Annotated in this window: 56 protein-coding genes (2 of these 56 cut by a window edge); 24 read left to right on the forward strand and 32 right to left on the reverse strand. The window is 63.9% G+C overall.

Annotated elements, in window-relative coordinates; translation table 11 throughout:
* The 4 genes in view from rfbD to rfbB are tightly spaced (at most 11 nt apart) and all read right to left on the reverse strand, a layout consistent with a single transcriptional unit that may run on beyond the window.
* Positions 1-264, reverse strand: the start of a protein-coding gene (rfbD, locus tag NCS00_RS11245) for a dTDP-4-dehydrorhamnose reductase (protein ID WP_250440128.1). The gene continues 621 nt to the left of window position 1, outside the view; 264 of the gene's 885 nt are visible here — the first part of the coding sequence; it begins with the start codon at positions 262-264; its stop codon lies off the left edge, out of view.
* A gap of 7 nt (positions 265-271) precedes the next feature.
* Positions 272-823, reverse strand: coding sequence for a dTDP-4-dehydrorhamnose 3,5-epimerase (rfbC, locus tag NCS00_RS11250; RefSeq protein ID WP_250440130.1), 552 nt, complete (start codon positions 821-823; stop codon positions 272-274).
* The gene (gene rfbA, locus NCS00_RS11255) at positions 808-1,701 is read right to left on the reverse strand and encodes a glucose-1-phosphate thymidylyltransferase RfbA (RefSeq protein ID WP_250435059.1); all 894 of its coding nucleotides are present in this window, start codon (positions 1,699-1,701) and stop codon (positions 808-810) included. The genes rfbC and rfbA overlap by 16 nt, the downstream gene beginning before the upstream one ends.
* A gap of 11 nt (positions 1,702-1,712) precedes the next feature.
* Positions 1,713-2,774: a dTDP-glucose 4,6-dehydratase gene (gene rfbB / locus NCS00_RS11260; RefSeq protein WP_250440132.1), complete on the reverse strand. Its 1,062-nt coding sequence runs from the start codon at positions 2,772-2,774 to the stop codon at positions 1,713-1,715.
* A 342-nt stretch (positions 2,775-3,116) separates the two neighbouring features.
* Between rfbB and NCS00_RS11265 the strand changes: the two genes are divergently transcribed.
* Complete coding sequence (locus NCS00_RS11265) at positions 3,117-3,953, forward strand: symmetrical bis(5'-nucleosyl)-tetraphosphatase (protein ID WP_250440134.1); 837 nt, start codon at positions 3,117-3,119, stop codon at positions 3,951-3,953.
* Here the strand turns inward: NCS00_RS11265 and NCS00_RS11270 are convergent.
* The 6 genes from NCS00_RS11270 to NCS00_RS11295 are packed head-to-tail and all read right to left on the reverse strand — an operon-like array spanning position 3,922 to position 8,587.
* Positions 3,922-4,719, reverse strand: coding sequence for a lysophospholipid acyltransferase family protein (locus tag NCS00_RS11270; protein ID WP_250440135.1), 798 nt, complete (start codon positions 4,717-4,719; stop codon positions 3,922-3,924). The genes NCS00_RS11265 and NCS00_RS11270 overlap by 32 nt on opposite strands.
* 2 nt (positions 4,720-4,721) lie before the next feature.
* Positions 4,722-5,999, reverse strand: a complete 1,278-nt coding sequence (locus NCS00_RS11275; protein WP_250440136.1) for a dihydroorotase — start codon at positions 5,997-5,999, stop codon at positions 4,722-4,724.
* A 10-nt stretch (positions 6,000-6,009) separates the two neighbouring features.
* Positions 6,010-7,020 carry an aspartate carbamoyltransferase catalytic subunit gene (locus NCS00_RS11280; RefSeq protein WP_008342662.1) on the reverse strand — a complete coding sequence of 337 codons (1,011 nt, stop codon included), beginning with the start codon at positions 7,018-7,020 and terminating at the stop codon, positions 6,010-6,012.
* 43 nt (positions 7,021-7,063) lie between these two features.
* Complete coding sequence (pyrR, locus tag NCS00_RS11285; protein ID WP_239295077.1) at positions 7,064-7,579, reverse strand: bifunctional pyr operon transcriptional regulator/uracil phosphoribosyltransferase PyrR; 516 nt, start codon at positions 7,577-7,579, stop codon at positions 7,064-7,066.
* Entirely contained in the window at positions 7,566-8,012 is a 447-nt protein-coding gene (gene ruvX, locus NCS00_RS11290; RefSeq protein ID WP_244807555.1) for a Holliday junction resolvase RuvX, read from the reverse strand. Before ruvX ends, pyrR begins: the two co-directional genes overlap by 14 nt.
* Positions 8,009-8,587: a YqgE/AlgH family protein gene (locus NCS00_RS11295; RefSeq protein WP_008342667.1), complete on the reverse strand. Its 579-nt coding sequence runs from the start codon at positions 8,585-8,587 to the stop codon at positions 8,009-8,011. Before NCS00_RS11295 ends, ruvX begins: the two co-directional genes overlap by 4 nt.
* Positions 8,588-8,617: 30 nt before the next feature.
* Between NCS00_RS11295 and NCS00_RS11300 the strand changes: the two genes are divergently transcribed.
* Positions 8,618-10,114: a cryptochrome/photolyase family protein gene (locus NCS00_RS11300; RefSeq protein WP_239295079.1), complete on the forward strand. Its 1,497-nt coding sequence runs from the start codon at positions 8,618-8,620 to the stop codon at positions 10,112-10,114.
* Here NCS00_RS11300 and NCS00_RS11305 read toward each other — a convergent pair.
* Positions 10,111-11,505 (reverse strand): hypothetical protein, encoded by a 1,395-nt coding sequence (locus NCS00_RS11305; protein WP_250440137.1) that lies wholly within the window; start codon positions 11,503-11,505, stop codon positions 10,111-10,113. The two genes, NCS00_RS11300 and NCS00_RS11305, sit on opposite strands and share 4 nt — an antisense overlap.
* Positions 11,506-11,856: 351 nt before the next feature.
* Positions 11,857-12,027: a rubredoxin gene (locus NCS00_RS11310; RefSeq protein ID WP_008342674.1), complete on the reverse strand. Its 171-nt coding sequence runs from the start codon at positions 12,025-12,027 to the stop codon at positions 11,857-11,859.
* A gap of 309 nt (positions 12,028-12,336) precedes the next feature.
* Here NCS00_RS11310 and thiD point away from each other — a divergent pair, with 309 nt between their 5' ends.
* The 3 genes from thiD to NCS00_RS11325 are packed head-to-tail and all read left to right on the forward strand — an operon-like array spanning position 12,337 to position 14,440.
* Positions 12,337-13,212, forward strand: coding sequence for a bifunctional hydroxymethylpyrimidine kinase/phosphomethylpyrimidine kinase (thiD, locus tag NCS00_RS11315; protein ID WP_034471621.1), 876 nt, complete (start codon positions 12,337-12,339; stop codon positions 13,210-13,212).
* 31 nt (positions 13,213-13,243) lie between these two features.
* Positions 13,244-14,023 carry a DUF72 domain-containing protein gene (locus NCS00_RS11320; RefSeq protein WP_250440138.1) on the forward strand — a complete coding sequence of 260 codons (780 nt, stop codon included), beginning with the start codon at positions 13,244-13,246 and terminating at the stop codon, positions 14,021-14,023.
* Positions 14,024-14,047: 24 nt separating this feature from the next.
* A complete protein-coding gene (locus tag NCS00_RS11325; protein WP_250440139.1) occupies positions 14,048-14,440 on the forward strand; it encodes a hypothetical protein in 393 nt (130 codons plus the stop codon).
* A gap of 98 nt (positions 14,441-14,538) precedes the next feature.
* Here the strand turns inward: NCS00_RS11325 and groL are convergent, their stop codons facing one another.
* On the reverse strand, positions 14,539-16,179 hold the full coding sequence (gene groL, locus NCS00_RS11330) for a chaperonin GroEL (RefSeq protein ID WP_250440140.1): 1,641 nt from the start codon (positions 16,177-16,179) through the stop codon (positions 14,539-14,541).
* Between the two features lie 95 nt (positions 16,180-16,274).
* On the reverse strand, positions 16,275-16,565 hold the full coding sequence (locus tag NCS00_RS11335) for a co-chaperone GroES (protein ID WP_006999126.1): 291 nt from the start codon (positions 16,563-16,565) through the stop codon (positions 16,275-16,277).
* A 385-nt stretch (positions 16,566-16,950) separates the two neighbouring features.
* Between NCS00_RS11335 and NCS00_RS11340 the strand changes: the two genes are divergently transcribed.
* Positions 16,951-17,301 (forward strand): DUF4148 domain-containing protein, encoded by a 351-nt coding sequence (locus tag NCS00_RS11340; protein ID WP_034471613.1) that lies wholly within the window; start codon positions 16,951-16,953, stop codon positions 17,299-17,301.
* A gap of 172 nt (positions 17,302-17,473) precedes the next feature.
* The gene (locus tag NCS00_RS11345; protein WP_250440141.1) at positions 17,474-18,238 is read left to right on the forward strand and encodes a DUF2242 domain-containing protein; all 765 of its coding nucleotides are present in this window, start codon (positions 17,474-17,476) and stop codon (positions 18,236-18,238) included.
* A gap of 4 nt (positions 18,239-18,242) precedes the next feature.
* On the opposite strand, the gene NCS00_RS11350 is transcribed toward NCS00_RS11345, so the two are convergent.
* Together NCS00_RS11350 and NCS00_RS11355 are read right to left on the reverse strand one after the other, a co-directional pair.
* Complete coding sequence (locus NCS00_RS11350; protein ID WP_250440142.1) at positions 18,243-20,390, reverse strand: D-(-)-3-hydroxybutyrate oligomer hydrolase; 2,148 nt, start codon at positions 20,388-20,390, stop codon at positions 18,243-18,245.
* Between the two features lie 226 nt (positions 20,391-20,616).
* Entirely contained in the window at positions 20,617-20,988 is a 372-nt protein-coding gene (locus tag NCS00_RS11355) for a BON domain-containing protein (RefSeq protein ID WP_061162774.1), read from the reverse strand.
* Between the two features lie 625 nt (positions 20,989-21,613).
* On the opposite strand from NCS00_RS11355, the gene NCS00_RS11360 reads away from it, so the two are divergent.
* The 4 genes from NCS00_RS11360 (at position 21,614) to NCS00_RS11375 (ending at position 25,988) form a co-directional block, all read left to right on the forward strand.
* On the forward strand, positions 21,614-23,089 hold the full coding sequence (locus NCS00_RS11360; RefSeq protein ID WP_175980446.1) for a TAXI family TRAP transporter solute-binding subunit: 1,476 nt from the start codon (positions 21,614-21,616) through the stop codon (positions 23,087-23,089).
* Positions 23,090-23,229: 140 nt separating this feature from the next.
* The gene (locus NCS00_RS11365; RefSeq protein ID WP_008342696.1) at positions 23,230-23,889 is read left to right on the forward strand and encodes a 2-hydroxychromene-2-carboxylate isomerase; all 660 of its coding nucleotides are present in this window, start codon (positions 23,230-23,232) and stop codon (positions 23,887-23,889) included.
* A 133-nt stretch (positions 23,890-24,022) separates the two neighbouring features.
* The gene (locus NCS00_RS11370) at positions 24,023-25,009 is read left to right on the forward strand and encodes a LysR family transcriptional regulator (protein ID WP_250435098.1); all 987 of its coding nucleotides are present in this window, start codon (positions 24,023-24,025) and stop codon (positions 25,007-25,009) included.
* Positions 25,010-25,067: 58 nt separating this feature from the next.
* Positions 25,068-25,988 carry an AraC family transcriptional regulator gene (locus NCS00_RS11375; protein ID WP_250440143.1) on the forward strand — a complete coding sequence of 307 codons (921 nt, stop codon included), beginning with the start codon at positions 25,068-25,070 and terminating at the stop codon, positions 25,986-25,988.
* A 14-nt stretch (positions 25,989-26,002) separates the two neighbouring features.
* Here the strand turns inward: NCS00_RS11375 and xdhC are convergent, their stop codons facing one another.
* From xdhC to xdhA, 3 genes are read right to left on the reverse strand one after another with little or no spacing between them, the layout of a single operon-like run.
* Entirely contained in the window at positions 26,003-26,509 is a 507-nt protein-coding gene (gene xdhC / locus NCS00_RS11380) for a xanthine dehydrogenase accessory protein XdhC (RefSeq protein ID WP_239295087.1), read from the reverse strand.
* On the reverse strand, positions 26,506-28,869 hold the full coding sequence (gene xdhB / locus NCS00_RS11385) for a xanthine dehydrogenase molybdopterin binding subunit (protein WP_250440145.1): 2,364 nt from the start codon (positions 28,867-28,869) through the stop codon (positions 26,506-26,508). The genes xdhC and xdhB overlap by 4 nt, the downstream gene beginning before the upstream one ends.
* A gap of 18 nt (positions 28,870-28,887) precedes the next feature.
* Positions 28,888-30,411, reverse strand: a complete 1,524-nt coding sequence (gene xdhA, locus NCS00_RS11390; RefSeq protein ID WP_250440146.1) for a xanthine dehydrogenase small subunit — start codon at positions 30,409-30,411, stop codon at positions 28,888-28,890.
* Between the two features lie 335 nt (positions 30,412-30,746).
* Here xdhA and NCS00_RS11395 point away from each other — a divergent pair, with 335 nt between their 5' ends.
* A complete protein-coding gene (locus NCS00_RS11395; RefSeq protein ID WP_250440147.1) occupies positions 30,747-31,961 on the forward strand; it encodes an MFS transporter in 1,215 nt (404 codons plus the stop codon).
* A 345-nt stretch (positions 31,962-32,306) separates the two neighbouring features.
* On the opposite strand, the gene NCS00_RS11400 is transcribed toward NCS00_RS11395, so the two are convergent.
* Positions 32,307-32,612 carry an addiction module antidote protein gene (locus NCS00_RS11400; protein WP_239295091.1) on the reverse strand — a complete coding sequence of 102 codons (306 nt, stop codon included), beginning with the start codon at positions 32,610-32,612 and terminating at the stop codon, positions 32,307-32,309.
* Between the two features lie 3 nt (positions 32,613-32,615).
* A complete protein-coding gene (locus tag NCS00_RS11405) occupies positions 32,616-32,915 on the reverse strand; it encodes a type II toxin-antitoxin system RelE/ParE family toxin (protein ID WP_239295092.1) in 300 nt (99 codons plus the stop codon).
* A gap of 168 nt (positions 32,916-33,083) precedes the next feature.
* On the opposite strand from NCS00_RS11405, the gene NCS00_RS11410 reads away from it, so the two are divergent.
* From NCS00_RS11410 to NCS00_RS11420, 3 genes are all read left to right on the forward strand, one after another.
* Positions 33,084-33,830, forward strand: coding sequence for a GntR family transcriptional regulator (locus NCS00_RS11410; RefSeq protein WP_008342704.1), 747 nt, complete (start codon positions 33,084-33,086; stop codon positions 33,828-33,830).
* A gap of 8 nt (positions 33,831-33,838) precedes the next feature.
* Complete coding sequence (gene mdtD / locus NCS00_RS11415; RefSeq protein WP_241814291.1) at positions 33,839-35,272, forward strand: multidrug transporter subunit MdtD; 1,434 nt, start codon at positions 33,839-33,841, stop codon at positions 35,270-35,272.
* Positions 35,273-35,499: 227 nt separating this feature from the next.
* Positions 35,500-36,771: an EAL domain-containing protein gene (locus tag NCS00_RS11420; protein WP_008342708.1), complete on the forward strand. Its 1,272-nt coding sequence runs from the start codon at positions 35,500-35,502 to the stop codon at positions 36,769-36,771.
* A gap of 1 nt (position 36,772) precedes the next feature.
* On the opposite strand, the gene NCS00_RS11425 is transcribed toward NCS00_RS11420, so the two are convergent.
* The 4 genes from NCS00_RS11425 to xseA form a co-directional block, all read right to left on the reverse strand.
* Entirely contained in the window at positions 36,773-36,925 is a 153-nt protein-coding gene (locus NCS00_RS11425; RefSeq protein WP_033537310.1) for a hypothetical protein, read from the reverse strand.
* A 79-nt stretch (positions 36,926-37,004) separates the two neighbouring features.
* Positions 37,005-38,135, reverse strand: coding sequence for an acyltransferase family protein (locus NCS00_RS11430; protein ID WP_250440148.1), 1,131 nt, complete (start codon positions 38,133-38,135; stop codon positions 37,005-37,007).
* 217 nt (positions 38,136-38,352) lie between these two features.
* On the reverse strand, positions 38,353-38,934 hold the full coding sequence (gene sodB / locus NCS00_RS11435) for a superoxide dismutase [Fe] (protein WP_008342714.1): 582 nt from the start codon (positions 38,932-38,934) through the stop codon (positions 38,353-38,355).
* Positions 38,935-39,143: 209 nt separating this feature from the next.
* Positions 39,144-40,511 (reverse strand): exodeoxyribonuclease VII large subunit, encoded by a 1,368-nt coding sequence (xseA, locus tag NCS00_RS11440; RefSeq protein ID WP_250440149.1) that lies wholly within the window; start codon positions 40,509-40,511, stop codon positions 39,144-39,146.
* A 494-nt stretch (positions 40,512-41,005) separates the two neighbouring features.
* Between xseA and lpxK the strand changes: the two genes are divergently transcribed.
* From lpxK to NCS00_RS11465, 5 genes are all read left to right on the forward strand, one after another.
* Complete coding sequence (gene lpxK, locus NCS00_RS11445) at positions 41,006-42,022, forward strand: tetraacyldisaccharide 4'-kinase (RefSeq protein WP_250435112.1); 1,017 nt, start codon at positions 41,006-41,008, stop codon at positions 42,020-42,022.
* Complete coding sequence (locus NCS00_RS11450; protein ID WP_008342720.1) at positions 42,003-42,209, forward strand: Trm112 family protein; 207 nt, start codon at positions 42,003-42,005, stop codon at positions 42,207-42,209. Before lpxK ends, NCS00_RS11450 begins: the two co-directional genes overlap by 20 nt.
* A 10-nt stretch (positions 42,210-42,219) precedes the next feature.
* Positions 42,220-43,011 (forward strand): 3-deoxy-manno-octulosonate cytidylyltransferase, encoded by a 792-nt coding sequence (gene kdsB / locus NCS00_RS11455; protein ID WP_250435114.1) that lies wholly within the window; start codon positions 42,220-42,222, stop codon positions 43,009-43,011.
* Between the two features lie 296 nt (positions 43,012-43,307).
* Complete coding sequence (gene adk, locus NCS00_RS11460; protein WP_008342724.1) at positions 43,308-43,973, forward strand: adenylate kinase; 666 nt, start codon at positions 43,308-43,310, stop codon at positions 43,971-43,973.
* Positions 43,974-44,171: 198 nt separating this feature from the next.
* Entirely contained in the window at positions 44,172-44,930 is a 759-nt protein-coding gene (locus tag NCS00_RS11465; protein ID WP_250440150.1) for a 3-hydroxyacyl-CoA dehydrogenase, read from the forward strand.
* A 27-nt stretch (positions 44,931-44,957) separates the two neighbouring features.
* Here NCS00_RS11465 and NCS00_RS11470 read toward each other — a convergent pair whose 3' ends face one another.
* Both NCS00_RS11470 and murJ read right to left on the reverse strand, forming a co-directional pair.
* A complete protein-coding gene (locus tag NCS00_RS11470) occupies positions 44,958-45,800 on the reverse strand; it encodes a SirB1 family protein (RefSeq protein WP_008342728.1) in 843 nt (280 codons plus the stop codon).
* Complete coding sequence (gene murJ, locus NCS00_RS11475) at positions 45,800-47,350, reverse strand: murein biosynthesis integral membrane protein MurJ (protein WP_284508120.1); 1,551 nt, start codon at positions 47,348-47,350, stop codon at positions 45,800-45,802. The genes NCS00_RS11470 and murJ overlap by 1 nt, the downstream gene beginning before the upstream one ends.
* 369 nt (positions 47,351-47,719) lie before the next feature.
* Between murJ and rpsT the strand changes: the two genes are divergently transcribed.
* The gene (gene rpsT, locus NCS00_RS11480) at positions 47,720-47,998 is read left to right on the forward strand and encodes a 30S ribosomal protein S20 (protein ID WP_008342733.1); all 279 of its coding nucleotides are present in this window, start codon (positions 47,720-47,722) and stop codon (positions 47,996-47,998) included.
* A gap of 163 nt (positions 47,999-48,161) precedes the next feature.
* On the opposite strand, the gene NCS00_RS11485 is transcribed toward rpsT, so the two are convergent.
* Positions 48,162-48,500 carry a DUF3579 domain-containing protein gene (locus NCS00_RS11485; RefSeq protein WP_008342735.1) on the reverse strand — a complete coding sequence of 113 codons (339 nt, stop codon included), beginning with the start codon at positions 48,498-48,500 and terminating at the stop codon, positions 48,162-48,164.
* A 517-nt stretch (positions 48,501-49,017) separates the two neighbouring features.
* Here NCS00_RS11485 and argF point away from each other — a divergent pair.
* Together argF and NCS00_RS11495 are read left to right on the forward strand one after the other, a co-directional pair.
* Entirely contained in the window at positions 49,018-49,947 is a 930-nt protein-coding gene (gene argF, locus NCS00_RS11490) for an ornithine carbamoyltransferase (RefSeq protein ID WP_175980455.1), read from the forward strand.
* A 163-nt stretch (positions 49,948-50,110) separates the two neighbouring features.
* Entirely contained in the window at positions 50,111-51,340 is a 1,230-nt protein-coding gene (locus NCS00_RS11495) for an argininosuccinate synthase (RefSeq protein ID WP_175980456.1), read from the forward strand.
* Between the two features lie 55 nt (positions 51,341-51,395).
* Here the strand turns inward: NCS00_RS11495 and murB are convergent, their stop codons facing one another.
* Positions 51,396-52,412: a UDP-N-acetylmuramate dehydrogenase gene (murB, locus tag NCS00_RS11500; RefSeq protein ID WP_250435121.1), complete on the reverse strand. Its 1,017-nt coding sequence runs from the start codon at positions 52,410-52,412 to the stop codon at positions 51,396-51,398.
* 103 nt (positions 52,413-52,515) lie between these two features.
* On the opposite strand from murB, the gene NCS00_RS11505 reads away from it, so the two are divergent.
* Positions 52,516-53,001, forward strand: coding sequence for a YajQ family cyclic di-GMP-binding protein (locus NCS00_RS11505; protein WP_008342740.1), 486 nt, complete (start codon positions 52,516-52,518; stop codon positions 52,999-53,001).
* Positions 53,002-53,061: 60 nt separating this feature from the next.
* Here NCS00_RS11505 and plsY read toward each other — a convergent pair whose 3' ends face one another.
* From plsY to xerD, 3 genes are all read right to left on the reverse strand, one after another.
* Entirely contained in the window at positions 53,062-53,688 is a 627-nt protein-coding gene (gene plsY, locus NCS00_RS11510) for a glycerol-3-phosphate 1-O-acyltransferase PlsY (RefSeq protein ID WP_008342743.1), read from the reverse strand.
* Positions 53,689-53,724: 36 nt separating this feature from the next.
* Positions 53,725-54,216 carry a Cys-tRNA(Pro) deacylase gene (ybaK, locus tag NCS00_RS11515; RefSeq protein ID WP_239295102.1) on the reverse strand — a complete coding sequence of 164 codons (492 nt, stop codon included), beginning with the start codon at positions 54,214-54,216 and terminating at the stop codon, positions 53,725-53,727.
* A gap of 97 nt (positions 54,217-54,313) precedes the next feature.
* A protein-coding gene (gene xerD, locus NCS00_RS11520; RefSeq protein ID WP_008342745.1) for a site-specific tyrosine recombinase XerD crosses the window boundary here: on the reverse strand, positions 54,314-54,914 show its 3' portion. Its footprint extends 329 nt past the window's final position; only the last 601 of its 930 coding nucleotides appear in the window; its start codon lies beyond the right edge, outside the window; the stop codon is at positions 54,314-54,316.

Raw genomic sequence — 54,914 nt, forward strand, 5'->3', positions numbered from 1 at the left:
GATGACACCGGGCGCTTCGCCATTGATCCGCATGGCGAGGTCCACTTCCTGTTCCGCCTGATCCACCGCTGTGTACGCGGCCGGATTCACGATCAAGGCCGGCTTCGACTCGCGGATCACCCGGCGAATCTGATCGAGATCGGACAGATCGAACTGCTGCCGATCCAGCGCTACCACCCGTCCCAGCCCCTGTAGCGAACGCGCCAGTTCGAACCCAACCTGGCCGTTGACGCCTGTGACAAGAATGTTGCGTTCCATCGTCATGCGAGCCTCACGCGAATACTTCGGCTTCCGACAGCTTCTTCCCCGCCGCGTCCTTCGCCGCGAGCATCGGCTCGAAATCGATCGGCCATTCGATGCCGATCTCCTTGTCGTTCCACACGATGCTGCGTTCGAACTCGGGAAACCAGTAGTCCGTCGTCTTGTAGAGGAACTGCGCCGCATCCGACAGCACGACGAAACCGTGCGCAAACCCCGGCGGCACCCACAATTGCCGATGATTCTCCGCCGACAGATTCACGCCCACCCACTTGCCAAAGTTCGGCGAACTCTTGCGGACGTCGACGGCGACATCGAACACTTCGCCTTCCACCACGCGCACGAGTTTGCCCTGCGCGTGCTGAATCTGATAATGCAGACCGCGCAGCACGCCCTTCGCTGAGCGCGAGTGGTTGTCCTGCACGAATTCGACGCCCGCCTCGACGTGCTCGGCAAACTCGCGAGCGTTGAAGCTTTCATAGAAATACCCGCGCGCATCGCCGAACACCTTCGGCTCGATGATCTTGACTTCGGGCAGCGCCGTAGCGGTTACTTGGATGGCCATGCGACTTGGTCCTTCGGAAGATTGAGCAGATATTGACCGTAGGCGTTCTTCGAAAGGGGCTTCGCGAGTTCGAGCAGTTGCTCGTCGCCGATCCACTTCTTGCGATACGCGATTTCCTCGGGACACGCCACCACCAGCCCCTGACGCTTCTGCAACGTCGCGATGAACGTGGCCGCGTCGATCAGCGAATCGTGCGTACCGGTGTCGAGCCACGCATAGCCACGCCCCATGATTTCGACATTGAGCCGCTTCTCCGCCAGATAGCGAGAGTTCACATCCGTAATTTCGAGTTCGCCGCGCGGGGACGGCTTGATATCCGCCGCGATGTCGCACACCTGATTGTCGTAGAAGTAAAGACCCGTCACCGCGTAGTTCGAGCGGGGCTTCGCGGGCTTTTCTTCGATCGACAGCGCTCTGAATTGCTGATCGAACTCGACCACGCCATAACGCTCGGGATCCTGCACGTGATAGGCGAACACCGTTGCGCCATCGGTACGGGCACTGGCCGCGTCCAACTGCTTGACGAGATCGTGTCCGTAGAAGATGTTGTCGCCGAGAATCAACGCCGACGGATCATTGCCAACGAATTCCCGCCCGATGATGAACGCCTGCGCAAGCCCGTCCGGCGACGGCTGCACCGCGTACTGAATGTTCATGCCCCACTGGCTGCCGTCGCCGAGCATCGACTCGAAGCGCGGCGTGTCTTGCGGTGTCGAGATGATAAGCACATCGCGGATGCCGGCGATCATCAGCGTCGACAGCGGGTAGTAGATCATCGGCTTGTCGTAGACCGGCAGAAGCTGCTTCGACACCGCGTGCGTGATCGGGTAGAGCCGCGTGCCGGAACCGCCGGCCAGAATAATGCCCTTGCGCGCCATGATTCAGCCCCTCACGCGCGCTGCGCGTAGTTCGTCTCGACCCATTTCCGGTAGTCGCCGGAAGCCACTTCGTCGGCCCACGCCTGGTTGTCCAGATACCACTGAACCGTCTTCGCAAGACCCGTCTCGAAGGTCTCCGCAGGCTTCCAGCCGAGTTCGCGCTCGAGCTTGCGCGCGTCGATGGCGTAGCGGCGGTCGTGGCCCGGACGGTCCTTTACATATGTGATCTGATCGCGATACGAACCGCTCGACTTCGGCTTCGCGCGGTCGAGCAAGTCACACAGCGTGTGCACGACTTCGAGATTCTTTTTCTCGTTCCAGCCGCCGACGTTATACGTCTCGCCGGGCACGCCGCGTGCGAGCACCTCACGGATCGCGGAGCAGTGATCGCCCACGTACAGCCAATCGCGCACGTTCTGGCCATCGCCGTAGACCGGCAGCGGCTTGCCGCCGAGCGCGTTGGCGATCATCAGCGGAATCAGCTTTTCAGGGAATTGATACGGACCGTAATTGTTCGAGCAATTCGTGGTCAGGACCGGCAGTCCGTACGTGTGGTGATACGCGCGAACGAGATGGTCGGAGCCGGCCTTGGTCGCGGAATACGGGCTGTTCGGCGCGTACGGCGTGGTCTCGGAGAACTGCGGATCGGTGGCCGACAGCGAGCCGTACACTTCGTCGGTCGATACGTGCAGGAAGCGGAACGCCTGCTTCTCGTCTTCGGGCAGCTTGCTCCAGTACATCCGCGCGGCTTCGAGCAGCGTGAACGTGCCGACGACGTTCGTCTGCACGAAATCGGCCGGGCCGTGGATCGAGCGATCGACGTGGCTCTCGGCGGCGAAGTGCAGAATGGCGCGCGGCTTGTGCTTGGCCAGCAGCGCATCGATCGCGGCGCGGTCGCAAATATCGGCGCGCTCGAAGATGTGGCGGGGATCGTCCTTCAGAGACTTGAGCGTTCCCAGATTGCCCGCATACGTCAGCTTGTCGACGTTGAGCACGGGTTCGTCCGAACCATTGAGCCAATCCAGCACAAAATTGGCGCCGATGAAACCGGCGCCGCCCGTCACGAGAATCATACGTGGCCCTCTTTATAGCTTTCCGTCGGGTTATTACGCCGCGCGAAAGCTCGAATATGCGAAAAAATTGCGACAGTTGCGGTGGATGAAAGCACAATCGGAAGATATGACCGATTTTCGTCCATTCCCGCCCCGGTTTGGTCAACCCCGAATTATAAGGCTCCGCCACTCGAAAACTACACGGATAACAACTTGATACAGCTTGCGATTTATGGTTGCACAGGTGGCAGTAGGTAATGCCAGCCTGTGCATCCGTCGGATGAAGACACAGTGTTTGCCCGCTGTTCCATAATCTTCGCTCACCCGGATTTCCTCTTAGAAGCCTGACAACAAGTCTCCCAGATGACCATCGCCACCTCCCCCGCTCCCCTCGTCTTCGGCGATCTCCAGGGCTGCTGCGATCCCTTCCAGCGCCTCCTCAAAAAAGCCGCGCCATCACCCGACACACCGCTCTGGTTCGCGGGCGATCTCATCAACCGTGGTCCGAAGTCCTTGCAGACCTTGCGCGAGATCATCGCCCTCGGCTCGCGCGCAACTGTCGTGCTTGGCAATCACGATCTGAATCTGCTCTCCGTCGCCGCTAGCCTGCGCAAGCCGAAAAAAGGCGACACGCTCGATGAAATCCTCGAAGCGCCCGACGCCGCCGATCTCATCGAGTGGGTGCGTCACAAGCCGGTCGCGCACTTCGAAAACAATGTGCTGATGGTTCACGCGGGCGTGTTGCCGCAATGGGACGCGACGATGACGATGGAACTCGCGCACGAGCTCGAGCAAGCGCTGCGCGCACCGAACTGGAAGGAAACGCTCGCGTCGCTCTACGGCAACGAGCCGCATCGCTGGGACGATTCACTGAAAGGCGCCGACCGGCTGCGCGTGATCTATAACGCGTTGTCGCGCATCCGCTTCTGCACACCCGAAGGCGCGATGGAGTTCGCCAACAACGGCGGCCCCGACGCGGCGCCGCCCGGTTACATGCCGTGGTTCGACGTGCCGGACCGCCGCACGCAGGACGTGACGATCGTCTTCGGCCACTGGGCCGCGCTCGGTCTCATGATCCGCGACGACGTTCTCTGCCTCGATTCGGGCTGCGTGTGGGGCAACAAGCTGTCGGCGGTGCGCCTGACGGCCGATCCCGCGCAGCGCGTCGTCACGCAGGTGAGCTGCTCGATGAAGAAGTGAGCGGCACTTCCGTCATCGCATCGGCGGCGGGCAGGCCACGCATCCGCTGAAGTGCGGCGTCGACGGAAGCCTGCGCCTCGCTCGCGAGCAACCGCCGGTCCGCGCCCGGTGCGAGCGGATCGCACACGTAAAGATGCGCGGTGAGCGGCCGCGCGCGCAAGAGCGCATCGAGCGAATCGTTGAGCGACATATCGCCGATATACGCCGGCGCGGTCGATTGCCTTCCTTGCGCATCCTCGTACATCAGGCAGATCGGCTGCACCGGGCACGACGCCGACACCGCCGCCTGAAACATGTTCGCGTGAAAGGGCAGCAGCGCTTGCCCGTCCGAGGTCGTGCCTTCCGGAAAGACGCACATCTTTTCGCCAGCAAGCAGACGATCCGCGAGCTCGTGCATGATGCGCTTCGCGTCGCTGCGCTTCTCGCGCTGCACGAACACCGTATCCAGTTGATGCGCAAGCCAGCCGACCACCGGCCATTTGCGGATCTCCGCCTTCGACACGAACGGCGTCGGACGCCACGCGTTGATGACGTAGATATCGATCCACGAGATGTGATTGCCGACGACGAGCACGCCGCTATCGAGCCGCGCCTCGTCGTTATGCACGACGAGCTTCATCCCCGACAGCCGCAGCATTTCGAGCGACCACAGTCGGTTCATCTCGGCGCGTTCGGCCGCCGACGCGCGGGCAAAGCGCGTCGCGACGATCCACATGCCGTACAACAGATGCGCGACGAGCCGAAGCTTGCGCCATGCGAAGCGCATGTTCAGCGGCTCTCGTAAGCGACGTGACCGCCGACCACCGTCGCACGCACGCGCGCCGGCAATTCGTAGCCACGAAACGGCGTGTTGCGGCCCTGGCTCTTCAGCTTCAGCGGATCGACGCGCCATTCGCTCGCCGCATCGAACACGCACAGATCGGCGAGCGCGCCCGTCGCAATGCGGCCGGCGGGGAGCTTCAGCACGTCGGCGGGCGCGGACGTGATGCGCGACAGCGCCTTCGCGAGCGGCACGTTCGCTTCGCGCGCCCACTTCACCGTCAGCGACAGCAGCAATTCGAGGCCGGTCGCGCCGGGCGTCGCTTCGGCGAAGGGCAGCAGCTTTTCGTCGTCGTCGAGCGGCGTGTGATCGGAGCAGATCGCGTCGATGGTGCCGTCGGCGAGACCCGCGCGGATCGCATCGCGGTCGCGTTGCTGACGCAGCGGCGGATCGAGGCGAAATTGCGAATCGAAATAGCCGATGTCGATATCTGTCAGATGCACGTGATTGATGGTCACGTCGCACGACACGGCGATTCCTTCGGCTTTCGCCGCGCGCACGAGCGCGACGCCCGCCGCCGACGACAGATGCGACAAATGCACGCGCGCGCCCGTCACGCGCATCAGTTCGAAGATGGTATGCAGCGCGATCGTTTCCGCCGACACCGGCACGCCCGACAGCCCCAGCCGCGACGCCACCGCGCCGCTCGCCGCCACGCCGCCCTTCGACATGTACGCATCCTGCGGACGCAGCCACGCGGTATAGCCGTACGTGGTCGCGTACTGCAGCGCGCGTTGCAGCGTGCGCGTATCGACGATCGGGTTATCCGCCTGCGAAAAGCCGACGCAGCCCGCTTCGGTCAGCTCGACCATCTCGGTGATGGTCTCGCCCTTGAGCCCGACCGTCAGCGCGCCGAGCGGATACACATGCGCGAGATGCAGTTTCTGCGCGCGAAACTTGAGCATTTCGACAAGACCGGGTTCGTCGAGCGTCGGATCGGTGTCGGGCGGGCACACGAGACTCGTCACGCCGCCCGCCATCGCGGCGGCCATCTCGGATTCGAGCGTCGCCTTGTGTTCGAAGCCCGGTTCGCGCAGACGCGCCGACAAATCGACGAAACCCGGCGCGACGTAAAGCCCCGAAGCGTCGATGACCTTGGCCGCGTTGAAATCCGCGGGCGCCTCGCCGATGCCGACGATCCTGCCCGCCGCGATGAACACGTCCCTGCGCTCTTCCGTGCCGACCGCCGGATCGATGATCGTGCCGTTCTGAATCTGGATCTTCATGTCGTCTTTGTCAGTCAGTGTTGCCGGCCACGATGCCCATCACCGCCATGCGCACGGCGATGCCGAAAGTCACCTGATTCAGGATGACCGACTGCGGGCCGTCGGCCACTTGCGAGTCGATTTCCACGCCGCGATTCATCGGGCCGGGATGCATGACGATCGCATCGGGCGCGGCGAGCGCGAGACGCTCGGGCGTCAATCCCCAGCTCTTGAAGTACTCCTGCGCGGACGGCAAGAGCGCGCCGCTCATGCGCTCGTTCTGCAGGCGCAGCATGATGATGACGTCGACGCCCTTCAGCCCTTCGTCGAGATTGTGATAGACGTGCACGCCCATCTGATCGAGATTGCCCGGCAACAGCGTGCGCGGTCCGATCGCGCGCACTTCGGGCACGCCGAGCGTCGTCAGCGCGTGAATGTCGGAGCGCGCGACGCGCGAATGCAGGATGTCGCCGACGATCGCCACGCGCAGCTTCGTGAAGTCGCGCTTGTAATGGCGGATCGTGTACATGTCGAGCAGGCCCTGCGTCGGATGCGCGTGACGGCCATCGCCCGCATTGATGACGTGCACGTGCGGCGCGCAATGCTCGGCGATCAGATACGGCGCGCCGCTCGATGCGTGACGCACGACGAACATGTCGGCGTGCATCGCGGAGAGATTGTTGATCGTGTCGAGCAGCGATTCACCTTTGCTCGTCGACGATGCGTTGATGTTCAGATTCAGCACGTCGGCCGAAAGACGCTTCGCCGCGATCTCGAACGTGGTGCGCGTGCGTGTCGAGTTCTCGAAGAAGAGATTGAACACCGACTTGCCGCGCAAAAGCGGCACCTTCTTCACTTCGCGATCGGTCACGCTGACGAACTGCTCGGCGGTATCGAGGATGTGCGTGACGATCGAGCGCGGCAATCCTTCGATGCTCAACAGGTGCTTCAGCTCGCCGTTCTTCGTCAGCTGCGGATTGCCCTTGAGAAAGCCGTAGCGAAAGGTGTCGGGCGCGGCGGCGCCTTCGGTGGCGGTATTCATGTCGATCCCGGATGTACTTTGAAAAGACGTCGAAGCGCTCGCTTCAGCTGGCGCGCGCTTCCGTCCTGAAGTCGAATGCGCCGTCTTCGCGACGCGCGAGCACGAGATTCTGATTCGCGGGCACATCGAGCGTCGCGCCGGTGAAACGCGCGCCGATCGGCATTTCGCGCCCGCCGCGATCGGCGAGCACCGCGAGATCGATCGATGCCGGACGGCCATAGTCGTACAGCTCGTTGATCGCCGCGCGCACGGTGCGCCCCGTGGACAGCACGTCGTCGACCAGGATGATGCGGCGGCCGTTCACATCGAAGGGGAGCGAGGTCGGGCTCGCCTGGCTGTGCAGGCCTTTCTTCGCGTAGTCGTCGCGATGCAGCGCCACGTTCACCACGCCGAAGCGCGGCGCGTTCAGATCCTTCGCGAGCCGCTCGGCAAGCCACACGCCGCCGCTGAAAATGCCCGCGAGCACGGCGCCGTCGGGCGCGGCGAGCGATTGTCCGTAGGCAGCGCGAATCTGGTCGACGAGCGCGCGATACAGCGCCTCGGCGTCAATGGAACTCATGATCGTCGGCAAGTCCGTCGAGATATTGTTGAAGGATGACGCGCGCGGCTTCGGCGTCGATTTCGTCGAAGCGGCCCCGCGCATTGGCGCGCACGCCGCGCTCGCGCAAATCGGCTTTGGCGTCGACGGACGAGTAGCGCTCGTCCACCCATTGCACCGGCACGTTGAAACGTCCGTTCACCTGATTGCCGAAGCGCTTGGCGAGCGCGCTCATTTCGTGCGGCGTGCCGTCGGGATGCATTGGCATGCCGACGACGATGGCGTCGGGCTTCCACTCGTCGAGCAGTTTGCCCACTTCGACGAAGCGATATTCGCGATTGCGGTTTTCCAGCGTGACGAGCGCGCGCGCGTGGCGGGTGAGCGTATTGCCGACGGCGACACCAATGCGTTTCTCGCCGTAATCGAATGCCAGCAGCGTGGCTTCGCGGCTCATGCGTGCCCTGCTTCGCCGGACAACATCGAGCGCGACACGCCGAGCAGCGAGAGCGCCGCTTCGAGGCGGTCTTCGGCGGGTACGTCGAAGATGATGCGCGGATCGGCTTCGACGGTCAGCCAGCCGTTCTTCGAGATTTCCTCTTCGAGCTGGCCCGCGCCCCAGCCGGCATGACCGAGCGTGAGCAGGAAGCGCTCGGGGCCCTTGCCGCTCGCGACTGCTTCGAGCACGTCCTTCGACGTGGTCATGGCAAGGCCGCCGGGCACGCTCATTGACGAGCTATAGGGTTCGCCCTCGCCCGCTTCGTGCAGCACGAAGCCACGCTCCGTCTGCACGGGACCGCCGAAATAAACGGGCAAATGGACGAGCGGCTCGATTTCGAGCTTGAGATCGATGCGATTGAAGAGCGATTGAAGGTCGATGTCGGTCGGCCGGTTGATGACGAGACCGAGCGCGCCCTTCTCCGTGTGATCGCAAAGGTAGACCACCGTTCCTGAAAACGTCGGATCGGCCATGTTGGGCATGGCGATCAGGAACTGATTCGTCAAATTGATGCGATCGGAAGTCTTGGACATAATTCAGAATTTTAACAAAGGCGCTGCGAGATGGCCGACTTTGATGTGGGTCTGGTCTGGTTTCGGCGGGATCTGCGCGCGGCAGACAATGCTGCACTCTATCACGCGCTTACAAGGTGCCGTCGGGTGCTGTGCGCCTTCGTTTTCGATCGCGATATTCTCGCGCCGCTCGACAAAAAAGACCGGCGCGTGCCGTTCATTCACGCGAGCGTCGTCGAGCTGGATCGCACGCTGCGCGAGGCGGGCGGCGCGTTGATCGTGCGGCACGGGCACCCCGTGCACGATATTCCTTCGCTCGCACGCGAATGCGGCGCGAACGCCGTGTTCGTCAATCGCGATTACGAGCCGGCGGCGAAGGCGCGCGACGAAGCCGTCGCGCAGAAGCTCGCGAGTCAGGACATCGCGTTCTTCTCTTTCAAGGATCAGGCCGTCTTCGATCACGACGATGTGATGACAGGCGCCGCAAAGCCCTACACCGTCTTCACGCCGTACAAGCGCAAGTGGCTCGCGACGCTCACGCCCGATGCGCTTGCGCCCTACGCATCCGAAGAACATCTGGACGCGCTCGCGAAGCCGCCGTCGAACGTGAAGCATGCGATTCCATCGCTCGATGCGCTCGGTTTCGGCGATGCACCCGCGCCTGCGTTTCCCGCCGGCACGCGCGGCGCCTATGAGCTCTTCGACGATTTCCGGGACCGCATGATCGACTACAGCCGCACGCGCGATTTCCCCGCGCTAAAAGGGCCGAGCTATCTCGGCGTTCATCTGCGGCACGGCACGATGTCGATCCGCGCGCTCGCCCGCAGCGCCCACGATGCGCAGCGTCACGGCGACAAGGGCGCCGAAACGTGGCTAGGCGAGCTGATCTGGCGCGAGTTCTATTTCTCCGTGCTGCACCATTTTCCGCACGTCGGCGTGGCTGGCGATCATCGCGCGTTCAAGCCGGAGTACGACCGCATCGGCTGGGAAACGGGCGATGCCGCCGACGCGAATTTCGCCGCGTGGTGCGCGGGTCAGACGGGCTATCCGCTCGTCGATGCGGCGATGCGGCAGATCAACGCGTCGGGATACATGCATAACCGTCTGCGCATGGTCGTGGCGAGCTTTCTGACAAAGGATCTCGGCATCGACTGGCGACGCGGCGAGGCGTACTTCGAAGCGCATCTGAACGACTTCGAGCTCTCGAACAACAACGGCGGATGGCAATGGGCCGCGTCGAGCGGCTGCGATGCGCAACCGTACTTTCGCATCTTCAACCCGGTCACGCAGTCACGGAAATTCGATTCGGCGGGCAAGTTCATCCGTCATTACGTGCCAGAGATCGCGGCTCTTTCCGATCGCGATATCCACGCGCCGTGGCTTGCAAAACCGGATGCGCTGAAAGCGGCGAAGATCTCGCTCGGCGCGGATTATCCGCAGCCGATCGTCGATCACGAAGCCGCCAGAAAACGCACGCTCATGCGTTATGACGTCGTGCGCGCGCCGGGCCCGAAGCAGCTTCCGCCCGACGACGACGGCGAAGACTAGCGCGCAAACGGCGCAGGTTTTTCGATCATCGACGTCAGCGCGACGATCGATCCGCGCCCTTCCGAAGGCGCAATGCCGGCCGCCGCCTGATGCAGCATCGAACGCAGCATTTGCGCGGCGCGCTCGGGCACGGTCGCGTCGATGTCGCGTGTCGCGCCTTCGGCGCCATCGGCGTGCGTTTCGCCGTGATGCGCGACGCGCCGCCACGCGAGGCCGAGCGTATCCGCCAAGAGCGCGACATGCCCGAGGCCCAGCGCGCAAGCCGCCGCGCCCAGCCGATGCGACGCGTCCGCCGCCGACAGCGCCGCCGCTTCGTCGACCATGCCGGTTTCGTTCGCCTGCGTGCCGCGCTCGACGAGCGCGTCGATCGACGTTTCCGCGCTCTGCAGGAAGTCCTCGTAAGCACTCGCGTTCACGCGCAGCACGCCGAGATCGCGCGTCGCGGCGTCGCGCGAGGCTTCCTCGCCCGCCTGCGCGGCGCTCTCTTCCCACGCCGCTTCCGATTCGGGCGTCGCGGCGACGTGCCACGCGACCGTCAGGCCGTAATCGCGCAAAACATCGACGTGGTCGGCATCTTCCGGCCGCGCGCCGTACAGCGCGAAATCGCGCCACAGCAGCGCGAGCGTCGCACGCACGAGCGAGCGCGGCGCGTACGACAGCGCGTGCGCCTGATCCGCCAGCACGAGGTTGAAGCGCGCGTAGAGACGCTTGACGTCGGCGATGTAGTCCAGCTCGCCGCCGGTGCGCTGCGCGCGCTCGCGTAGCGCCACGACCGCCGACGACGCGAGCCGCCAGAAATCGTAGGGATCCGGGCCGCGCAGTTCGTCGAGGCAGGCGTCGAGGCGCGCGAAGGTGTCGGCGGAGCCTTCGGCCGGTCCGCGCAAGAGTTTCAGCAACGTTTCCTCATAGCGCGCCCGCGTATGCGCGAGCCGCTCGGGCGCGATGCCGCGCAGCGTCGCCGGCGCGATCGCGCGGCCCGCGAGGGCGAGGTCATCGTAGGAAACCGGCGCGATGCGCGTATGCGATGCAAGCAACGCATGCAGGCCGCGATAGTGATCGAAGAGCGCCGTCGAGCACGAGAGTTCGCGCAGATTGCGCCGCTCGACCGCGCCGCGAAAAACCGCGATCGCATCGGCGATGCGTGCGTGGCTACCTTCCGATTCCTCGCCGAGCGGCGCGACGAGCGTCAGCGCCTCGGCGAAGCGCTGCGCGGGAAGCCACCCCGCCGAATGCAGCGCGGCGATCGCGCGCTTGAGCGCCGCCCCGGTTTCGCCCTGACGCTGGAACGCGTGCAGCGCGTCGGTCAGCGCCATTTCTGCGAGTCGCACCGATCCGCCGCGCGGATTGGGCAAGGCTTCGTACGGAACGGGCAGATCGGGACGAGATGTCATAACAAGCGCTCACAAGCCGGTTCGCGGGCGCGGCGATGGAAGGCCGCCGTCACCCGCCGTTTAAATGCGTCATCGACAGGCGGGAGACGGCGTCGCCGCGCCTGCTTCAAGCGTATGCCTTAACGGGCCAGTGCGGGAACCGAACCTGCAAAGGCTTTTCGCATCTTTGTTCGCCAACGTCGCGCGACGCCGGAATCGCCCCAACGAACTCATCTGACGCTGCAAAATCCGAAAAATCGGACGGGCCGCCCGACGGCGGCCCATGCGCGGCACGCGCCGTAGCGACGTACGCGGTCCGCAAAAAACGCGCGCCGCATGACGCGAGTCATGCGGCGCGGCAGAACGACAAGATCAGATCTGGACCATCTCGAAATCTTCCTTGCGGGCTCCGCATTCGGGACAGGTCCAGTTGATCGGAACGTCCTCCCAGCGCGTGCCCGGCGCGATGCCCTCGTCAGGCAATCCCGCCTCCTCGTCGTAGATCCAGCCGCAGATCAGGCACATCCAGCTTCTGTATTCCATACTTATGCCGAGTCGATTGGTCGTTTAAAAATAGGACATGATGGTACCGTGTTGCCGTGCCGATGCCTAGCAAGCCGCCCGCCTGCGGTGCGCGCATCGTGACATGGGTCGAAACGGCCGTCACGCCGGGTCCGGTGAAGAAGGCTAGCGCACCGGAAAAAAGTGCGCAAAGAAACATTCCTGGCGGCGTTAGGCCGCATAATCAGACATGACCGAGCGGGCATTCGCTCACGCGCCGAGGCGCGCACGAGTTCGCTTAGAGCCGATCGTCCATCCAAGCAATCCAATACCATAATGTCCGTTTTTGCCATGACCGGCGATTCCCCACCGATCGTACTCACCTTCGGCCTTTCCGATCCCACGGGCGGCTCCGGCCTGCAGGCCGACTTGCTGACGCTCGCCAGCATGGGCTGTCACGGCGCGACCGTGCTGACGGGCTACGCGGTGCGCGACTCCGCGACCTGCGATGAAGTGACGGGCCTCGATCCGGACACCGTCGCGACCCAGGCGCGCATGTTGCTAGAGGACATGCCGATCGCCGCCTTCAAGATCGGCGCGGCGACGCGCGCGGAGCTCGTGTCCGCCATCGCCGAAGTCGTCTCCGATTACGACGACGTGCCGCTGATCCTCGCGCCCGATTTCACGCTCGACGACGAACACGTCCTGTCCGCCGATGAACTGCGCGAATCGCTCGCCGATCTGCTCGTGCCGCAGACCACCATGCTGATTGCCGATCACGCCACGCTACTGCAACTCGCGCAGCCCGACAGCGACGCGGAATCGCCGACGCTCGATTCCGCGATTTCCCACATTTTGGCGCAGGGCTGCGAGTACGTGCTCGCGATGGAAACCGGCACGCATCGTCACGTCAACACGCTCTACAGCGAAGAAGGGCTCGTGCGACAGGATACGTGGGAGCGCAGCGTGCAACGCATCATGGGCCTGACCGATACGCTCGGCTCGGCGGTCGCCGCCCTGCTCGCCAACGGTCAGGAACCTGCCGAGGCCGCGCGTGAGGCGCAAGAGTATGTGTTTCAGGCCGCGCGCGCCGCGTTCCGGCCCGGCATGGGCGCGTATCTGCCGGATCGCTTTTTCTGGGCGCGCTCGAACGATGCAGACGAAGAAGGCGACGCATCCGCGCTGCCCGACGATCCAACGGGATTGCCCGGAGAAGCCCGACACTGACACACAACAAGAAGGGAGGCGACGCGAGCGCATGCCATACCGACTGCCCCATCTGCACAAGCCCGGCCCGCAAGGCGCGATCCGCATCGGCTGCGCGGGCTGGGGCCTGTCGAGCGGTGTCTCCGCGAGCTTTCCGCATGAAGGCACTCATCTCGAACGCTACTCGCACGTTCTGACGTGCGTCGAGATCAACTCCAGTTTCTACAAGCCGCATCGCGAGCAGACCTACGCGAACTGGGCGCACAGCGTGCCCGAGTCATTCCGGTTCTCGGTCAAGCTGCCGAAGGCGATCACGCACGACGCGCGTCTCGTCGATATCGAATCGCTGCTCGACGACTTTCTCCGCGCGGCCGGCCAACTCGGCGACAAGCTCGGATGCTGGCTCGTGCAATTGCCGCCGAGCCTGCCGTTCGATCACGACATCGCCGACGCGTTTTTCAAGGCGCTGCGCGAGCGCACGACGTTGCCGGTCGCGTGCGAGGCGCGCGAACATAGCTGGTTCACGACGCACGCGGCAGCGTTGCTGAAGTCGCATCGCATTGCATACGTCGACGCCGACCCGATTCCCGACGAATGCGAGATCAAGCATCGCGCGGACGCATCGCTCGTGTATGTGCGGCTGCACGGCTCGCCCGAGTTATACAGGTCTTCGTACGACTACACGTATCTCGACGAACTCGCGCGCACGCTGCACAACCGCGCGAAGAAGACGGCCGAAGTCTGGTGCATCTTCGACAACACCGCCGAGGGCCACGCGCAGCCCAACGCGCTGCATCTGATGGAGCGGCTGCGGATTCATCACAAGGTCTGAAGTTCTTTTTGGAGGCTTCCTCAGATGCTCAAGCTGCTTGCGGCCACGCTCGCCGCGTCTTGCATTTTCACGGCCACGCCGGCACACGCTCAGAACGCCACGCCCGCCGGCGATGGCACGTTCCTGCTGACGATCTTCCTCAGGCACGACGAATCGAAGACGCTGCCCCAGATCAATCAGCAGTTGAAGGAGCAAGGCTACTTCAAGCAGTTTCCGCCGCCGGGCGTCGAAGTGGTGTCGTGGTACGTGATGATGGGAATCGGTCAGGTCGTCACGTTGCGCGTACCCGCCGACCGGTTGCGCGAAGTCAACCGCGCGATCGAAAGCACCGCATGGGGCGGATATCGGACGGAGTTCTATCCGACGTACGACTACAAGGCCGCCGCGCAGAAGTTGCGCGAGGAAATGAACAAATAGTCCGGACGAAAAAAAACCCGCATCGCTGCGGGTTTCTTCTTTCGGCATGACGCGGGCCTCTTTCGAAGCCCGCGCCGATGTAATCGGCTTTCGCCAGATTACATGTCCATGCCCATGCCGCCCATGCCGCCGGGCATGCCGCCAGGCATCGGAGCATCTTCCTTCGGCAGTTCGGCGACAGCTGCGTCGGTCGTCAGCAGCAGGCCAGCCACCGATGCCGCGTTTTGCAGCGCCGTGCGCGTCACCTTCGTCGGGTCGACGACACCGGCTTCCACCAGGTCACTGTACTCGCCGGTTGCCGCGTTATAGCCGTAGTTGCCCGTACCTTGAGCAACTGCTGCCACCACGACCGAAGCTTCTTCGCCGCCGTTCGTGACGATCTGGCGCAGCGGCTCTTCCATTGCGCGCAGGACGATCTTGATACCGGCGTCCTGGTCTGCGTTCGCGCCCTTCAGGCCGTCGATCGCCTTGCGTGCGCGGATCAGCGCAACGCCGCCGCCTGCCACGATGCCTTCTTCCACAGCTGCGCGCGTTGCGTGCAGTGCGTCTTCGACGCGTGCCTTCTTTTCCTTCATTTCGACTTCGGTCGCAGCGCCGACCTTGATCACCGCAACGCCGCCGGCCAGCTTGGCCACGCGCTCTTGCAGCTTTTCACGGTCGTAGTCCGACGTCGCTTCTTCGATCTGCTTGCGCACTTGCTTCACGCGAGCTTCGATGTTCACGGCTTCGCCAGCGCCGTCGATGATCGTCGTGTTTTCCTTGCCCACTTCGATGCGCTTCGCCTGGCCCAGTTCAGCCAGCGTTGCCTTCTCGAGCGTCAGGCCGGTTTCTTCCGCGACCACTTGACCGCCGGTCAGGATCGCGATGTCTTCCAGCATGGCCTTGCGGCGGTCGCCGAAGCCCGGAGCCTTGACAGCAACCGTCTTCAGGATGCCGCGGATGTTGTTGACGACCAGCGTAGCCAGCGCTTCGCCTTCGACGTCTTCAGCGATGATCAGCAGCGGACGGCCAGCCTTCGCGACTTGTTCCAGAACCGGCAGCAGATCGCGGATGTTCGAAACCTTCTTGTCGTGCAGCAGCACGAACGGGTTTTCGAGGACGGCGACTTGCTTGTCCGGGTTGTTGATGAAGTAGGGCGACAGGTAGCCGCGGTCGAATTGCATACCTTCGACGACGTCCAGCTCGTCTTGCAGCGACTTGCCGTCTTCGACGGTGATGACGCCTTCCTTGCCGACCTTGTCCATCGCTTCAGCGATGCGCTCGCCGATCGACGTGTCGCTGTTCGCCGAGATCGAGCCGACTTGCGCGATTTCCTTGTTCGTCGTGCAGGGCTTGCTGATCTTGCGCAGTTCTTCGATTGCTGCAGCCACGGCCTTGTCGATGCCGCGCTTCAGGTCCATCGGGTTCATGCCCGATGCGACGTACTTCATGCCTTCGCGAACGATGGATTGCGCGAGCACGGTAGCGGTCGTGGTGCCGTCACCTGCGTTGTCGCTGGTCTTGGAAGCAACTTCCTTGACCATTTGCGCGCCCATGTTCTGGAGCTTGTCCTTCAGTTCGATTTCCTTCGCGACCGACACACCGTCCTTCGTGACCGTCGGACCGCCGAAAGAGCGCTCGAGCACGACGTTGCGGCCCTTCGGACCCAGCGTGACCTTGACCGCGTTGGCCAGAATGTTCACGCCTTCGACCATCTTGGCGCGTGCGGAATCGCCAAAGGTGACTTCTTTAGCTGCCATATCCAAACTCCTTGATTCGATTCGGTTTGCTGGCTTCGCTGCGGCGCTCGGAGGAGCGGCTCAGGCAGACGAAGCCGAACGTGCAGGAAGGATGCTTACTTGACCAGAACGGCCATGATGTCTTCTTCGCGCATGACGAGCAGTTCCTGCCCGTCGACCTTGACGGTCTGGCCAGCGTACTTGCCGAACAGAACACGGTCGCCGACCTTCACGTCGAGGGCGATTTGCGCGCCCTTGTCATCGCGCTTGCCCGGGCCGATGGCCAGGACTTCGCCTTGATCCGGCTTCTCAGCGGCTGCTTCAGGGATCACGATGCCCGATGCGGTCTTGGTTTCCTGGTCCAGACGTTTGACGATGACGCGATCGTGCAAAGGACGAAGGTTCATACACACTCCTCTCTTGATTGAGACTGAAAACGCGGGAAAACCCGTCCTTTGAGAAGGATCTCGCCGGACGGCAATCTTGTTAGCACTCTCGTGCAGTGAGTGCCAATTATATGGAGCGACTTTGACAATTTCAAGGACGCAAAGGCCGGGAAAACGCTTAAGCAGCTTGACTCTTGAAAAACGGCACTGCGTCCATAAGCGGAAAATCGGATCAATGGAAACCAAAAACCGATTGACAGAATTAATGCCGATTCGACAAAAGTGATTTCGTCGGATTAGGGTTTTTCCTAGGTCGTCCGGAGCCTAGACTGCATCTCAACGACGAAGCAACGGAAAGACACACACTCCGCTGCGACGTTCCTTAAAACAGCATCCGGAGGTCATCATGTTCAAGTTCAAATCAATCGTTCCCGCCATCGCCATTGCAGCCGTACTCGCCGCGCCGGCTTTCGCGCAAGCGCGCGAAGACGGCCCTGCCACCCGTGCGCAAGTGCGCGCCGAGCTCGTCCAGCTCGAACGCGCCGGCTACAAGCCGATGGCCGATCAAGCCACGTATCCCGCCGAGATTCAGGCTGCCGAAGCGCGCGTGGCCGCGCAACAAAGCGCATCGAACGCGTCGTTTGGCGGCGTGAGCGATGGCGCGTCGGCATCGGGGAAACCGGCGCGCGTCGGCTTTTTGAGCCGTATCGTCCGTCCCGCCGCCGATGCCAATCCGGTCGACTTCAATCGCCCGTAAGCGAAACGCAAAGCGGCGCGCGACGCCGCATCCGACGAAGCCCGGCCTCGCATGCCGGGCTTTTCGCTTGCTGAAGGAACTAAGACCGATGCTTTTTCGTCGGTGATACCGCTGGCACTACAATCTTCACCTGCCTCCCTTCGTTCCTCTCGCTCTCCGTCTTAAGCCGCTCATGTCATCTCTCGCATCGTCGCGTCTCGTGTTCGTGTCGCTCGCGCTGACCGCCCTTGTCGGGTGCGGCGGCCGCGCCGCCACCACGCCGAGCTATCAGCAGGAGCTGTTCAGCACCGGCGTGAGCCCGTTCGCGCACAATTTCGACGCCACCGTCAACGAAACCTGCGAGGCCGCGCGCCGCGCGCTGCTGTCGCAAGGGTTTCTCACGACGATGGGCCAGCCCGACACCGTCGACGCGACCAAGAATTTCCAGCCGAGCGCCGAAACGCACGTCGTCGTCTCGTTCCACGTCGTTTGCACGCCCGGCGAAAACGCGACGAACCAAAGCATCGCGTACGTGAACGCCGTGCAGGACGGCTATGCGCTCAAGAAGAGCGACACGTCCGCGAGCGTGGGCTTGAGCGTGCTCGGCTCGCTGTCGCTGCCGATCCGCTCGAACAGCGACGCGATGGTCAAGATTTCCAGCGAGACCGTGCCCGCCGGCAAGTTCTATGACCGCTTCTTCGGTCTGATGGGCCACTATCTGAACACGGTGCCGCGCAGCGCGCCCGTCGCCGGCGACGAAGTGAAAAGCAAGCCGCTCGCGCCGTCGATCATCGTGAGCTCGCCCGAGCTGACGCCGACGCCGATCGTCGTGCAGGCGCCCGCCGCCGCGACCGCGATCCAGAGGCCGAATGCCGATGCGGCTGCGGCTGCGGCTGGCGCATCGGAAGTCCCGGCGGCGTCGGCGGCCGCAGTGCCCGCGGCCACCGTGACGCACTGAACCGTCAGTTCGGCACGTTGACGATGCCGCCCGCCACCGAGATCGCGTTCGCGCCGGGATCGGTCGCGATGGGCGGCAGATTCGACGTCGTGAGGGCGGGCGCCGAACCCGCCTTGCCGCCGCGCGCGACCGTCCGCACCACCTGCGACGGCGGCAGCGGCGCGTTGTTCTTCAGGTGGTTCCACATCAGGTTGAGCGCCTGAATGTCGTAGTAGTGGACCGGAATGAAGCGCGTGTCGAAGCCTGCCACGCTCAGGAACGCGTCGAAGTGCTGACCGTTCGTGATCTCATACAGCGAAAGCTGGCTCTTGCTTCCCTCCGCCACGCGATTCGCACCCAGATACGGCCGCGACGCATGATTGATCGGCACGAGCGCATCCGCCCGGCCCTGCACGATGATCGCGGGCTTGCCGCGAAGATTCGCGTTCACGCGGATCGCATTGACGCTGCCCGCCATCGTCGCGTTGCCGTTCGTCCATAACGCGCGCAGGCAGGCGGCGCCCGCGTAGCTGGCATCGGGCGTCGCCAGCCGATGATCCGCCGCGCCCGTCGTTCCCGCGTTGTAGACCAGGTTGATGCCGTTGGTCGGCGGCACGCCGTTGCCGTTGCCGAAGATCGTCGGCATCGGCGAGACGAGCGGCGTGACGCCGGCCGCGCCCGTCGCCGCGCTGGTCGTGCCGAAGCTGAACTCGCAGAGATTGTCGAGCACGCTCGCTTTCATGTACGCATCGGCGTAAGTCACAGCGACGGCCGGCACCGCCTGCGAATCCCACATCGGCGCGTGCAGCGTGTCGGAATCGCTCTCGTAGCCTGCCTGATGCAGACGGTTCAGCGCATCGGTCGCCTGCTCCGTCGTCGTGCCGCCCGAGACGAAGCCGTTGGCGGCAAGCGTCGCACAGCGCGCCGTGCGGATCGCGTTGGTCGTGGCGGGCAGAAGCGTCGTCAGATACGGCGCGCCTGCCGCAGCGGGCGCGAGCGCCGCGCACGGCTGCAGCAGGTTCGCGAGCGTCATGTAATCCGCGAGCGGCCTGCCGAACGAGCCGACCGGCACGCCGCCCTGCCGCACCGAAACCTGCGACGGCAAATTCAGATTGATCTGCGGCTCGCCGACGACGACCGCCGTGATCCAGCCATCGGTGTCCTGTTCCGCCGCCGCCAGCGATGCGCCGCCGCCGTTGCTCACCGATGCCGCGATCGTCGTGATGCTGCCCTTGCTGTAGCGCGCCTGATGCGTCGATCCGCTGACCGGCCCGAACATGTCGTTGAGCGCCCAGTACGCGAACTGGATCGCCTGCAGCGTGTTCTTGCCCCAGTCCTGCTCCGGGTTTTGCTGCGAATGCGCGTGCTTGTACGCGTAGCGATTCGGGAACGCCGAATTGAACGACGACAGCGCCGACGCGCTCACGTTCGCCTTAAAAATCGCCTTGGTTCCGGCGATGTCCGCACTGGCGAGCGTGCCGTCGATGAGCGTCACGAGCGTCGTCGAAATTTCCTGCGCGCCGTTGCCGCTGCCCTTGTCCGTGTAGGCGACCGCGCAGCCGCGCTTGAGGCCCCACTCGCCCGCCGCCGAAATCGCACCGTAGACGCCGCGCGATCCCGATGACGTCGCCGTGACGATGCACGGCTGGTCCGGATTGAAGCTCGTCGGGATCTGCACGAGCAGGCTCACGTTCTGCCTGCCGCTGCCATCGTCCGCGTAGGCGATGTACTCCTTGCCCGCAATCTTGCCTTCGCCGAGCGAGTCGTTGCCGTTCAGATCGATATTCGGCCCCCAGAAGCGGCCGTAGCCGCCGTTCGCCGACATGTCGACGAGCGCGCGGTAGTTCGAATAGATCGCGAGACGGCGCAATTCGGCTGCCGTCGGCGCGGCGGGCTTCGCGAACGTCGGCGCGGTCGCCGACGCGAGGCCCGTCTTGCCGAGACCGGCCGTGAGCAAATCGTCGGAGACGCCGTCGTAAGTCTGGGTGTTGACCGAGCCCGAGATGAAGCTCGGCAAGCTGTTGGCCGGCTCGCCGCCGCCGCCGTTGTCGTCATCGCCGCCGTGGCATGCGGCTAGTGTCGCCGCCGCCAGCAACGCCAGCGCGCCGAGCGCGGCCGTTCGCGGCACATCCTGCAAAGCCTGCAACCTCGGGAAACGCGCGAGTCTTTTCATTTGAATCTCCGCCATCGGTTCCGATTGAGTGATGCGATTTTCAAGCGATCGACAATGCGAGTATCGCGCCGATCGAACGCCAGTCACAGCCGATTTCACGCGCGCCGGCTGCAAAAGCTCCAAACGACAACGGGCCCCGGCGGCGACGCCGGAGCCCGTTCAAACGCCCGCCAGACGAGCGAAGCTTGCGGCATCGCGAGATGCCGCCCACTGCCTGTGATGCGTGTTATTGCCCGCCGCCTTGAACGCCGAGCGTAATCTTGTTGGAGACCGACTTCACGCCCGGCACGCCCTTCGCGACTTCTTCGGCCTGAGCGATCTGGCCGCCTTCCGGCACCGTGCCGGTCAGCGTGACCGCGCCGCTGCGCGCGCGCACGAACACGTTCGACACGTCGAAGCCCTGTGCCTTCGACAGCGCGCGGCGCACGTCGTAGCCGAGCTTGCGGTCGGTTTTCTTGGTCGCGGATTTCTGAGCCTTGGCCGCCGCTGCCGAGTCGGTGCTCGTGGCCGCCGCGTCGCTCGATTGCGCATAGGCGCTCGATGCCACGGCCACGCACACCACCACGCCCAGCGCCTTCAACAGATCGACTGCTTTCATGATTTCTCCTTTTGTTTCGCTTGTTGACTTCGCACAGTTGCTACTTCGCTCGTTTTGCACTTCAAAAGCGGGCCGCATTCCCAGCGGCTGGGCAACGACATCGAGCGGCTGACCGTGACCGCGCGCGCCCGGCGCCTGAAACTGACGCGGGAATAGCGGCGGCAAGCCGGCGGATGCGGCTCACGGTGCTGCGAGAGACTGGCGATCGAAACAAATCACGGCCGGTTTTTTCGGGCGATGACGCCCGCCGGCTCGAATATGACCTGCCGCATGGCGCCTGCTTGGCGGTCCGCGAACCCACATTCCGGGCTGCGGCGCGCGAGGAGCCTTGTCGTGCGGCGGCGAACGTCAATTTAGCCCAGCGCGGCCATTAGCGCAAAGCATTTAACAATGCGGCCATATGCGACGCCGTTCGCAAGCAACAGCGCGCGCTTTCTACACACGCCTGTCACACGGCGCGCCGGGCCCGCGGTCATCCGGGCGACGCGCGATCTCATGTACCATCGACGCCATGCCGGCCGTCCGGACGCGCCGCTCGCGCGCCTCGCCGAACACGTTCGGGCAGACGTGGGCGCATCGCGATCGGCTAAGCTCGCACGCACGAAGTTTCAAGATTACCGACGAGATGACCCACCCTTCAGGAAACAATCCGGGCCACGATCCGGACGTCCCGCCCAAACGCAAGCCCCTGCCGAGAATCGGCGCGCGCTTCGTCGCGATCTCATGGCGCGATCTCGCGCTCACCTTCGGCCCGATCCTGCTCGTGTGCGCGGCCGCGCTCTATGCCGCCGTGCGGCTGATCCAGCCCGCGCCGCCGAGCACGCTGACCATCGCCGCCGGCCCGAAAGGCAGCTCGTTCTGGACGAGCGCGCAGAAATACAAGACGATCCTCGCGCGCAACCGCGTGACGCTGAACATCCTCGAGACGCAAGGCTCGCTCGATAACCTGACGCGCCTCGAAGACCCGAAATCGAACGTCGACGTCGGCTTCGTGCAGGGCGGCCTGACCAAGCCGGGCGCGACGCACGACAATCTGGAATCGCTCGGCAGCGTGTCCTACGTGCCGCTCGCGGTGTTCTATCGCGGCGCGACGGTCGTCAGCCGATTGTCGGAGCTGAAGGGCAAGCGGCTCGCGATCGGCGCGGAAGGCAGCGGCACGCGCGTGCTCGCGCTGAATCTGCTGAAGGCGAACGGCATCGAGCCGGGCGGTGACACGGAACTGCTGCCGCTCGCCGGCGACGAAGCCGCGAAAGCGCTCGAAGACGGCCAGATCGACGCAGCCTTTCTGACCGGCGACTCCGCGCAGCCGCCGACGATGGCGAAGCTCCTGCGCACGTCCGGCATCCGCTTCATGGATTTCGCCCAGGCCGACGCCTACGCGCGCCGCTTTCCGTATCTGACGGAAATCGACTTGCCGATGGGCGCCTTCGATTTCGCCCGCAACCTGCCGCCGCGCGCGGTCCACATGATCGCGCCGACCGCCGAACTGGTCGCGCGCGACAGCCTGCATCCGGCGCTCTCCGATCTGCTGATCGAAGCCGCGCGCGAGGTGCACGGGCGCGCGAATCTGCTGCAGCGGGCGAACGAATTCCCCGCGCCGCTCGTGCACGAATTCCGCATCAGCGACAACGCCGAGCGCTATTACAAATCCGGCAAGAGCTTTCTGTACCGTTCGCTGCCGTTCTGGGTCGCGAGTCTCGCGGATCGCGTGCTGGTCGTGCTGGTGCCGCTGATCGTCGTGCTGATTCCGGGCTTGCGGCTCGTGCCGGGACTGTATCGATGGCGCGTGAAATCGCGCATCTACCGCTGGTATGGCGCGCTGATTGCGATAGAGCGGGAAGCGATCAGCGGCCCCGACACCGCGCAGCGCGACGCCCTGCTCGACCGCATCGACGCGATCGAAACGGCCGTCAATCGCATGAAGATGCCGCTCGCGTTCGCCGATCAGTTCTACGTGCTGCGCGAGCACATCGGTTTCGTGCGGGAGCGTCTCGCGCACGCGCCGGTCGCCCCGGCCGACCAAACCCGCGCGCGCGACATGGCGCAACAGCATGCGGCCGGTGTCGTTCGCCAAGCAGACACGGAGCAAGGCAGCACGTAATATCTGTTGGAGAAACGTTAAAAAAGGATGCGACGCCGCGCGCTGCATCCGTCATGCAGGACACGACAAAAAACGAACAGATGCGGCTCAGAGCGCGCCGCCGCGCGAGCAAAGCCACGGAATCTCAGGGAGAAGGGAACATGAGTGCCCCGCATTCGACCAGCACCGGTCATCCGTACTTTTTCTTCGACTTCATATCGCCGTTTTCGTACTTGCTGCTGGAGCAGCATGAGAAGTGGCCCGACATGCCGTTCGAGCTCGTGCCCGTCCAGTTGATGAAGCTGCTCGACCGCTGGGGCCAGCCGCACGCCGCGACGATTCCGTCCAAGCGCGTCTTCACCTACCGGCACGCGCTGTTTCGCGCGGAGCAGCTCGGCATTCCGTTCAAGATGCCGCCCGCCCATCCGTTCGATACGAGCAAGGCGCTGCGTCTTGCCGTGCTCGCCGACGGCGACATCGCCCGCGTGCGCGAAATCTTCCGCTACATCTGGCGCGAAGGGCGCGATCCCGCGACGCCGGAAGGCTTCAAGGCGTTGTGCGAGCACGTCGGCATGCCGGAGGCCGTGACGCGCATCGAGGATGAGGACGTCAAGGCGAAGCTGCGCGACAACAACGACCGCGCCGTAGCGATGGGCGTGTTCGGCGTGCCGACTTTCCTCGTCAACGACCAGATCTTCTGGGGCGAAGACACGCTGCCGATGGTGCTCTACGTCGCGCGCTCGCCGAACTGGCTCGACGGCGCGGAAGTGAAGCGCATCAGCGCGCTGCCGATCGCGCCGAAAGACGCCGATTTCAGCTGACGGCGGCCGGATGGCGGAGGCGCCTATGCCGTGCATAGCGCGCCTGCTATGGCGTCAAAATTGGATAAGCGGTTTACTTCGGCTTTAGGGCTCGCGAGTTCGCGCCCGCGCGTCCTGAATTCACTTGCTTGCCATGAACGATCCCGCCGACTCACTCGACATCTGGCTCATCCGCGTGCTGCGCACCTTGCTGCTGGAGCGCAGCGTGACGCAGACCGCGCAGCGGCTGAACCAGACGCAACCGGCGATCAGCACCGCGCTGCGCCGTCTGCGCGAGATCCTGAACGACCCGATTCTCGTGCGCGGCAAACAGGGCATGGTGCCGACCGAATACGGCGAATCGCTGCTCGCGCCCGCGCAACGCGCATTGCGCGAAGTGGAATTCGTCGCGACGCCGCACGGGGATTTCGACCCGCGAAGCTCGCGCCGCACGTTCCGCGTGGCCGCGCCTGATTATCTGAACGATTTCTTCATGCCGACGCTCGTCGCCGCTTTTCGCGACGCCGCGCCCAATGCGCGTCTGGAGATCGAGTCGCTGAATCCGATGCGCGATCACGAGCGCATGCTCGACGAAGGCGAAATTGATCTGATGGTCGCGAACTGGACGAAGCCCGAGCCGCGCTTCGAACGCCAGGATCTTTTCAGCGACGTATTCGTCTGCCTGATGCGTGCGAATCATCCACTCGCGCGCGAACCGCTGACGGCGGAACGCTACGCGCTCGCCGCGCACCTCGCGCCGACGCCGTATAGCGGCGGCCGGCGTCATCCGATCGACATCGGGCTCGCGCGCGCGGGCATCGAAAGGCGCATCGTCACGACGATTCCGTACTTCGGCCTCGTGCCGCAGGTGCTGTTGCAGTCGGACCTCATCTTCACCGCGCCGCGCCGCTTCGCGCAGCACTATGCGGCGATGCTGCCGCTCGCCGTGCTCGATTCGCCGGTGCCGTTTCCGCGCATCAAGTGCTACCAGCTTTCGGTGCCGCAGCCCGATCAGCCGACGGACATCGCCTGGCTGCGCACGCTGATGTCGACCGTTTCCGACTCGCTCACGGGCCGGAAGCAAGTTGCGGCGGCGGCATCGGGCGATGAAACCGCCGAACTGGGCGAAGCCGCGAAGTAACGCACGCGCGGCGGGACTTCGGTACTATCCGAACGACACCTTCTGCCCGCCCGCTCACATGGATGCTCTCGACAAACTGATTCAGCTTGCGAGCCTTGCCGGCGCGCTCGATCTGCGCTGCCTGCTGCGCGGCCCGCTGGAACTGGATCACGCGCCCGCGCCCGCCGGCGAAGCGGTGTATCACGTCGTGCTCGACGGCGCGTGCACCGTCGTGCGCAAAGGTCACGCGCCGCTCGAACTGACGGCGGGCGACATTTTCTTTCTGCCGCGCGGAGACGCGCATGTGCTGAGCATCAAGGCGCGCGAAGGCAGCTCGTCCAAAGCCGAGATGGAAGCGCGCGACAACGGCGCGGTCACGGTAAGAAGCAATTGCGGCGGGCAGCCGCCGGGCGTGGACTTGCTGTGCGGGCGCTTTCTCTACGCGCCGCGCGCGCTTCTGATCGACGTCCTGCCGGATGTCGTGCACGTATCGTTCTCGAACGCGTCGGCTTCCTATCTCGCGCCGCTCGTCCAGACGATGCGCCGCGAAGCGGAAGATGCGCAACTGGGCGCGCCGTCGATCGTCACGGCGCTATCGACCGCGCTCTTCACGATGGTGCTGCGCGCGTGGCTCGACGGACAGCCGTCATTGGCGGGCGTGCTCGGCTTGCTGGCGAACCGGCGGCTGGGCGCATCGATCATCGCGATGCTCGAGCGCCCCGCCGAACCGTGGACGCTGGAGATGCTCGCCAAGGAAGCGGCGATGTCGCGCGCCACGTTCATGCGCGCGTTCTCGGCGCATTCGGACAGCTCGCCGCTCGCGTTGCTGAGTCATGTGCGGATGCAGCTCGCCAGCACGATGCTCACGCATACGAAAAAGAGCATCGCGGATGTCGCGGCCGATGTGGGGTATCAGTCGGAAGCGGCGTTTTCGAAGCGGTTCAAGGAGCTTTATGGCGTCGCGCCGGGACGCTTCAGGCAGACCAACGGCATCGCTTGAAGCGTCATCGTGGCTCAGGCGGAAAGATGCGCTGCGTTCACCGCCGGCGTTCCGAGCCTCGCCGTCATCTCCCGCACGCGCAGCAGTTGCGCGGCAACGGCGAGCCCGATCGACCACGGCGCCTTGTCGACGATCCCTTCCACGCCGATCGGACACGTGATCTCCGGCAGCCGGTCCGCCGCCACGCCACGCTCCATCAATCGCCGCTCGAACTTGACGCGCTTCGTCTTCGAGCCGATCAGCCCGAAGTAAGCGAAGTCGTCGCGCCGCATGATGCGTTGCGTCAGCGAAAAGTCGAGCGAATGATCGTGCGTCATCACGATGAAGTACGCGCCCGGCGGCGCTTCGTCGACGATCGCGTCGGGCAGATCGGTCGCTTCGATCTGCACGTTCGCCGGCACTTCGTCGGGGAAAAGTTCGTCGCGCGCATCGACCCATTGCACGACGCACGGCAACGTGCCGAGCACCTTCACGAGCGCGTGGCCGACGTGGCCCGCGCCGAACAGGACGACGTGCATCATGAGCGCGCGCTCCTCACCGCATTCACCGCCTTCAGGATTTCTTCGGCCGTCGCGGGCGCGTTGAGCGGCGGATTGATCTTGTGATCGCCGACAGCGGAAACGGCATCGCGGATCGCGAAGAACACCGAGAACGGCAGCAGCAACGGCGGTTCGCCGACGGCCTTCGAACGATGGATGCTGTCCTCCACGTTGCGATTCTTGAAGAGATCGACGCGGAAATCGGCGGGCATGTCGTTGGTCGTCGGAATCTTGTAGGTCGACGGCGCGTGCGTCATCAGCTTGCCGTTGTCGTCCCACCACAGCTCTTCCGTCGTCAGCCAGCCCATGCCCTGCACGAACGCGCCTTCCACCTGGCCCTTGTCGAGCGCCGGATTCAGCGACGCGCCCACGTCATGCAACGCATCCGCGCGCAGCACGCGCATTTCGCCGGTGAGCGTGTCGATCACCACTTCCGACACTGCCGCGCCATACGAGTAGTAGTAGAACGGACGGCCTTGCATCGTCGCTGCATCCCAGTGGAGCTTGGGCGTCGCGTAGAAGCCGTCGGACCACAACTGCACGCGCGCGAGATATGCCTTCTGGACGACTTCGCCGAACGGAATGGCATCGTCGCCGACGATCACGCGGTCGTTCGCGAAGCGCACTTGCGCCGGCGTGACGGTGCCGCCGCCGAACTTCTCCGCCGCGAACTTCGCGAGCCGCTCGCGCAACTGGCGCGCGGCGTCCTGCGCGGCCTTGCCGTTGAGATCGGTGCCGGTCGATGCCGCCGTCGCCGATGTATTCGCGACCTTGCTCGTATCCGTCGCCGTCACGCGCACGCGCTCGAAGTTCACGCCGAGTTCGTGCGCAACCACTTGCGCGACCTTCGTGTTCAGGCCCTGGCCCATTTCGGTGCCGCCGTGATTCACGAGCATCGAGCCGTCGGTGTAGATGTGAACCAGCGCACCCGCCTGGTTGAAGTGCGTCACGTTGAACGCGATGCCGAACTTCACCGGCGTCAGCGCGAGGCCCTTCTTCAGGATTGCGTTGTTCGCGTTGAATTCGTCGATGGCCGCGCGGCGCTTGCGATACTCGCTCGTCTCTTCGAGTTCGGCGATCAGTTCGTGGATGACGTTGTCCTCGACCGTCTGGCCGTAAGGCGTCTTGTTGTTTTCCGTCTTGCCGTAGAGATTCGCGCGGCGCACGTCGAGCGAATCCTTTCCGACCGCACGCGCGACGTTATCCAGAATGTATTCGATCGCGAACGCGCCCTGCGGCCCGCCGAAGCCGCGAAACGCGGTGTTCGACTGCGTGTTGGTCTTGCCGCAATAGCCTGCGATCTTCACGTCCGAGAGCCAGTACGCGTTGTCGAAATGGCAGACGGCGCGCGTCATCACCGGGCCCGACAAATCCGCGGAGAAACCGCAGCGCGACGTCATGTCGACGGACACGCCTTCGATCTTGCCGTCGTCGTCGTAGCCGACTTCGAAGTCGTACACGAAGTCGTGACGCTTGCCGGTGATCATCATGTCGTCGTCGCGGTCCGGACGCAGCTTGACCGGGCACAGCAACTTCCATGCGGCGAGCGCCGCGCAGCACGCGAAAATGCCCGACTGCGATTCCTTGCCGCCGAATCCGCCGCCCATGCGACGGCATTCGACCAGCACGTTATGCGAATGCACATTCAGCACGTGCGCGACGAGATGCTGCATTTCCGTCGGATGCTGCGTCGAGCAGTAGACGTGCATGCCGTCATCCTCCTTCGGCACGGCATAGGCGATCTGGCCTTCGAGATAGAACTGTTCCTGGCCGCCGAGCTTCATCGCGCCGCGCTCGTGATGCGCGGCTTTCGACATGCGGCTTTCGGCGTCGCCGCGCGCGAGCTTCAGCGGATTGAGCACATACGATTCCGCTTTGCGCGCGTCTTCGGGCGTGAGAATCGGCACGAGGTCTTCGAATTCGATGGTCGCGCGACGCGCCGCCAAGCGCGCCGTATCGTGCGACGTCGCGACGACGATGAACATCGGCTGGCCGACGAACTGCACGATGCCCTGAGCCAGCACCGGATCGTCGTGGATGATCGGGCCGCAATCGTTCACGCCGGGAATGTCCTCGGCGGTGAATACGGCGACCACGCCCGGCGTCGCGCGCACGGCGTCGAAGTTCATCGACACGACCTTCGCGTGCGCCTTCGGGCTCGTGCCGAGCGCGGCGTGCAGCGTGCCCGCGACGAGCGGAATGTCGTCGGTATAGCTCGCGCGCCCGCTCACGTGCAGATGCGCCGACTCATGCGGACGCGATACGTGGACCTGCTTGAAAGCGTCGATTTCGTTCGCGAGCGACTGAGCGTCGGCGATGAATGCTTCTGCTTGCTGATTCATGTTCTTTTGCTCCTTCGCTTACTTCGCTTCGACGAGTTCGATTGCGCGCACATCCAGCTTCGATTTGTCCAGCGGATCGTGCGGGCGCGTCTCCAGCCAGAAGCGATACAAGAGGCTCTTTGCGGTGTCGAGGCGATAGTCGCTGCTCGCGCGCATGTCGGTGAGCGGCTGGTAATCCTTGGAAAGCGCGATCATCGCGGCCTGCGCGGTGGCTTCGTGCCAAAGCGCATCGTTGAGAATGGCTTCGGCGTGTTCCGCGCGCTTCGGCGTCGCGGCCATGCCGCCGTAGGCGAGGCGCGGCTCGCGGATCGTGTCGCCATCGGCGATGAAACTGAACGCGGCGTAGACGGCGGAAATATCGGAGTCGAAACGCTTCGACAGCTTGTACGCGCGGAACTTAAGGTTCGCGCGCTTGCCCGTGCGCGTCGGCACGCGGATCGCGGCGACGAACTCGTTCTCGCGCATGTCCTTCTTCTGATACGCGATGTACAGATCCTCGAGCGGCATCTCGCGCAGACCATCGACGCTTTGCAGGACGACGCGCGCATTCAGCGCGATGAGGCCGGGCATCGAATCGCCGATCGGCGAGCCGTTCGCGACGTTGCCGCCGAGCGTGCCGGCGTTGCGGATCGGCAGCGACGCGAAACGCAGACGCGTCTCTTCGAGTTCGGGATAGAGCTTCACGAGTTCGTCGTACGCGCGCTCGACCGACACGCCCGCGCCGATCTCGATCCATTCGTCCGTCGTCTCGACGCGCTTGAACGAGTCGATCTGCCCGACATAGACGATATCGCCCAGATCGCGCAACTGCTTCGTCACCCACAAACCGACGTCCGTGCTGCCCGCGAGAATCCGCACGTTCGGGTTTTTGTCCTTGATCGCGGCGAGCGCTTCGGTCGTGCGCGGCGCGTCGAACTGGCGGCCGGCGTGCTCGTAGTGGAACGTGTCGTCGCGCTTCAGGCTTTCGAGCGTGCGCGCGAGCGCCGGCACGTTGACGGGCGCGAGCGGCGCGCGGTCGAACATCTGCTCGGCAGCGTCGATGATCGGCCGATAACCCGTGCAGCGGCACAGATTGCCCGTCAGCGCATCGCTGATCTCCTGGCGCGAGGGCTTCGTCTTCTCGCACGTTCCCGGGCAGCCGGTCGTCGCATGACCGTGCTTTTCGTAGAGCGCGAACATCGACATCGCGAAGCCGGGCGTGCAGAAGCCGCATTGCGAGCCGTGACAATCGACGAGCGCCTGCTGCACCGGATGCAGCGTGCCGTCCTGCTGGCGCAGGTCTTCGACGGTGAAGAGCGCGCGGCCGTCGAGCGTCGGCAGAAACTGCACGCACGCGTTGACGGCCTTGAACGCGACGCCGCCCGCGCCGTCCGGCTCGCCGATGACGACCGTGCACGCGCCGCAGTCGCCTTCCGCGCAGCCTTCCTTGGTGCCGGTGCAGCGCGCGTCTTCGCGCAGATATTGCAGGACGGTGCGCGTCGTCGACGCGCCGCTCACTTCCTGGATCGCGTTGCGGTGATAGAAGCGGATCGGCTCAGTCATGGATGTCTCGGGGCTCTTCGATGCTTTTTCGCTGGTTGCGCGGGATGCGCAGCCGGTGGCATTCGCGATTTCGGACCTTTTCAGATTAGTCCTGTCGCTTCGATGGTTCAAAAGCTATCACCGCCAAAATCGATAACCCATAGGCGGCATTGCATGAACGACATATTCTTCGTCCGATATGTGCTGCGAGCCTTATCCAGCAAGGCCTGCGTCGGCGGCGCCCGATGACTCGGACAGGCGATTTGTCCTAGCTGGTTACAAAACGACTGCGACGTTGCGCCGCAACATATGGGACAATCACGCCTTCGCGCCGAATTCAACCCCGCAATTTCCCTATGTCCACCGAGTCCCGCATCAAGCCGCAAAGCGACTTCGCCGTCACGCTGCGGATTCTGCCCGTCGTGCTGTACACGTTCCTTTGCTACCTGACGATCGGCATTCCGCTCGCGGTGCTGCCGGGCTTCGTGCACACGGATCTCGGCTACGGCTCGGTGATGGCGGGCGCGGCGATCAGCGTCCAGTACTTCGCGACGCTGCTGTCGCGGCCGCTGGCGGGCCGCACCGCCGATACGCTCGGCCCCAAGAAAACCGTGCTCTACGGTCTCGCGGCGTGCGCGGCAAGCGGCGTGCTGCTGCTCGCCTCGGCGCTCGCCGCGCAGTGGCACGCGGTGAGTCTCGTGCTGCTGGTGATCGCGCGGCTCGTGCTCGGCTTCGGCGAGAGCTGGGTCGGGACGGGATCGATCACATGGGGCATCGGGCGCGTCGGCGTGAACAACAACGCGAAGGTGATTTCGTGGAACGGCATCGCCACTTACGGCGCGCTTGCGATCGGCGCGCCGCTCGGCGTCGCGATCGATCATTCGCTGGGATTCGCGTCGCTCGGGCTGATCGTGATCGCGCTCGGCGGCTTCGGCTACTGGCTCGCGACGCGCATGGCGAGCGTGCCGATCGTGCACGGCGAGCGCATGTCGTATCGGAGCGTGTTCTTCCGCGTGTTGCCGCATGGACTGGGACTCGCGCTCGGATCGGCGGGATTCGGCTCCATCGCGACGTTCATCACGCTTTACTATGCCGCGCACAACTGGCCGAATGCGGCGCTTTCGCTTACGGTGTTCGGCACTATGTTCATCGGCGCGCGGCTTCTGTTCGCCAACACGATCAAGGCGTATGGCGGGTTTCGCGTGGCGATCGTGTCGTTTGCGTTCGAATGCGCGGGTCTGCTGATGCTGTGGCTCGCCGCCGAGCCGACTTTCGCGCTCGCGGGCGCGGCGCTGACCGGCTTCGGATTCGCGCTCGTGTTTCCGGCGCTCGGCGTCGAGGCGGTCGGGCTCGTGCCGCCGGCCAGCCGGGGCGCGGCTTTGTCGGCGTATTCGGTGTTTCTCGATCTGTCGCTCGGGTTGACCGGGCCGCTCGCTGGGTATGTCGCGGGTGAGTTGGGGTACGGGTCGGTGTTTCTGTTTGCCGCGCTGGCGGCGGCGGCGGCGGTGGCGTTGTCGGTGGCGCTTTATATGCGCGGTGGGCGTGGGGTGGGTGGGCCGGCTACGGCTTGAGCTCAGTGCTTTCGTAGCGTCGCGTTGCGTCGGGCGCGTTTTACCGGGTCCCGTTTTCGGGTCGGTCGATCGGCACTGCCCCTGTGCGGGGCGCACCTGATTTCTTTGCCGTCGACCAGAGCTAGCGCTTTAGCGTTTACTCTGGTCCTGTGCAAAGAAAGTAGCTTCTCAGGCCCGCGGTCACACGCACGTTGGGTAGTACTCTCGTCCCAGGCGGCACTCGCCTAAGTGTCGCCCTCAAAGGACCAACCGGGCTTGAATCGCGCACGGTCTGTCTCATCGCGCCGAGCCACTGGATCAGCACGAGTTGGCTCCGGCCCGCTGCGCCGGCTACGGCGTCGCCCTTTACGTGCCGGCCTTCGATCCGTGTAGTTGCAGCCCCAGCGCCTTGACCACTTTCAGGATCGTGCCGAAGCTCGGGTTGCCATCCTCCGATAACGCTTTATAGAGTCCTTCCCGGCTGATGCCGCTATCGCGCGCCACTTGCGCCATACCCCGCGCGCGTGCGATCACGCCCAACGCATGCGCGATAAACGCCGGATCGTCGCCGCCTTCCTGCAGACACGCATCGAAGTATTCAGCGATATCGTCTTCCGTTTGCAGATGTTCGGCCGAATCCCACGGCCGCGTCTTGATTCTGGCTGACGTCATCATTCACTCCATGTTCAGATGTCGAAGCATCGCGTGAGCCGATTTGATGTCTCGTTCCTGCGTCGACTTATCGCCGCCACACAGAAGAATCACGAGGACATCGCCGCGCTGCACGTAATACACGCGATACCCCGGCCCGTGATCGATACGCAACTCGATAATGGGATGCCCGGCAGAATTCGTATCGCCGGGATTTCCCAACGCGAGCCGGTCGATTCGGACCTGAATGCGGCGCTTCGCAATCCGGTCCTTCAGCGAGGCGAACCAGTCGTCGAAAACCTCGGTCGTGCGGATGTTCAACATCGTTGATCGTAGTCCATGGTTCACAGCGTGTAAACCACAGTTCACACGACTAAATTGAAGCAGGCGCGCCTTCCGGCCTTGCGAGTCTCACCAAGATAAGAAACAGAACGCCCCTTCGTCTTCAGCGTTTGTCTTAAAATCCCCGCTTGGCCCATTAGCGTCCGCTTTATGAACCCGACCTCGGAAGACCGCTGGCGCGATTTGCGCCCGGACCCGGACAGCGACACTCCGCTCTACCTTCAACTCGCCCGCAAGCTCGCCAACGCTATCCACGACAATCGCTGGAACGCAGGCGAAGCGCTGCCCTCCGAGCGCGTGCTGTCGGAAGCACTCGGCGTCTCGCGGATCACCTCGCGAAAAGCGATCGCGCTGCTCGTCGAACAAGGGCTCATCCGCCGCGAACAAGGCGCGGGCAGCTTCATCACGCCGCGCTACGAAGACCCGCTCTCGCGTCTGTCGAGCTTCTCCGAAATGCTCCGGCGCCGCGGCTTCAAACCGAGTTCCAAATGGCTCTCGCGCAGCATCGAGCCGGCCAATCGCGAGGAAGTCATCCAGCTCGGCCTCTCGCCCGCCGCGACCGTCACGCGCCTGAAACGCCTGCGTCTCGCCGATGACATCGTCATGGCCGTCGAGAATTCCACCTTTCCGGCGTCGTGCATTCCCGATCCGCAGACCATCGGCGATTCGCTCTACAGCTATCTCGATGCCCGCGGGCTTTCGATCGTGCGCGCGCTTCAGCATTTCCGCGCCGTGAACGCGAGCCCGGAGATTGCCGAGCAGATGGGCATCGCGCCACACGACGCGCTGCTGCTCATCACGCGCGTCGGCTACACGGCCGATCAGCGCGCCATCGAGCTCACCGATACCTACTGCCGCAACGACTACTACGACTTCGTCGCCGAGCTGCGAAAGTAACCCGCCCAATGACCGACACGCCCACAGCCCAGACGTCCGACCGATCGCTCTCCATCATGCTGTGGCTCGTCGCCACGGGCTTCTTCATGCAGACGCTCGACTCGACGATCGTCAACACCGCGCTCCCCGCGATGGCGCGAAGTCTGGGCGAGGCGCCGCTGCGCATGCAGGGCGTCGTCATCGCCTACTCGCTGACGATGGCGATGATGATCCCCGTCTCCGGCTGGCTCGCCGACAAGCTCGGCACGAAGCGCGTGTTCTTCAGCGCGATCCTCGTGTTCACGATCGGCTCGCTGCTCTGCGCGAACGCGCAATCGCTGACGGCGCTCGTCGCGTATCGCGTCGTGCAGGGCGTCGGCGGCGCGATGCTCTTGCCGGTCGGACGCCTCGCCGTGCTGCGCGTGTTCCCGGCGGAGCGCTATCTTTCCGCGCTCGCGTTCGTCGCAATTCCGGGGCTGATCGGCCCGCTCATCGGCCCGACGCTCGGCGGCTGGCTCGTGCAGATCGCGTCGTGGCACTGGATTTTTCTGATCAACGTGCCGGTCGGCGTGATCGGCTGCATCGCGACGAACCTGTACATGCCCGACAGCCGCAATCCGGCGACCGCGCGCTTCGATCTGGCGGGCTACCTGCTGCTCGCGATCGGCATGGTCGCGCTCACGATTTCGCTCGACGGACTCGCCGATCTCGGCCTCGCGCACGCGATCGTGATCGTGCTGCTCGTGCTCTCGTTCGGCTGCTTCGTCGCTTACGGTCTGCACGCGACGCGCGCCGCCCAGCCGATCTTTTCCCTCGATCTCTTCAAGATCCACACCTTCAGCGTCGGCTTGCTGGGCAATCTCTTCGCGCGTATCGGCAGCGGCGCCATGCCTTATCTGATCCCGCTCCTGCTGCAAGTGAGCCTCGGCTACACGCCGTTTCAGGCCGGCATGATGATGCTGCCCGTCGCGGCCGCGGGCATGGCGTCCAAGCGCGTCGTCACGCGGCTCATCGAAAAGCACGGTTATCGGCGCGTGCTGGTCGTGAACACGGTGCTCGTCGGGCTGATGATGGCGAGCTTCGCGCTCGTGAGCGCGCATCAGCCGCTCTGGCTGCGGCTCGTGCAGCTCGCGATCTTCGGCGCCTTCAATTCGATGCAGTTCACCGCGATGAACACGCTCACGCTGAAGGACCTCGGCACCGGCGGCGCGAGCAGCGGCAACAGCCTGTTCTCGCTCGTGCAAATGCTGTCGATGAGCCTCGGCGTGACCGTCGCGGGCGCGATCCTGTCGACGTTTACAGGACTGCTGCCGCAGGTCACGGAGACGAACTCGCTGCCCGCCTTCCACGCGACGTTCCTGTGCGTCGGCATCATCACGGCCGCGACGGCGTGGATCTTCGGACAGCTCGCGCCGGAAGTGCGCGCGGCCGCGAGAAAGCCCGACCCGTCCGAATCGAACTAAGAACCCGGACGACGCACCGCGCCGGTGCCCGCACGCACGTTTGGACGGCGCGCGCTCCCGCGTCTGCGGCATGCGAGCTTCAATCCGCACACGAATAGGCGCAACGAAGCGCGCGATACCTGGCGAGCGCCGCTTGGATATTGAATTTGCACGCTTTTTGCTCGATCGGTCGGGTGCCGATCCGGTAAACTATCTCGATAAAGTTACTTGCCCTGCGCCCCGACACCATGAGCATGGTTGATCTCGACCCTCCCCGCTTCCAGCCGCCGCGCCCCGTCGCCGGTGACGATGGATCGCGTCGCACCGTGTTGTACGGCGAGTACACCGTTTTCAGCGTGTTCCAGCCCGTGTTTTCGGTGTCGCACCGGCGCGCGATCGGCTATCACGCGTCCTTGCGCGCGCGCGACGATTCACATCGTCACGTGCCGTCGCACGAAGTATTCACGCAGGCCGCGCGGCGCGGCGATCTGCTCGAACTCGGCCGGCTCGCGGAATCGCTGCATCTGGGCAACTTCAATGCCTTCGACAGCCACGACGAATGGCTCTTCCTGAGCCTGCACCCCGCCGCGCTGATGGACACGAGCTACGGCGATGCGCTGCTCGCGTCGCTGAAGGACATCGGTCTGTCGCCGCAGCGCGTCGTGCTCGAAGTGCCCGAGCAGGCGGGCGGCGAGACGACGCGTTTCGCTGAAATCATCGATTCGCTGCGCAAGTCGGGCTTTCTGATCGCGCTCGACGGCTTCGGCGTGAAGCATTCGAACATCGATCGCGTGTGGCATCTGCGGCCGGATATCGTGACGCTCGACCGCTGCATCCTTCAGCAGGCGACCGAGCATTCGCATATCGAGCGCGTGCTGCCGCGCCTCGTCTCGCTGCTCCATGAGTCCGGCCAGCTCGTCTTGATGGGCGGCCTCGCGACCGAACGCGACGCGCTCATCGCGCTGGAGTGCAATGTCGATTTCGTGCAGGGCGCGTACTTTGCGCAGCCGAGCGTCGAGGCGGTGCACAGCGAAGTCGCCGCTGGCGTGATGGATGCGTTGTCGGCGGCATCGCGCGAACGCGTCGCTGGCCGCGAACGGGCGCAAGTCGCGCGCCTCGAGCCGTATGTAAGCGGGCTGGAGCGCGCGTCGGTCAAGCTGATGGAAGGCGAGACGCTCACGGCCGCGACGAGCGAACTGCTACAACTCGCCGACACCGCGCGCTGCTTCCTGCTCGATCAGGCCGGGCGGCAGATCGGCGACAACGTCGTGCCGATCGTGCGTACATCGCAGCGCGCGAAGCGCTTCAGTCCGCTGCTGCATTCGGAGGGCGCAAGCTGGGAGCGCCGGCCGTACTTCATCGAGGCGCTGCGCGCGCCGGGGCGCATGCATCTGACGGCGCCGTATCTGTCGATCAACGAGGCGCACCTTTGCGTGACGGCGTCGATCGCCGCGCAGACGCCTTATGGCTTACAGGTGCTGTGCGTCGATATCAACTGGGAAGGCGCGAAGCAGCGGTAGGCTACGCGCTGTTTTCGGATTCCGGACGGAGCAGATCGAAGCCGGCAAGCACCAGCACGCCGGAGAGCACGATGAGCGCGGCAGAATGGCGGCCGAAATAGAGCAATGCGGCGGCCGACCAGGCCGCGAGGCACAAGCCTGCGAAGCGTTTCATGATGGCGATGCGATTTCGATCGTTGCGGCGAGCCGATATTTTAGGCTCGCGCTCCGATGCGCGCAGCGACGGCTTATCGTCACGCACGCTGCGTCACTCTGCTCCGCTGCTTTCCGCGCGTCAGATATCGTCCCAGTCGAATCGACGGCTTTTCGACCGCGTAATATCCCGCGATGCTGACGGGAAGAATCAGCACGGCGGCAATGATCAGCGACATGCCTTGATAGGTTTCGCCAAAATAATGCAGCACGCCCAGCAACACGACGCAATGCAGCAGATACAGGCTGAATGAAACCTCGCCGAGGAAAATCAATGGCCGCGCGGTCAGAAACGCGGCGAACGGCCTGAGCGCAATCGCCAGAACGAGAATGCCGGTCACGGCTGGAAGAATGATCCAGTCGTCGGCGAAACTGCGCAGCACGTCGTTGGATATCGAATGGCGAGTGATCGAACCGACGAGGACGTAAACGGCGAGACAAATCAGCAATGCGCCGAAAAGCGTTCGTGCGGAATAGGCGCCGAGTTTCGACGAAATGGCTTCGCGATATCGCGCAATCAGGGCGCCGAGGAAGAACATCGACATGTAATGAATGGTCGGCATCCATTCGCCCTGAATGCTCGCGTCCAGGAGGGTCCGCTGCAAATGATGGTAATAGCCGAATGCAGCGAGAGAGAAACACATGCTTAGTGCTATGGAAAACCAGACGGGCGTGGCAAATACCACGACGACGAGAATTGGGAAGATCAGCGAGATACGCATCTCGTAGACGAGCGACCAGAGCACCGGATCGAGCGTGCTGTTGCTGAACGGAATCACAAAGTAGAGGTGATCCAGCAAATCATGCCGATCGATGCCCGCGTGCCATGCCTGATTGACCCATTCGCCGGTCCAAGAGAGATTCGACCGGTAAAGCAAGCAATACGCGGTATAAGCGGCCAGAACCGCGATCAGATATGGGATGTAGATACGGCACACGCGCTTCACGATGAACTCGGCGAAGCCCGGTCTGCTGTCGCCGGTAATCTGCATGGCCAAGGCGAAACCGCTCAGCGCAAAGAACAGGATCACGGCGGAATGCCCTTCGGCGATTGCGCGCCATGGAACGTGCTGCAGCCAATGCGTGAGCGTGATCTGTGAATAGTGACTGAATACGACTGTCAAAGCGGCAATGCCGCGCAGCGAATCCAGTTGATGATAGCGTGTCGTCATTATTCAGCTCGCGTCTGTGTTGGCAAAGCCAACATGGAAATCGGAAGCCGATTGGGCGACCAGAATCCCGTTAGACCAAGTGAGACTTCGACGTTCCCCAAAAATAGCTCACGCCGGACGCTTCAACGAAAAAAGCCCTCTCGCGAGGGCTTTCATTTTGATTGCGGCATTCGGAATTCATTTCGGAATGCGGCAATCGAGTTTCACGTGCGCTTACTTACGCACCGAAATTCTTCGACGCGAAATCCCAGTTCACGATATTCCAGTAAGCCTCGATGAACTTCGGACGCGCATTGCGATAGTCGATGTAATACGCATGCTCCCACACGTCGATGGTCAGGAGCGCCTTCGCGTCCGTCGTGAGCGGCGTGGCGGCGTTGCTCGTCGACACGATATCGACGGTGCCGTCGGTCTTCTTCACGAGCCACGTCCAGCCCGAGCCGAACGTGCCGGTCGCGACCTTGGCGAATTCTTCCTTGAACTTGTCGTAGGAACCGTACTTTGCGTTGATCGCGTCAGCCAGCGCGCCGGTCGGAGCGCCGCCGCCGTTCGGCGACAGGCTGTTCCAGAAGAACGTGTGATTCCATACTTGCGCCGAGTTGTTGAACACGCCGCCCGACGACTTCTTGACGATTTCTTCCAGCGGCAGGTTTTCGAACTCGGTGCCGGGGATCAGCTTGTTCAGGTTCGTCACATAGGTCTGGTGGTGCTTGCCATAGTGATACTCGAGCGTTTCTTCCGACATGTGCGGAGCGAGCGCGTTCTTGTCGAACGGCAGCGGCGGGAGCGTATGTTCCATGATGCGAGCTTCCTTTCTATGTGGATTGTGGGATTGTGTGGCGTCCAGCAGTGGAGCACTGGATTGTAGGCGAGTTGGGATAACCCAGCAAACCGTGTGCTCTTTATGAGCAAGATTGCTTTCCAATCGCCTCACGCGGCGTAAAAAGTGCTCTGGGGAGCCTCGTCAGGCACGTCAAATGTACGCCGATTCCGCGCGCCGCGCCGGGCTCAGAATTCGTCCGACAGACGCGCCTGGACATCGGCGAGCAGCACATCCGCCGATCCTTCCGCGAGATGCACCGTGAGCGGCCGCTTGGGTTTCAATGCGTTCGGTGCACGCACGGCGCGGCCCGTCTGCGCGTCGATCAATGCGGCATAACCGCGTTCGAGTGTGCGCTGCGGGCTCAGCACCTGCAAGCGCGCCGCCAGTTCCGAAACGCACGCTTTCTCACGGTCGGCGCGCCGCTCATGCGCGCTGCCGATACGCTGCGCGAGCCGCAGCAGATGCTCGCGCTCGGCGGCGACATTCGGACGTCTGCGCTGCCAGCGGTAGTGCACCAGCGCGAAGTGCGCGCGCGCATCGCGCACGGGGCGCGCGCCCGCCGCGGCGAGCCGGCTTGCCAGTTGCCGCAGATGCGCGCGCTGCCGCGCCAGCCGTTCCGCGGGGCTCACGAGCCGGCGCGCGAGCCAGTCGAGTTGCTGCGCGCGGCGCTCCATCATCCGGCCGAAGCCGCGCGCGAGCGCCGCATGTCGATGATCGAGCTCGCGCAACAGCAGCACGCGCTGCGGACTGACGAGCTCGGCGGCGGCGGTCGGCGTCGGCGCGCGCACGTCGGCGGCGAAATCGGCGATGGTGAAATCCGTCTCATGCCCGACGCCGCTCACCACCGGCACCGCGCTCGCCGCGATCGCGCGTGCGAGCACTTCCTCGTTGAACGCCCAGAGATCCTCGATCGAGCCGCCGCCGCGGCACACGATCAGCACATCGACCTCGCGGCGCGCGTTCGCGGCTTCGACCATCGCCGCCAGCTTCGCGCCGACGCCCGCGCCCTGCACCGGCGCCGGATACACGACGATCGGCACATGCGGCGCGCGGCGCGCGAGCGTCGTGAGGACATCGCGCAATGCGGCCGCCTGCAACGACGTGACGATCCCGATGCCGCGCGGATGCGAAGGCAACGCGCGCTTTCGCTCGGCCGCGAAGAGCCCTTCGCTTTCGAGCTGCGCCTTCAGCCGCAGAAACGCTTCGTAGAGCCGGCCCTGCCCCGTGCGCCGCACCGCTTCCACGTTGAGCTGCAGTTCGCCGCGCGGCTCGTACATCGTGACAAGCGCGCGCACTTCGATCTTGTCGCCCTCGCGCGGCGTGAACTCGGCGTATTGCGCGCGGCCGCGGAACATCACGCAGCGCATTTGCGCGTTCGCGTCCTTGATCGAGAAGTACCAATGGCCGCTCGCCGCGCGCGTGAAATTCGACACCTCGCCCGATACCCACACGAGCGGAAATGACCGTTCGAGCATCGAACTGATCGCGCGATTGAGCGCGGAAACGGGGATGACGGCATCGCCGCTTTGCGACTGCAGTGAATCGGGAGTCATGGCTGGACGAGAAAAATCTTCAGGCGCGGCGCTGTGCGCGATGGACAAACGCCGCTGAACGAGGTACGCAAGTGTAACAAGTGTCCACACAGAAAGACTTACCGCCGCGTGCGGAGCGGCATCGCCAGAGGCTGGTGAGTTCGTTTCAAGCCGTTGATTTTTCGAGGTTAAATTTTTATGGATACTGTCAGTCCCGGAGCAACTCTTTCCTGACGCGCGATCGCGGTGTGTCGGCTGGAAGTTCTTCACAGAGTTATCCACAGGCGTGCGGAGCGGATGGCGTCGCCCTTTCTCCCGCGCTCCTGACTGGCGCCCACGCCCCGCGCGCGCTAGAGTGCCGGGTTCCAGCACCGGCTGGCGCGGCCGAAACCTGCTCGTCCCGGGCCGCGAGAAGCCGGGCATCGTCCAACGCCGACCGTCATCCAAGGAGCTGCCGTTGCACGCCATGCCGTACCCGACTTGCCGCCCGCCAGCGTTCATCGCGAAGGCGGTCCATGTCTGATTTCAAACCGCCGCTCGAAAACTTCCTCGCCCGCGAATGGCGCCGGCGCGGCCCCGTCGCGTGGGCGCTGACGCCTTTCGCGTGCATCTTCGGCGCGATCGCTGCCACGCGACGCGCCTTCTACGACCTCGGCTGGATGAAGCGCGTCGAAGTGGGCGCGCCGGTGGTCGTCGTGGGCAACGTGACCGTCGGCGGAACGGGCAAGACGCCGACCGTCATCGCGCTCGTCGAGGCGTTGCGCGCCGCCGGATTCCAGCCCGGCGTGATCTCGCGCGGTTACGGCGCGAAGATCGCCAAGCCGACGAGCGTCACGGCAAGCTCCGCCGCCGAGCAGGTCGGCGACGAACCGCTGTTGATCGCGCGGCGCACGCACGCGCCGGTGTTCGTCTGCCCGGACCGCGTCGCGGCGGCGAAGGCGCTGCTCGAAGCGCATCCGAACGTCGATGTCCTCGTTTCCGACGACGGCCTGCAGCACTATCGCCTCGCGCGCGCGTTCGAGCTCGTCGTGTTCGACGACCGTCTCGGCGGCAACGGCTTTCTGCTGCCCGCGGGTCCGTTGCGCGAGCCGATGTCGCGCCGCCGCGACGCGACGCTCATCAACAGTCCCTACGAGCGCACGCTGCCGCCGTGGCCGAACACCTTCGCGCTCGAACTCGAATCCGGCGACGCGTGGCTGCTCGACGATCCGCATCAGCGCCGCCCGCTCAATCAGTTCGCCGGCGAGAAAGTGGTCGCGGCGGCGGGCATCGGCTCGCCGGAACGCTTCTTCGCGACGCTGCGCGCGGCGGGCATCGCGCCGGCGACGCGCGCGTTTCCCGATCACTACGCGTATCGCGAGAATCCGTTCGCCGGCGTCGACGCCGATGCCATCCTGATCACCGAAAAGGATGCAGTAAAATTGGGCGCCTGGCGCGATGCACGCATCTGGGTCGTTCCGGTGCAAGCCGTGCTGCGGCCGCGCCTCATCGCTCTTGTTGTGGAGAAACTCCGTGGACGCACGTCTGCTTGAAATCCTCGTTTGCCCGATTTGCAAAGGCCCGCTCAGTTACGACCGCGCCGCGCAGGAACTCGTCTGCAGCGCGGACAAACTCGCCTATCCGATCCGCGACGGCATTCCCGTGATGCTCGTCGACGAAGCGCGTCAGACCGTCGAGGGCACGCCCGTCGAGCCGCTCAAACCCGTCGGCGACGCCTGAGCACGCTGAAATGTCCGTTCCGTTCATCGCGGTCATTCCCGCGCGCCTCGCTTCCACGCGCCTGCCGAACAAGCCGCTCGCCGATATCGGCGGCAAGCCGATGGTCGTGCGCGTCGCCGAGCGCGCGCGCGAATCGGGCGCTTCGCAAGTGCTCGTCGCGACCGACTCCGACCGCGTGGTCGAGGCCGCGCGCGATCACGGCGTCGAAGTCATGTTGACGCGCTCGGATCATCCCACAGGCACGGATCGGCTCGCCGAGGTCGCGACGCGTCTGAACTGGGCCGACGAAGCCATCGTCGTCAACGTTCAGGGCGACGAGCCGCTCATCGATCCGCAGCTCGTGCGCGATGTCGCCGATCACCTCGCGGCGCATCCCGAATGCGCGATCGCGACGGCCGCGCATCCGATTCACGATCCCGCCGACGTGTTCAATCCGAACGTCGTGAAGGCCGTGCTCGATGCGCAGAGCCGCGCGCTCTACTTCTCGCGCGCGCCGATTCCGTGGACGCGCGATCTCTGGCAACCGCACTGGCCGGACGTCGCCGCGCTTGGGGCACTGCCGTCCGTGCCGAAGAACGTGCTGCGGCATATCGGCCTCTACGCCTATCGCGCGAAATTCCTGCGCGACTTCCCGAACCTCGCGCAAGCGCCGATCGAAGAAGCCGAAGCGCTCGAACAACTGCGCGCGCTGTGGCACGGCGAACGCATCGCGGTGCGCGTGACGCAAGACGCACCGCCGCCCGGCGTCGACACGCCCGCCGATCTCGCGCGCGTTCAGGCGCTCTTCCCGGAAGCGGACTGATCTCTATCTCTGTTCGACAACCCGTGTAAACCCCGCCGGATGGCCCATTCGGCGGGGTTTCTGGCGTTTTCTATCCGCGTTATTACGGTCGCAATCGTAAAGCGGCGTGGCATAATCAAGCGATTGCGCGAGCCTTCCGGTCAGCGCCACGCTCAACGTTGCGCCGCTGTCCGCAGGTGCCCGCCGTCTCCTTTTCGGCTGCGCGCCCTGTCGTCGACGCCGCACGAGCCTGGCCACCGGATGTCAAATCAGCCTCGCGGCTTGAAGCGGTTTATAGACGATTCGGAGAGATCACCATGCGTTTGATCCTGTTGGGCGCACCCGGTGCGGGCAAGGGCACCCAGGCAAACTTCATCAAGGAGAAATTCGGCATTCCGCAGATTTCGACCGGCGACATGCTGCGCGCGGCCGTCAAGGCAGGCTCGCCGCTCGGCGTCGAGGCGAAGCGCTTCATGGATGCGGGCGAGCTGGTGCCGGATTCGCTCATCATCAATCTCGTGAAGGAACGCCTGCAGGCCGACGACTGCAAGAACGGCTATCTCTTCGACGGCTTCCCCCGCACGCTGCCGCAAGCCGAAGCCATGAAAGACGCCGGCGTGGCGATCGACTACGTGCTCGAAATCGATGTGCCCTTCGACGAAATCATCACGCGCATGAGCGGTCGTCGCGTGCATGCGGCATCGGGCCGCACGTATCACGTCAAGTTCAATCCGCCGAAGGTCGACATGACCGACGACGTCACCGGCGAGCCGTTGATCCAGCGCGACGACGACAAGGAAGAGACCGTGAAGAAGCGTCTCGACGTGTACGTCGCGCAGACCAAGCCGCTCATCGCGTATTACAACGACTGGGCGAAGAGCGGCGCAGCGCCGAACGGCCTGAAGGCGCCGGAATATCGCAAGATTTCGGGCCTCGGCGCCGTCGATGAAATCCGCACGCGCGTGTTCGACGCGCTCAAGTAACGCGCTGCCTGATTCGCGTTCGACGAAAACCCGCTCCCTGTGAGCGGGTTTTTTGTGTCCGTGAAATCGCATGACCGTCGTGCGAATTTGCAGCATGCGGCTTCGCTACAATCGACGCGTTTCCCAAAAGGAATGACATCGGCGCGAGCGGCTCAACCCTGCTCTCGCGCGCACGAATCGAACAAAAGGAGAAGAGACATGGAGATGCAAGGCAACACCTTTCTGATCACGGGCGGTGCGTCGGGCCTCGGCGCGGCGACCGCCCGGCTCATCGCGGCGCAAGGCGGCAAGGTCGTGCTCGCCGACATGAACGACGCGGCAGGCGAAGCGCTCGCGAAAGAGCTGTCGGGCGCGTTCGTCAAATGCGACGTGAGCCAGGAAAGCGATGGCCAACGCGCCGTCGATGCCGCGTTGAGTCTCGGCACATTGCGCGGCCTCGTGAACTGCGCGGGCATCGCGCCGGCGGCGAAGACGGTCGGCCGCGACGGTCCGCACGCGCTCGATCTCTTCTCGAAGGTGGTGTCGGTGAATCTCATCGGCACGTTCAACATGATCCGGCTCGCGTCGCACGCGATGTCGAAGAACGAAGCGAACGCGGCGGGCGAACGTGGCGTGATCGTGAACACGGCGTCGGTGGCGGCTTATGACGGACAGATCGGCCAGGCGGCCTATGCGGCATCGAAGAGCGGCGTCGCGGGCATGACGCTGCCGATCGCGCGCGATCTGAGCAAGAGCGGCATCCGTGTGATGACAATAGCGCCGGGCCTCTTCGAAACGCCGATGCTGCTCGGCATGCCGAAGGAAGTTCAGGACGCGCTCGGCGCGATGGTGCCGTTCCCGCCGCGCCTCGGCAAGCCCGACGAATACGCTCTGCTCGTCAAGTCGATTTTCGATAACCCGATGCTCAACGGCGAAGTGATCCGCCTCGACGGCGCGATCCGCATGCAGCCTAAGTAACGCTCTGCACGGCGCGCGCGGCTTGGTTCAGTCGCCTTGCTGCGTGCGCTGCCGCAACTCGTGCAGCTCGGTTTCGACGACGGTCGCGTCCTCGGCATCCGGACGAATCTCAATGTATCGCTGCAAATCTTCGAGCGCCGGTCGCAGATAATCGAGCCGCGCATACGCGAAACCGCGATCGCGCACTTCCTCGATGCTGTTCGGCAACGCGATCACCAGCCGCTGCTGAACGGCGAGCAGACGCTGCCACCGCTCCGTTTGCAGATAGATACCCTTCAGATTGCGCAGCATGCGCGCGACGATCTCGCGCCGCGTCGCGGGTTGCAACAGCACGCGCAACGCGCTGCCGATCGACTCGCCCACGCGCTGCACATACGGCTCCAGCATCTCGACCATCTGCGCTTCGGAGAGCGTCTGGCCGGTCGTCGGATCGAGCATCAGATCGTGGCCGGGCGTCGCGACGCGCAAAAGGAAATGCCCCGGAAACGATACGCCGCGCACCGGCAGGCCGAGTTGCTCGGCCATTTCCAGATAGATGACGGCAAGCGAGATCGGAATGCCGCGCCGGCGACGCAGCACCACATTCAGATGGCTGTTATCCGGATCGTAGTAATCGTTGAGATTGCTGGAGAAGCCCAGCTCGCGGAAAAAGTAGCGATTCAGCGCATCGACTTTCTGCTTCGCGTCGGCGTCATCGGGCATGCGGCGACGGGCGCGCACGACGAGTTCGTCGATCTCCGCGAGCGCGGCCTGCATGTCGAGATCGGGATACGCGTCCTGCGCGAGCGACAAGGCGGCTTCCGTGAGCGGAAGGCTGTCGTCGTCCGCCATCAGCGAGGAGAAGTAGTCGAGGATACGCGTTGTCGTCATCAAAGCGTGCGTCTCTTGAAATAGGCGTACTTGAAGCCCATTGCGGCAAGAATACCGAAATATAACGCGGCAAACACGACGAGACTTGCACCGAGAAGCGCGATGCGCAGGACCGGCGTCGCGCGCATGCCGATCCAGTCGAAATTGATCGCCACCCAATGCATCGTCCCCGCAAGAATCAGGCACGCGCCGATCAGTTGCACGAAAAAGCGCAGCCAGCCCGCCGAAGGCTCATAGATCTTGCGGCGGCGCAGCCCCGCGAACAGCAGCAGCGCGTTGGCGAGCGCGCCGAGGCCGATCGAGAGCGTCAGGCCCGCGTGAGAAAAAATCGGCACGAAGATGTAGTTGCTCACCTGAGTCATGACGAGCACGAAGATCGCGATCTTCACCGGCGTCTTGATGTCCTGCTTCGCGTAGAAGCCCGGCGCGAGAATCTTGATGAGGATGAGGCCGATCAGCCCGATCCCGTATGCCGACAGCGCGCGGCCGACCATCACGACCGAATGATTGTCGAACTTGCCGTAGTGAAAGAGCGTCGCGGTGAGCGGCTCGGCGAAGAAAAACAGCGCGATCGCGCTCGGCGCGGCCAGCAGGAACGTGATGCGCAGGCCCCAGTCGAGCAGCGCGGAGTATTCGTCGTGATTGGCGTCGACGTGCGCTTTCGAGAGGCTCGGCAGCAGGATCGTGCCGAGCGCCGCGCCGAGCAGCGCGGTCGGGAATTCCATCAGCCGGTCGGCGTAGTTGATCCACGACACCGCGCCCGCCCCGATGTTCGACGCGATATTCGTGTTGATGATGAGGCTCAGTTGCCCGACCGACACTGCGAACATCGCCGGGACCATTTTCAGCAGCACGCGCTTGACGCCGGGATGCGCGAGCGCGGCGCGGAAGTTCAGCCCGATGCGCGGCGTCATGTCGATCTTCTTCAGGCCGGGCAGTTGCACGAGCAATTGCAGCACGCCGCCGACGATCACCGCATACGCGAGCGCATAAACCGGAATCTTCAGATGCGGCGCGACGAACACCGCCGCGGCAATGAACGACACGTTCAGCAGCACGGGCGCGAACGCGGGCAGCGAGAACTGCTTGTACGTGTTGAGCACGCCCGAGGCGAGCGTCGTCATCGAAATGAGGACGATGTACGGGAACATGATGCGCGTCATCGAGACGGCGAGGCCGTACGCCGCGCCCTCGTGCGACAACCCCGACGCGACCGCGTACACGACCCAGCTCGCGCCCAGCATGCCGAAAAGCGACAGCACGACGAGGAACCAGGTGAGGACCGTCGACATCGCGTCGACGAGCGCCTTGGTCGGATCGTGGCCCTTGCTGCTCTTGAACTCGGCGAGGATCGGCACGAACGCCTGCGCGAACGCGCCTTCCGCGGAGAGACGCCGCAGCAGGTTGGGGATTCGGAACGCGACGTAGAACGCGTCGGTATAGATACTGGCGCCGAAGGCTCGGGCGATCAGCGTTTCGCGGATCAGGCCGGTCACGCGCGACAGCAGCGTGAAGCCGCTGACCGTCAGCAGGGCTCGGAATAGATTCATGGGGCGCTTATTATACGGGCCGCGAGCGGCGCGCCCACGAGACTCGGGGCAATGCTGGCGGCCAATGCCGCACGTTTGACCGATGACAAGGCAGCCGCCCCGCGCCGGCGCGATCCACGCCGCGCTTGTCATGTCTCATATTCCCTTGCTATAATCGCGGGTTTCGAAGCTCCAAAAATCGCTCCGATTTTGCGGCTTCGCGTCTTTTCCGGCCCCGGCCGGCGATGTTTTAGAGGTTCTCGGGCAATCGTTCCCGGGATTTCAGATCAAAGGCAGCGCGCTCGATCGCCCGCGTCAGGGCTTTCATGGCCTTCGCCGGCCCCGCGCGCTCCGGACAAGTAACAGCGAAACAGGAAAAGGGAAACCGTCATGGCAAATTCCGCACAAGCTCGCAAGCGCGCCCGTCAGGCCGCCAAAGCCAACTCGCACAACTCGGCGCTGCGCTCGAAGTTCCGCACGGCCATCAAGGCAGTTCGCAAGGCTATCGAAGCCGGCGATCAGGCCAAGGCCGCCGAAGTGTTCAAGACGTCGGTCAAGACGCTCGACATCATCGCGGACAAGAAGATCGTCCACAAGAACAAGGCAGCTCGTCACAAGAGCCGCCTGGCTGCAGCCATCAAGGGCCTGCAAGCCCCCGCTGCCCAGTAATTCCGGCTCGCTTCCGGCGGGCGCATTCCGGTTTCGCGAGTTTCGCGTTCGGGGCGTTCGCCGAAGCAGCTTCCTGTTTCCGCTGCGCAGTAACGAAAAAGCCCGCTTCGGCGGGCTTTTTTGCGTCTGTCGCTTTTCGTCTGTGGCTTTCGTCGCGCGGAGGTCAGGACTGAGGCTGCTGCGTCTGCGTGCCGTGATGCGGCGGCAATTCGCACGCCTCGGTCACGACCAGATCATTGTCTTTTGCGAAGTTCAGAACGAAGTCGAACGCCATCGGTTCGATGTCGCGCAGGCGGGAATCGACAATCACGACCTTGATGTCGCCGATCATCGTCGGACGCACGTAGATGGAATATTGCAGGCGGGCGTTGGGCCCTTTCGCCTTTGGGCCGAAGCCCGACATCACGCCGGCGAGACGCTCGGACCAGTCGCTCGGCCGAAATTTCCTCCCGCTCTTGGTGATGCCTTGAATGAAGTACTCGGTAGGGGATGATTCAGCCATGTAGCAATACCTTTTGACGGCCGGTGACGCGCACCGGAACGCACATGCCTGACGCAGGAACCGCAGGAGCCGGCTAGCGAAAAGCGCCGGGCGGTCTTGCGCGGGTCGATTCTGGCGGAATCGTCCGCGCCCGCGACAGGAAATGGCGGACTCGACAGCACTGGGCAATCCACCGCGAAATCGGAACGCGCAAAGTCACGCCGACCGGATTCTTGCGAACCCTTCGCCGCAGAAGCGCGTGAAACGGTGCTGAATGTTGCAGAACTGTTGAAACGAGCGAGCGTGATTATACCGCAGCGGCCTGTTTTCCGCAGCGCACACAGACATGGGATGCGTCCATCAGGGACAGCCCGAGGCCGTGAGACGGGCCTGCGCGCGCATCCTCGTCCTTTTGGCCAGCCTCGTCAAACATCGCAAAATCCTTTATGCTCAAAAGCGATACCCACTCCCGACGGCGGCGCCGTCCGGCCTCGACGCTCACGCGCGGCGGCCGGTTCGAAGCCGCCGCTTGCGTTTCATGACCGCCAAGAAAATTCGCCACTATCTTCAGTTCAAGGATTTTTCCCTCGACGACTATGAGTACGTGCTCGAACGCGCGCGCATCCTGAAGCGCAAGTTCAAGAACTACGAGACTTATCATCCGCTGCACGATCGCACGCTCGCGATGATCTTCGAGAAGAGCTCGACGCGCACGCGCCTTTCGTTCGAAGCGGGCATTTTCCAGCTCGGCGGCCATGCGGTGTTCATGAATACGCGTGATACGCAACTCGGCCGCGGCGAGCCGATCGAGGATTCGGCGCAGGTCATCTCGCGCATGGTCGACATCATCATGATCCGCACGTTCGGCCAGGACATCATCCGGCGCTTTGCGGAAAGCTCGCGCGTGCCGGTCATCAACGGGCTGACCAACGAATATCACCCGTGTCAGGTGCTCGCGGACATCTTCACGTTCTACGAGCATCGCGGTCCGATTTCCGGCAAGACCGTCGCGTGGGTCGGGGACGCGAACAACATGCTGTACACGTGGATCGAAGCGGCGCAGATTCTCGGCTTCAAACTGCGTCTTTCCACGCCGCTCGGCTACAAGCTCGATCCCGCGCTGGTTGCCGGGGAAAGCAAGCCGTTTTTTCAAGAATTCGACGATCCGAACGAAGCCTGCGCCGGCGCCGATCTCGTCACGACGGACGTCTGGACCAGCATGGGCTACGAAGCCGAGAACGAAGCGCGCATGAAGGCGTTCGCCGACTACTGCGTCGATGCCGAGATGATGGCGCGCGCCCATCCCGATGCGCTCTTCATGCACTGCCTGCCCGCGCATCGCGGCGAGGAAGTGAGCGCGGAAGTCATCGACGGTCCGCAAAGCGTCGTATGGGACGAGGCGGAGAACCGTCTGCACGTGCAGAAGGCGCTGATGGAGTATCTCCTGCTCGGCAAGCTGAATCACTGAGCGAATCTGCGCTGCCGATTCGCCGCGCATCCCAAATTTGCGGAGGCGCGGCTTTTTAATGTCAGAATAGTAGTTTTTCCGCGCACTTCATGCCCGTCGCGCGCCCGGCGGACGCGAAGCGGCGCACAACCGCCGCACCGGCTTTTCCGCACACGAGTTCACCATGAGCGATATCAAGAAAGTCGTGCTCGCCTATTCGGGCGGTCTCGACACCTCCGTCATCCTGAAATGGTTGCAGGACAACTACGACGCCGAAGTCGTGACCTTCACCGCCGACATCGGTCAGGGCGAGGAGCTGGAGCCCGCGCGCAAGAAGGCGCTCCAGCTCGGCATCAAGCAGGAAAACATCTTCATCGAAGACCTGCGTGAAGAGTTCGTCCGCGATTTCGTGTTCCCGATGTTCCGCGCGAACACCATCTACGAAGGCGAGTATCTGCTCGGCACGTCGATCGCGCGTCCGCTGATCGCGAAGCGTCAGATCGAGATCGCGCGCGCGACCGGCGCGCAGGCCGTCTCGCACGGCGCGACCGGCAAGGGCAACGATCAGGTGCGCTTCGAGCTCGGTTACTACTCGCTCGAACCCGGCATCAAGGTGATCGCGCCGTGGCGCGAATGGGACCTGCTCTCGCGCGAAAAGCTGCTCGCGTATGCGGAAAAGGCCGGCATTCCGATCGAAATGAAGCACAAGCAAGGCGGCGCGCCCTACTCGATGGACGCGAACCTGCTGCACATCTCGTTCGAAGGCCGCCATCTGGAAGACCCGAAGGCCGAGGCCGAAGCCGAAATGTGGCGCTGGACCGTGTCGCCGGAAGAGGCGCCGGATCAGGCGGAATATGTCGATATCGAATTCGAGAAGGGCGATCCGGTCGCGCTGAACGGCAAGCGCCTGTCGCCCGCCGAGATGCTGACCGAGCTGAACCGTCTCGGCGGCAAGCATGGCATCGGCCGTCTGGATCTGGTCGAGAACCGTTACGTCGGCATGAAGTCGCGCGGCTGCTATGAAACGCCGGGCGGCACGATCATGCTGAAGGCGCATCGGGGTATCGAGTCGATCACCCTCGACCGCGAAGTGGCGCACCTCAAGGACGATCTGATGCCGCGTTACGCATCGCTGATCTACAACGGCTACTGGTGGAGCCCGGAGCGCCGCGCGCTGCAGGTGCTGATCGACCACACGCAGGAGAAGGTCAACGGCTGGGTGCGCGTGAAGCTCTACAAGGGCAGCGTGTCGGTCGTCGCGCGCGATTCGAAGGAAACGCTGTTCGACAAGACCATCGCGACGTTCGATGACGACGGCGGCGCCTACAACCAGGCCGATGCCGGCGGCTTCATCAAGCTGAACGCACTGCGCATGCGTATCGCGGAGAACGCGCGCCGTCAGCGCGGGGACTGATCTTTCGTTGGAATCAGGCTCGAGAAAAAACCCGCCGCGGCGGGTTTTTTCGTTTTCAGACGCGCACCGGCTCCATCTCCAGTTCGACATTGAAACGTGCTAGCACGTCGCGCCTGATGGCTTCGGCGAGTTCGAGCACCTGCGCGCCCGTCGCGCCGCCGCGATTCACGAGCACGAGCGCCTGACGATCGTGCACCGCCGCGCCGCCGATGCCGCGCCCTTTCCATCCGCACTGGTCGATCAGCCAGCCCGCCGCGAGCTTCACTTGCCCGTCGGCTTGCGGGTACGAAACGACGCCCGGTTCGCGCTGCTTGAGCGCCTCGAACGCCTGCGCACTCACGACCGGATTCTTGAAGAAGCTGCCCGCGTTGCCGAGCGCGGTCCAGTCGGGCAGCTTGGCGCGGCGCACGGCGACGACCGCATCGAAAATGGCTTGCGCATCCGGCGTCGCCGCGCCGTCGAGCGCGCGGGCGACGTCGGCGTAATCCGCGCGCGGCGTCCACGCTTTCGGCAGCCGGAACGTGACCGACGTAATCATGAAGCGCCCGCGCCCTGCCCGCTTGAAGAAGCTGTCGCGATAACCGAAGGCGCACGCGGCGCGATCGAATTCCGCGCGTGCGCCGGTCGCGAGTTCTACCGCCGTCAGCCGCTCGAAGCGCTCGCCCATTTCCAGCCCGTACGCGCCGATGTTCTGAATCGGCGCCGCGCCGACCGTGCCGGGAATCAGCGCGAGGTTTTCGAGCCCCGGCATGCCCTGCGCGAGCGTCCACGCGACGAAATCGTGCCAGTTCTCGCCCGCGCCGGCTTCGACGAGCCACGCATCGTCGTCTTCGCCGATCACGCGTTTGCCGCGAATGCCGACGATCAGCGCGACGCCGTCGAAATCGCGCGTCAGCACGATATTGCTGCCGCCGCCGAGCACGAGTTGCGGCATGTTGGCGATGCGCGCATCGGTGGCGAGCGCGGCGGCCGCATCGACGGAATCGATACGCATCGCGTGACGCGCGCGCGCGTCGAAGCCGAACGTGTTGTGGGCGAGCAGAGAGAAATCGGAGAGGAGCTGGAGCGACATGAACGAAGCGCGTCGGTAGAATGACGACAGGTCCGTGATTATAGCGATTGCGCGAGCCACGCCTGCCCGGCGCGCTCGTCGCCTCAATGAAGGAGAAAGACAGATGCCATCGTTTGACGTCGTCAGCGAAGCAAACATGATCGAAGTGAAGAACGCGATCGAGCAATCGAACAAGGAAATCTCGACGCGCTTCGACTTCAAGGGTTCGGATTCACGCGTCGAGCAGAAGGAGCGCGAACTCACGCTCTACGCCGACGACGACTTCAAGCTCGGCCAGGTGAAGGACGTTCTGCTGAACAAGATGGCCAAGCGCGGCGTCGACGTGCGTTTCCTCGACTACGGCAAGCAGGAGAAAATCGGCGGCGACAAATTGAAGCAAGTCGTCACGGTGAAAAAAGGCGTCTCGGGCGATCTGGCGAAGAAGATCGTCAAGATCGTGAAGGACAGCAAGATCAAGGTTCAGGCGAGCATTCAGGGCGACGCTGTGCGCGTGCAAGGCGCGAAGCGTGACGACCTGCAAAGCGCCATCGCGCTGCTCAAGAAGGAAGTCACGGACACGCCGCTCGACTTCAACAACTTCCGCGACTGATTCCTGATTGTTTCAGAAACGAAAAAGCCGTTCCGGTTCGCGCCGGAACGGCTTTTTGCATTATTCGGCGACCTTCTTTTTCTCGCCGATGCGACTTTCCTTGCCGGCCAGCAGCTTCGAAATATTCGCGCGATGCCGCCAGATGAGCAGCAGGCTCATCGCCAGCACGGCGAGCGAGATGCGGCTCGGCCCGAACAGAAACACCTGAAAGAACGGTGCGAACACGGCCGCGACGAGCGCCGCGAGCGACGAATAGCGGAAGAAGAACGCGATGATGAGCCACGTGAGCAGCGTCGCGATACCGAGCGCCGGATGAATCGCGAGCAGCACGCCCGCCGCCGTCGCGACGCCCTTGCCGCCCTGGAACTTGAAGAAAACCGGGTACAGATGCCCGAGGAACACGGCGATGGCCGCGAGCGCCGTCGCCGTGTTGATGCCCGTTTGATCCCAGCCGAAGCTCGCGCCGAAGTGCGCGACGATCCACACGGGCAGCCAGCCCTTGAACGCATCGCCGATCAGCGTCAGGATCGCAGCCTTCTTGTTGCCGGTGCGCAGCACGTTCGTCGCGCCGGGATTGCCCGAGCCGTACGAGCGCGGATCGGCCAGTCCCATCGCGTGACTCACGACGACGGCAAACGAAATCGATCCGATCAGATAGGACGCGACGGCGACGAGCAGAAAAATCATGGTGTCTTTTCGGTTATGGCGAGAGCGGAACGCATTCTAATCGACGCTCGCGCACTGCACGGGTTTCGCGCCCAGCAACTCGGTCAGCACGCTCGGATCGATGCTCACGAGATACCCTCGCCGCCCGCCGTTCAGATAGATGCGATCGAGTTCGAGAATGCTCGATTCGACGTACACCGGCATCGCTTTTTTCGTGCCGAACGGCGACGTGCCGCCCACGAGAAACCCCGAATGCCGGTTCGCCACTTCGGGCTTGCAGGGTTCGACGCGCTTCGCGCCAATCTGACGCGCGAGATTCTTCGTGGATACCGTGCGATCGCCGTGCATGAGGACGATCAGCGGCTTCGCGTGCTCGTCTTCCATGACGAGCGTCTTGACGACGATATGTTCGTCCACGCCGAGCTGACGCGCGGATTCCTCCGTGCCGCCGTGCTCGACGTAATCGTAAGGATGCTCGCCGAATTCAACCTTGTGACGACGCAGGAATTGCGTCGCGGGCGTTTCGGACACGTGTTTTGCTTTCGACATGCCACGCATTGTAGCGGCGCGCCGTGGCGCTCACCATCGGCCATTCGGCCGAGTATGCAGCGCAACGCGGCCGTGGCACGATCGTTCGCAGATGACGCTATCCGCGCGGATGATGCTCCCGATGCAGCTTCTGCAGCCGCTCGCGCGCGACGTGCGTGTAGATCTGCGTCGTGGAAATGTCCGAGTGGCCGAGCAGCAATTGCACGACGCGCAGGTCCGCGCCGTGATTGAGCAGATGCGTCGCGAACGCGTGCCGCAGCGTGTGCGGCGAGAGCGGCGCGTGCACGCCGCCGTTCAGCGCATGACGCTTGATGATGTTCCAGAACTGCTGGCGCGTCATGCCTTCGCCGCGCGCGGTGACGAAGAGCGCATCGGCGGAGCGCGCGCCGAGCAGCACCTGACGCGCATCGCGCAGATAGCGTTCGAGCCAGTCGTGCGCCGTTTCGCCGAACGGAATCAGGCGTTCTTTCGAGCCTTTGCCCATCACGCGCACGACGCCTTCGTTCAGGCCGACTTCGACCGTCTTCAGCGTGACGAGCTCGGTCACGCGCAGGCCGCTCGCGTACATCAGTTCGAGCATCGTGCGGTCGCGCAAGCCGAGCGGCGTCTCGATGTCGGGTGCGCCGAGCAGCGCTTCGACTTGCGACTCGTTGAGCGTCGACGGAAAGCGCGGCGGCTGCTTGGCCGAGCGCAGCTTG

It is taken from the genome of Caballeronia sp. AZ1_KS37, from assembly GCF_023631165.1.
Lineage (GTDB): Bacteria > Pseudomonadota > Gammaproteobacteria > Burkholderiales > Burkholderiaceae > Caballeronia > Caballeronia zhejiangensis.

Excerpts from the sequence above, each read along its gene's own strand:
- NCS00_RS11430 (WP_250440148.1), bottom strand. The coding sequence starts at position 38,135 with ATGACGACACGCTATCATCAACTGGATTCGCTGCGCGGCATTGCCGCT.
- xdhA (WP_250440146.1), bottom strand. The coding sequence starts at position 30,411 with ATGACTGAGCCGATCCGCTTCTATCACCGCAACGCGATCCAGGAAGTG.
- kdsB (WP_250435114.1), top strand. The coding sequence starts at position 42,220 with ATGTCCGTTCCGTTCATCGCGGTCATTCCCGCGCGCCTCGCTTCCACG.
- murJ (WP_284508120.1), bottom strand. The coding sequence starts at position 47,350 with ATGAATCTATTCCGAGCCCTGCTGACGGTCAGCGGCTTCACGCTGCTG.
- xseA (WP_250440149.1), bottom strand. The coding sequence starts at position 40,511 with ATGACTCCCGATTCACTGCAGTCGCAAAGCGGCGATGCCGTCATCCCC.
- NCS00_RS11300 (WP_239295079.1), top strand. The coding sequence starts at position 8,618 with ATGGCCGACTTTGATGTGGGTCTGGTCTGGTTTCGGCGGGATCTGCGC.
- NCS00_RS11320 (WP_250440138.1), top strand. The coding sequence starts at position 13,244 with ATGCCATACCGACTGCCCCATCTGCACAAGCCCGGCCCGCAAGGCGCG.
- NCS00_RS11360 (WP_175980446.1), top strand. The coding sequence starts at position 21,614 with ATGACCCACCCTTCAGGAAACAATCCGGGCCACGATCCGGACGTCCCG.
- NCS00_RS11470 (WP_008342728.1), bottom strand. The coding sequence starts at position 45,800 with ATGACGACAACGCGTATCCTCGACTACTTCTCCTCGCTGATGGCGGAC.
- NCS00_RS11420 (WP_008342708.1), top strand. The coding sequence starts at position 35,500 with ATGAGCATGGTTGATCTCGACCCTCCCCGCTTCCAGCCGCCGCGCCCC.
- NCS00_RS11350 (WP_250440142.1), bottom strand. The coding sequence starts at position 20,390 with ATGAAAAGACTCGCGCGTTTCCCGAGGTTGCAGGCTTTGCAGGATGTG.
- adk (WP_008342724.1), top strand. The coding sequence starts at position 43,308 with ATGCGTTTGATCCTGTTGGGCGCACCCGGTGCGGGCAAGGGCACCCAG.
- NCS00_RS11340 (WP_034471613.1), top strand. The coding sequence starts at position 16,951 with ATGTTCAAGTTCAAATCAATCGTTCCCGCCATCGCCATTGCAGCCGTA.
- NCS00_RS11365 (WP_008342696.1), top strand. The coding sequence starts at position 23,230 with ATGAGTGCCCCGCATTCGACCAGCACCGGTCATCCGTACTTTTTCTTC.
- NCS00_RS11335 (WP_006999126.1), bottom strand. The coding sequence starts at position 16,565 with ATGAACCTTCGTCCTTTGCACGATCGCGTCATCGTCAAACGTCTGGAC.
- ybaK (WP_239295102.1), bottom strand. The coding sequence starts at position 54,216 with ATGTCGAAAGCAAAACACGTGTCCGAAACGCCCGCGACGCAATTCCTG.
- NCS00_RS11395 (WP_250440147.1), top strand. The coding sequence starts at position 30,747 with ATGTCCACCGAGTCCCGCATCAAGCCGCAAAGCGACTTCGCCGTCACG.
- NCS00_RS11465 (WP_250440150.1), top strand. The coding sequence starts at position 44,172 with ATGGAGATGCAAGGCAACACCTTTCTGATCACGGGCGGTGCGTCGGGC.
- NCS00_RS11505 (WP_008342740.1), top strand. The coding sequence starts at position 52,516 with ATGCCATCGTTTGACGTCGTCAGCGAAGCAAACATGATCGAAGTGAAG.
- NCS00_RS11410 (WP_008342704.1), top strand. The coding sequence starts at position 33,084 with ATGAACCCGACCTCGGAAGACCGCTGGCGCGATTTGCGCCCGGACCCG.
- rfbA (WP_250435059.1), bottom strand. The coding sequence starts at position 1,701 with ATGGCGCGCAAGGGCATTATTCTGGCCGGCGGTTCCGGCACGCGGCTC.
- rfbC (WP_250440130.1), bottom strand. The coding sequence starts at position 823 with ATGGCCATCCAAGTAACCGCTACGGCGCTGCCCGAAGTCAAGATCATC.
- mdtD (WP_241814291.1), top strand. The coding sequence starts at position 33,839 with ATGACCGACACGCCCACAGCCCAGACGTCCGACCGATCGCTCTCCATC.
- NCS00_RS11265 (WP_250440134.1), top strand. The coding sequence starts at position 3,117 with ATGACCATCGCCACCTCCCCCGCTCCCCTCGTCTTCGGCGATCTCCAG.
- NCS00_RS11295 (WP_008342667.1), bottom strand. The coding sequence starts at position 8,587 with ATGTCCAAGACTTCCGATCGCATCAATTTGACGAATCAGTTCCTGATC.
- rpsT (WP_008342733.1), top strand. The coding sequence starts at position 47,720 with ATGGCAAATTCCGCACAAGCTCGCAAGCGCGCCCGTCAGGCCGCCAAA.
- NCS00_RS11280 (WP_008342662.1), bottom strand. The coding sequence starts at position 7,020 with ATGAATACCGCCACCGAAGGCGCCGCCGCGCCCGACACCTTTCGCTAC.
- NCS00_RS11375 (WP_250440143.1), top strand. The coding sequence starts at position 25,068 with ATGGATGCTCTCGACAAACTGATTCAGCTTGCGAGCCTTGCCGGCGCG.
- rfbB (WP_250440132.1), bottom strand. The coding sequence starts at position 2,774 with ATGATTCTCGTGACGGGCGGCGCCGGTTTCATCGGCGCCAATTTTGTG.
- pyrR (WP_239295077.1), bottom strand. The coding sequence starts at position 7,579 with ATGAGTTCCATTGACGCCGAGGCGCTGTATCGCGCGCTCGTCGACCAG.
- murB (WP_250435121.1), bottom strand. The coding sequence starts at position 52,412 with ATGTCGCTCCAGCTCCTCTCCGATTTCTCTCTGCTCGCCCACAACACG.
- NCS00_RS11275 (WP_250440136.1), bottom strand. The coding sequence starts at position 5,999 with ATGAAGATCCAGATTCAGAACGGCACGATCATCGATCCGGCGGTCGGC.
- NCS00_RS11310 (WP_008342674.1), bottom strand. The coding sequence starts at position 12,027 with ATGGAATACAGAAGCTGGATGTGCCTGATCTGCGGCTGGATCTACGAC.
- NCS00_RS11370 (WP_250435098.1), top strand. The coding sequence starts at position 24,023 with ATGAACGATCCCGCCGACTCACTCGACATCTGGCTCATCCGCGTGCTG.
- NCS00_RS11405 (WP_239295092.1), bottom strand. The coding sequence starts at position 32,915 with ATGTTGAACATCCGCACGACCGAGGTTTTCGACGACTGGTTCGCCTCG.
- sodB (WP_008342714.1), bottom strand. The coding sequence starts at position 38,934 with ATGGAACATACGCTCCCGCCGCTGCCGTTCGACAAGAACGCGCTCGCT.
- NCS00_RS11325 (WP_250440139.1), top strand. The coding sequence starts at position 14,048 with ATGCTCAAGCTGCTTGCGGCCACGCTCGCCGCGTCTTGCATTTTCACG.
- thiD (WP_034471621.1), top strand. The coding sequence starts at position 12,337 with ATGACCGGCGATTCCCCACCGATCGTACTCACCTTCGGCCTTTCCGAT.
- NCS00_RS11355 (WP_061162774.1), bottom strand. The coding sequence starts at position 20,988 with ATGAAAGCAGTCGATCTGTTGAAGGCGCTGGGCGTGGTGGTGTGCGTG.
- NCS00_RS11425 (WP_033537310.1), bottom strand. The coding sequence starts at position 36,925 with ATGAAACGCTTCGCAGGCTTGTGCCTCGCGGCCTGGTCGGCCGCCGCA.
- plsY (WP_008342743.1), bottom strand. The coding sequence starts at position 53,688 with ATGATTTTTCTGCTCGTCGCCGTCGCGTCCTATCTGATCGGATCGATT.
- NCS00_RS11495 (WP_175980456.1), top strand. The coding sequence starts at position 50,111 with ATGAGCGATATCAAGAAAGTCGTGCTCGCCTATTCGGGCGGTCTCGAC.
- argF (WP_175980455.1), top strand. The coding sequence starts at position 49,018 with ATGACCGCCAAGAAAATTCGCCACTATCTTCAGTTCAAGGATTTTTCC.
- NCS00_RS11485 (WP_008342735.1), bottom strand. The coding sequence starts at position 48,500 with ATGGCTGAATCATCCCCTACCGAGTACTTCATTCAAGGCATCACCAAG.
- xdhC (WP_239295087.1), bottom strand. The coding sequence starts at position 26,509 with ATGATGCACGTCGTCCTGTTCGGCGCGGGCCACGTCGGCCACGCGCTC.
- lpxK (WP_250435112.1), top strand. The coding sequence starts at position 41,006 with ATGTCTGATTTCAAACCGCCGCTCGAAAACTTCCTCGCCCGCGAATGG.
- NCS00_RS11270 (WP_250440135.1), bottom strand. The coding sequence starts at position 4,719 with ATGCGCTTCGCATGGCGCAAGCTTCGGCTCGTCGCGCATCTGTTGTAC.
- NCS00_RS11305 (WP_250440137.1), bottom strand. The coding sequence starts at position 11,505 with ATGACATCTCGTCCCGATCTGCCCGTTCCGTACGAAGCCTTGCCCAAT.
- xdhB (WP_250440145.1), bottom strand. The coding sequence starts at position 28,869 with ATGAATCAGCAAGCAGAAGCATTCATCGCCGACGCTCAGTCGCTCGCG.
- NCS00_RS11400 (WP_239295091.1), bottom strand. The coding sequence starts at position 32,612 with ATGACGTCAGCCAGAATCAAGACGCGGCCGTGGGATTCGGCCGAACAT.
- groL (WP_250440140.1), bottom strand. The coding sequence starts at position 16,179 with ATGGCAGCTAAAGAAGTCACCTTTGGCGATTCCGCACGCGCCAAGATG.
- ruvX (WP_244807555.1), bottom strand. The coding sequence starts at position 8,012 with ATGAGCCGCGAAGCCACGCTGCTGGCATTCGATTACGGCGAGAAACGC.
- NCS00_RS11345 (WP_250440141.1), top strand. The coding sequence starts at position 17,474 with ATGTCATCTCTCGCATCGTCGCGTCTCGTGTTCGTGTCGCTCGCGCTG.